This window comes from Bacillus sp. ISL-45, from assembly GCF_018613195.1.
In the GTDB taxonomy this organism is placed as follows: domain Bacteria; phylum Bacillota; class Bacilli; order Bacillales; family Cytobacillaceae; genus Mesobacillus.
On sequence record NZ_JAGGQQ010000009.1, the window covers coordinates 114,739 to 170,152 of the forward strand.

Consider the following 55,414-nt stretch of genomic DNA (forward strand, 5'->3'; position numbering starts at 1 on the left):
AAGCAGATTAATTGATGATTATTATTCAGAACATTTGAAGAAGGTCAATAAACTCACTTCCATGAGAAAAATATTCAACTATATCAAAAAGCAATATTATAGCAAGGACGCAGGAAAGCATTATCGGGTGGAATACCAGGTGCTTACTACCTGGGGTGATTATATTGCAGATTGTCTGAAACTTGGCCAAGATTTAAAGGATGACAGTATTCTATTTCCCACCAATCTCTATGACGCTCATCAGAAAACGATTGAGAAGGTGAAGGTACAGGAGGATAAATCCCTAAATGAACTTATTGCCAAGAGAGTGAAATCGTTAAATAAATACTGTTTCAATAAAGATGGGTTCTACATCCGGCCAGCTGCGAGTTCTATAGAGCTTCTCAAGGAAGGGAAGCACTTGAAGCATTGTGTAGGAACCTATGCCGAGAAGTATGCAAAGGGTAAGACTGATTTGTTCCTGGTACGTAAGCTGTCAGATCCTGAAACACCTTTTTATACAATTGAAATATCAAACCGAAGGATTGTTCAGGCACGTGGCTTAAAGAATTGCCTGCCTACAGAGGATGTTCAAAGTTTCATTGATACCTTTGAGGCAGAAAAGCTGAACAAGATATCACCTAGAAAAACTTTATTGGTTGAAAGACGGGAGGTAGCTGTATGAGTATGAATCAATTAGCAGAAAGAACGCCGGTCCTAATAGCAACTGAAATTAATAGCATCAAAGAGCAGACACGGAAGATGTTCTTATTCAACAGTATTGAGATTGGTCGCAGGCTGGTCGAGGCGAAGCACATGGTCCCTCATGGTGAATGGGGTACCTGGTTGCAGGAGTCAGTGGATTATTCGCAAAGTACGGCCAATAACCTGATGAAAATCTTTGAGCAATATGGTGCTGATCAACTTACCCTGTTCGGTGACAATGCAAAATCCCAAGCGCTTGGGAAATTGAGCTATACACAGGCAGTTGCACTCCTCGGAATTCCAGATTATGAGCGTGAAGATTTTATAAAAGAGAACAATGTTGAGAACATGTCAACCAGGGAACTGCAGCAGGCTATCAAAGAAAAACAGGAAATGGCCAAAAAGCTGAAGGAAGCTGAAAAGAGAGCACAGGAAGAACAGAAGGCTAAAGAGAAAATCGAAAAAGAGCTTAAGAAGCTGGAGTTACAGAGCAAGGATCACACCCTAATAGTCTTAAAGCTGAAAGCTGATCTTGAGGCAGCTGCTAATTCTGGTGACGATGAAGAAGTCATTCTATTAAGGAAAGCATTATCTGATAAAGAAAGCGAATTGGAGGAGTCAACAGGCAAAATTAAAAGCCTCGAGCGCCAGCTTAAGGAAAAGCCTATCGATATGCCCGAAATTATCGAGAAAGTACCGGAGGAAGTCGAGAAGGAACTTGCAGAACTTAGGAACAAATTGGCCAATCAGAGCAGTGACCAAGCCGTTACGAAATTCAAGTTTGTCTTTGAGGACCTGGTTTCTGAATTCAAGGAACTTCTTTCCTTGCTCGAACTGATAGAGGATCCAGATACAAAAGAAAAGTACAAGGGAGCAGTAAAGGGGCTAATCGGAAAGATGGCTGAGAGACTGTAAGGTGGTTAAATGATTACTTATATAATCTTTCCTACACTGCTGATCTTCATTGAATGGTATTCGTGGAATGATTGGGAACTTTTGAAATAAATAAGGCAATCCGTATTTGACCCAAAATGCGCAACAAACATGGCTAGGAAGTAAAAATCCTAGCGAATAGAAAGACGGCTGATTTTCTTTTTAATTGATACAACATAACTAATTATAAACACGCTAAAAATACTTGAAAGCACTGCACTGCCTACACCCATCCACATCAGAACAAGAAGTTTATCTTTATATTTAGGAAGCATGATTAGAACCCCTTTGTTTAAGTTACAACTAGGATGTTCAATTAACTTGATAAATATGTATTAATGCGCTTTTCGTAGAAAATCTTAAGGAGAAAAGTATGAAGAACTATAAAACCACCTTTGATTACCCAAATGCTAAGGGGCCAGCTGTTTGCCCGAATTGCGGATTCCAATTCGAACTGCCAGCAAATTTCTGTCCTGGCTGTGGTAAGGAACTGGATGATGCCACTAAGCAAGGATTAAAAAATTAAAAGCCGAGATCTCTCCCGGCGGTAACTTCCTTGACAAGAATATTTTACCACGCGGGAGGGGTCAAGGTGAATCTAGCTTTAGAAAAAATGACGGTTGAAATTAATTTGATGGAAAATGCCACATATATAGTAAAAGACGGACATCTTACAGTTGTTGATACCCCGCCAAATGGGTTCGGCAAACAAGTTATTTCTTGGCAAAATGGCAAACCCACACACTTTGATGTGAATTATACGAACAAATTATAGGTATAAAATTACTGGGGGAAATTAATTAAAATAATTAATTTTATTATTTTTAAACTTTACGGGACCAGACCACCTGAATGGTAGTCTGCAGCCCAGTTAGTGATTATTTTCTTTCAACCAGTCATTAATAGCGTTGACAACAATACCTACGATAACGCCAATGGCAATTTGAATTAGAATATCCAAATGGCATCACCCCCGTTTATGATGGGGGCCCTAAATTAATATATTGAGTGGATATTTGAAAGGTGCAGTATAAAAAAGATAAGTCTACTGGAACAACCAGGGACACTGAATTAACGCTTAGGCGTTTGTTTGGTGTCCTTTTTTGTTTTGCTGCTCTTGGCAATGTAATTACCCATTATATGTGATTTTGGCAACGGCACATGTCTTTGCAACTATATTACAAAAAAACTTTAAATCTGCAACCAAAGGAGTTGTGTAGATGAATCAGTCATTGAGGGACCAGCTAAAGGAATGGAAAAGACAACATGGGGAGAAGTCAATCGAGCGTAAGAAGAAACCTATAAAGAGAAAAGCACAGAAAAAGAAACAAGAGAAATTTACTGACAGCGACTTAAAGTTTTTGATGGGAACCAATCGACAAATCTTATCTCGTGGAAAAGGCAGAGCTTGGAGGAATGAGCGATGATCGAAATAATAGAAAGGCTAATTAGAGATTACCATTGGATGCGAAGAGAAGTGGACAGACTGCAAAATGTGTTATATGGCTATGCTACTCCGATGAGAAGCTGGGGAGTTGCTCAATATGGAATTGAAGCTGCAATGCCTAGAGGATCTTCAGGGAAAAGCCAGGCAGAGTTAAAAAATATGGATTTGAGAGAGGAACGATTATATAAACGCCTAATGAAATTTGAAGGCCGTGTCTATGCTATCGAGTGGGCAGGAGAACTATTGGATGATGAAAAGGAAAGAGTCGTTTATGACTGCATGCTTGATGGAATGAGCTACCGTTCTATTGCAGAATTGTTGGGAATGACGAGAAATCAGGTGAAGAAAACCAAAGATGCCATTTTGAGCCAATTGAGCCAAAAAAGCCAATTTGTGCAATTGTTGAATCTCGAAAAATTCGCATGCTAAACTTAAAGGCAGGACGGGGAGGAAAGGCACATATAGCCACAATTGCAACAAAACATATATAATCCGGCGTCACTTTACGGTGGCGTTTAATCTTTTTCCTGTTTGCCTTATAATAGAATTGGGAGGGATTATATGAAAGGTATTTTAGTAATATTATCGGGAATTTCTATATTTACTATTTTAATAATTAAATATCTTTGGGCAAATGAACCTGAATTTTGGATGTATGGAGAAGAAACAGGGGATGTGCTATTCGATCTTAGTGTTGGTTATATTTCTGCATATATTTTTTACATAATAGATATTTGGATACCTGGAAGAAAAGAGCAGGAAAGAATAAATCAACGAGTAGCTATTCCCTTAAGTAGGTTATTAAATCAAATAAAGTCACCTATAGTGGAAGTGAATAAACTATACAGTAATGATTCATTTCAGTTTGAGAACATTAGCGAGAATGAGTTTAAAAAAACCTTAAGAAAATTAGACCTCGTTAATGATAAGGGTTTTATAATGGCTTTTCCATCCAATAACTACTTGAATGTAGGTCAAAGTCTTTATGAGAATGTTTCCAAAGTTGATAGTTATATAAAACAAATAAACGAGATGCCTGTAAAACTAGAATTTGGTTTAGTAGAGATCTTGGATAAAATAAAACACTCTGATTATCATGAGGTAATGAATTCCATTAGCAATCTTACAAATTTTTCTGGTTATATGTCTGTAAATGGAGAAGCAATTGAAGGTAGCATGTATAAGTATTATCTATTATTCTTTGAATTAAAAGAATATATGAAGACGAATAAAATCCCAATAACTATTAGTGATTTATGAAGAAGCATCCATTAGGGTGCTTTTCTTATGTAAATAATCCGTTCGTTTCCGATAAATAGTTTGGGGGTGATGAGTTGGAACAAGTGGATTTTAGTCCAATGAAAGAAACTATGGATATGATGGCATCTCAGTTGGCCATCTGGATTCTTTTGACTGTGGCAATTGTACTGGTAGTAATAGTAGTTTTAAAAGTCTTAAGAGTGCCAGGTAGACTTATTGTTGCAATAGCATCGATTACAACTCTTTTGGCAGCTTATCAAGTATTCTTATTTCTATTTAGTTGAAATTAGGCACTCAATCAGAGTGCTTTTTTTATTGTCCCAAAACAAACACAAATACCTGGGGGTGGCAGGTGATGTAGCATGGCTGAGAAATATATGTTAGCCGAAAAAGATTATGACGAAGGCATGAAGTACAAAGACATTGCCGAAAAATACGAGGTCTCAATCAATACGGTTAAGTCATGGAAAAAACGATATGGCTGGAATCGAGATAGGGGTGCACCCTCTGAAAAAAGTGTGCACACAAAAAAACGTGGAGCTCCTAAAGGAAATATCAACGCTAAGGGTAATAGTGGGGGGGCAGCACCAAAAGGAAACCAGAATGCTATGACTCATGGATTCTATTCAAAGTTCCTGCCAGCCGAAACCCTGGAGATTATGGAAGCGATGCAGGAGCGAACAGCAGCTGATTTAATCTGGGACCAGATTCAAATTCAGTATGCTGCTATCATCCGTGCCCAACAGATCATGTTCGTCCAGGATAAGGGTGAAATGATTAAGGAGCTTAAGAAAGCGAAGTATGAATATTACCCACGGGCTAAAGAGGATGGCGGAGGATTTGAAAAGTCAGTTACCGAGGAAGAATACGAATTTCAGTTCGCATGGGACCGCCAAGCTTCTTTCCTGAATGCTCAGTCCAGGGCAATAGGTGAGCTCAGGAGTTTGATCAGGCAATTTGATGAAATGGCCCACGCTGAAGATGAACGAAGGCTTAAGCTTGAGCAACTGCAGTTGAATGTTGCCAAAACAAAAGCCGAGATTGATAACATGAACGATGATGGTGAGGATGATGTAGTAAACATCGTTATCACTCGAAAAGAGGCGCGTGGGTAATGGACATCAACAAAGAAGTTAATCCACGGTTCGAGGACTTCCTCTTTGACTGGAATCAAAAGTTCCAGTTTCTTATGGGAGGATACGGTTCCTCTAAGTCTTATCATGTTGCCCTAAAAATCATTTTAAAATTACTTTCTGAAAAACGTAAGGCTCTTGTGATCCGTGAAGTATATGACACGCACAAAGACAGTACGTTTTCTTTATTTACCGAGATAATCGAGGATTTGGGTTTGTTGGATGATAGTGGCCGAAAAAAGATTGCCAAGGGCAAGATAAGGCCAAAAGAAAGCCCATACGAACTACGGTTCTCCAACGGTTCCAGAATCATCTTCAAGGGAATGGACAAGCCGGCAAAGCTGAAATCTATTAACAACGTATCCCTTATATGGTTGGAGGAATGTTCAGAGGTAAAGTACGAGGGTTTTAAAGAGTTGATCGGTCGTTTGCGTCATCCGACACTCAAGTTGCATATGATCCTTTCAACTAATCCAATCGGTGAAGACAATTGGACATATTTGCATTTCTTTAAAGACGATGAAAACGATCGTTTCGTTCTGGATGATAATGAACTTTATCAAAAAGGAACAATCGTTGTTGGGGATACTTACTATCATCACTCAACGGCAGACGATAACCTATTCCTGCCTGATAGTTACATCGAGCAGCTGGATGAATTAGCTGAGTATGATCCTGACTTACATCGTGTTGCCAGGCTGGGGCGGTACGGGGTTAATGGTATAAGAGTTTTGCCTCAATTCCAAGTGCAGCCACACGAGGAGGTAATGAGGGCGATCGATGAAATAGGCAAACCGTTATTTAAAAATGGTTTGGACTTTGGATTTGTTGAATCATATAACGCTTTGGTCCGGATGGCGATTGATCATGAAAACAAATACCTCTACATTTTTGAACAGTATTACAAACGTGGTATGACAGACCCTGAGCTAGTTGAGGATTTGGAACCATACAAAAAGATAATGATCAAGGCCGATAGCGCTGAACCTAAGACGATTGCATATTTCAGACAAAGAAGATTTAGGATTATGGGAGCGAAGAAGGGACCTGGATCGAGACTTCAAAACACCAAGAAAGTGAAGAGGTTCAAAAAAATTATTTGTTCCGATGCTTGCCCGGATGTAATAAGAGAACTGAAGAATTTAACCTTTGCTAAAGATAAAAAAGGCAAAATAATCGAGGACGAATTCAATATCGATCCTCATACATTCAGTGCTATTTGGTACGGCTTGGATGATTACGAGGTTGCTAGTATTAAAGGTCATAACGCAAGACGCAAAACGGGGTAGGTGAAAACAATGCTGAAATTCAAGGAATACATCGATAAGAATGGCATCGATGAAAAAACAGTGCTAGAGATGATTGATGCCCATAGCAAAATCAGAGCACGAATGAGGAAGATGTATCAGCGGTATAAAGCTGATCTTGATGGACCAACCATTTTTACCCGTTCTGCTACAGCTTATGAAGAAAAGTTTGAATCGGGTGGCAATGTTCTTCGAATTGATGATAAAGTGAACAACCAGCTTAACAATGCTTTTGATGCGGATATCGTCGATACGAAGATCGGTTATATGTTCGGTCATCCTATCAGTTACGATGTTGATGATACCAATGAGGCCCTTAGATCGGAGCTGGAAGCATTCCTTCTTAGCAATAATGCAGAAGATAACGATTCAGAATATGGAAAGATGGCTGCAATATGCGGGTATGCAGCAAGACTGGCATACATCGATAAAGTAGGAGATGAAAGAATAAAAAACATAGATCCATGGGAAGTCGTCTTTCTGGGGGATGAGATCCACGAACCGGATTATTCTCTCCGGTATTTTTATCGAGATGAGGAAATTTTTGCCGAGTTCTATGATGATATCTACATTTATTTTTTCAAAGCAAATCAGGGCGGAGAGTTTAACCTCCAGGATATCCAGCCACACATGTTTGACTTCAATCCTCTTTTTGGAGTGGCAAACAACAAAGAATTAAAAGGGGATGCCGAGAAAGTTCTTGCTCTTATCGATGGTTACGATCGCACGCTCTCAGATGCTTCCAATGAAATTGAGCAATATCGGTTAGCCTATCTCATTCTGAGGGGAATGGGAGCAGATGAGGAGACACTGGCTAACCTCAAAAAGAACGGAATTTTCGAGTTGCTAGGCGAGAATGATGATGTCCGTTACCTTACAAAGGATATTAACGACACCATGATTGAAAATCACCTTAACCGACTTGAAGAGAATATCTTACGATTTGCTAAGTCGGTGAACTTCACAGACGAATCATTCGGTACCCAGCTTAGTGGAGTGGCGATGAGATTTAAATTAATGGCCCTGGAGAACAAATGTATCACTATGGAGCGTAAGTTTGCTGCTTCCCTCCGTTATCAGTTCAAGGTTCTGTTTAGTGCCTGGTCAAAAAGGAAAGGGTTTAGTCCTAAAGATTACCTTAAAATCTTTTTTGGTTTTAAGCGAAACCTTCCTGCAAATATCTTGGATGAAGCACAATCAACAGCTCAGCTGAAAGGGCATATCAGCGAGCGAACCAGATTAGGGCTTCTTTCTTTTGTTGATGACGTTGAGTTTGAAATTGAGGAAATGAAAAAAGATGCTGTTTTGCTAGGTTCCCAGCTTGAACCATTGACAGATGATCTGGACGAAGAAGATCTGCCGGATGATGATAAAGGGAATTCGGGCAAAACAAGCAAAGGAACTAAACCGTGTACTACCTGCAGCGGGACAGGTAAAGTGCCAAGTAACATTACAGGAAACCTCATTCAGTGCAAAACATGTAAAGGTACCGGGGTGGTTGGCTAATGGATCAATTTAAGATTCGTGAGCTGCTGGACAAACTACTAGGGAAAACAGAGTCCGATATTGAAAAGGTGTTTGCTAGACGGCTCGAGTCGATTTTTCTGCAGATCGGTGAGATGTTCAGGAAGTACGAGAAGAAGGGTGAGCTCTCTTACACAGAGCTGAACAAATATAATCGGTTCCAAAAAGAAATGGAAATCATTAGCAACATGTTCAACTCTGATTACAAGCAGTTGATCAAAATGATTAATGCCTCAATGGAAACTCAGTATGTAGAGAGCTTTCTCATGCATGCATACCTTTTCCAAATGAGTGCATCAACGGAAATGGGATTCACTCTCCCGTCTATGACGACCATTAAATTGGCTCTTGCTAATCCTGTAGACAAATTAACTTTGCCCTCTGTATTTACAGAGCATAGGAATGAGATCATCCGGAAAATCAATATTGAAATCAGTCAGTCACTAATTGCTGGTGAAGGTTATACAGCAATGGCAAAAAGAATTGAGAATGCGGTGAACTTCTCGAAAAAGAAGGCGATGCTCGTAGCCAGGACTGAGGCAGGTCGTGTTCGTTCTCTTTCCGATGAAGAAGTGGGAGAGCAGGCTGCCAAATACGCAACTATGGATAGTATATGGGCATCATCGTTGGACCTGAGGGTCAGGAGCTCACACAGGGAATTAGACGGCCAGAAGGCTGACAAGGATGGATATTTCCATTACAAAGGCATGAAATCAAAAGGGCCTCATCTGTGGGGTAAAGCTAACATGGACATTAACTGCCGTTGTGTAAAGCTTCGACTTGTAAATGGTATGCTGCCTGAATATCGCCGAGGCAGGGACTATAAGAATCCTGATTACCAGAAGAAGCTGGCGGCCCGCTTAGAAGCGTTGATGGCTGACGAAGACCTAACATATGCAAAAGCATTGAAAAAGGCACAGAAGGCAGTGAAACCTCCTTCTACCACAATGCCTTATGTGACATTCGAGGAATGGAAAAAGAAATATGCTTCCTAGGAGTGATCAACATGCCGAAAGTTGTGCGCCTGTTTAATGAGCAGGAGAAAAATCAAATGGGCTTGGTAAAACATATTGAGGAACTTCTTGAAAAGGCCAAGAGTGGAGAAATACAGAATGTTATGGTTGCTGCGGAAGCATCAGACCGGACGATCATGACGGGTTATTACAATCTGGACGCTCAAGAAAAACAGTACATGCTGGGCCATGTTCAAGCGGATATCACAATGGCTATTGTAGAAGCGAATGTCGATAGATTGATTGAATTTATCGATTAGAAAGGAGAGGCTTATTTGACTAAGGTAACTGTCACCGTTGGCGAAGATGGTTATATGAAAATTGAAACGGATGGACATGCTCAAAGCGTGGTTTGTGCCTCTGTATCCACTCTCTTGCAATCGTCCGTCAGGTTTCTGCAGGAGCTTTCCCAACAGTACCCGGATGATCTTCAAGTGACAATTAAACAAAGAACAGATTGACCTGGGCAAGTCATTAAAAGGCTTATTTTTTTATACCCATTTTGACATGCAGGCTCGAACTGCATGGCTAGGAGGAAGTAGAACGTGAAAAAATTCGATTTTCTAAAGGTTAATATTAAGCAATTCGATGCCAGCACAATTAACCTTGCAGCAGTGAAAAAGTTCTTGGAAGATAACAAGGATCAGGAAGAAGTGAAAACCTATCTTGGGGAACTTTCTGCCGTGTCAGCAGACAAGGTGAAAGGTTTCTTGGATACGGAGGATGGAAAGAGGCTACTTCAGCCACGGCTAGACAGCTATTTCACCAAGGGGTTAGATTCCTGGAAGGCCAACAACCTTGAGGCTCTAGTCTCTGAAGAGGTCGCTAAACGTAACCCTGCCCAGACAGAGGAGCAGAAACGAATCGCGGCACTTGAGAAGGCTCTTGAGGACCAGCAAAGGGAATCACAACGAGAAAAACTTATGAACCTTGCAATCAAGCAGGCTACGGAGAAGAAACTTCCTGTTGACCTGGTTAGTTATTTCCTTGCGGAAGATGAGGAGAAAACCACTGCTAACCTTGCGAAACTTGAAGAAACATACAACAAGGCCATCCAGGAAGCTGTAGACAGCAAATTCAAGGATAAAGGCCGGGATATACAACAAGGCGGCAGCACAGGTGGCGGTACAATCAAATCCATTCAGGAAATGGCTGCAGCACACAATATTCGTAATCAAAGTCAAAACAATTAAAAGGAGGCCATCATAAATGGCAGTAGCATTGGCAACATCATTAGTAACATCTTTACTCGCAGTTAACATTAAGCAATTTGAAGAGCAAACGTATACTCCAGATCATGTATTAATGCAAAACGCGAAAACAGGGTTAATTCCTCAGGAAGAGGGCGGTCTGATCATTGAGGATGTGATCAAAGGATCAACCATCATGAAGCTTGCAAAATATGAGCCTATGACTAAGCCAAAGAAGACATTCTCCTTCAAGGCTAAAGGAGCCGGCGCGTACTGGGTATCAGAAACAGAAGTTATCAAGACTTCAACAGTTGAATGGCTTACTGCTTCAATGCAGGCAGAAAAGCTAGGTGTCATTATCCCATTCTCTAAAGAATTCTTACGCTATACAGCTAAAGACTTCTTCAATGAAGTTAAACCGTTGGTTGCTGAGGCGTTTTATCAAACATTTGATATTGCTGCATTGTTCGGTACAAACTCGCCATTTGCTACTCATACTAGTGGTAAGGCAATCTTCACTGGCGCAACTGATGAAGGAAACCTGATTGCGTTGGGATCTGGTACTGACCTCCAGGATGAAGTCTTTGACTTAATGGCCCTTATCGAGGCAGGTGGATTTACTCCTGATGGGATGGTAGCAACAAATGCATTCAAACAGAACCTGCGCCGTGCAAGGAACGCTACAAATGGTGAAAGGTACTACACGAACCTAAATGACGTGGAAGGCCTGGCTGTAACTTACTCCAAGCCTGAAGCATTCGACGCTACTAAAGCTGCAGCTCTCATGGGCGACTGGGACTATGCACGTTACGGAATCCTTCAGAATATTGAATATGCAGTTTCTGAAGATGCGCAGCTGTCTTCAATCGTTGACGCTTCCGGTAAGCCTATCAATCTATTTGAACGCGATATGTTCGCTCTTCGTGCGACAATGCATATCGGTTACATGAATATCAAACCAGACGCTTTTGGTGCCTTAACACCACCAGCTGTAGTAACAGCATAATAGGGTAGAACGAAAAAAAGGAGGAATAATCAATGGCTAAATATGTGAAAGCTTCAGACAGTATGGTAGTTGTTAAAGACCACTACGGCAAGACACACAGGGTTACAGAAAGAGCATATAACATCGTGTATAAGGAAAAGGGTTATACCTTGGTAGACGCCCCGGAAACGCCTGAAAGCCAAAATGACGGGTCAGGTGTTGACTTTTTTACACTTACTCGTGAAGAACTGCAGGAAATCAAAAATGATGATCTGAAGGATTTTCTCGACAAGGAAGAGATTCAGTATAAATCAAACGCTACTAAAGAGGATTTAATCGATTTAATCCTCGGAGAGTAGGTGGAATATGTATAAACCTACCGATGATGAAGTAAAAGAAATCATGCTGATTAATGGGGAGAGTCGTACGGAACAAATGGAGCATTACCGTACGATGCTCCCTCTTCTTTTTGACCATGTGAAGGAAGAATGTAATAACACATTCGGGGACAGTGAAACAACTTCTCCTGTCATCCCTGGAGGAGTCAAAATTTTTATGGCTAAGGCCATTGAATTTTATCAAAACAAAACCGGTCTGAGGAATCGTTCGATGGGCACCGTCTCTTACTCTTTTGAAAGTGAATTACCGAGGTCCTTATATAATAATTTGAGGGCTTACAGGAAGGTGAGATTCCGTGCTCAACGATGAATTTCCCCATGAAGTAACCTTTTGGGAGCAAAGAAAGGTGCCAGATGGCGGAGGCGGCCATGAATTGGCTTTCGCTGTAGTTTTAACGATGAAAGGGTTTATGGACACACCTTCAAGCCGTGAAATTTACGAGTTTCAAAAATTGGACAATCAACTGGACAGGGTACTCTATTATCCATACAGAACGGATATCAAAACAGATATGCGCGTGACGTACCAGGGGGAGACTTATGAGGTTGTGGGTAGACCCCAGGATCAAGGGGGGCAGGGCGAAATCATGCGCCTGCCTTTAAAGTTGGTTCCTAATGGTTAATATCAGGTTTGGCAATAGAAGAATGTCTAGGTCTGCCCGGCAGTTCGGCGAAGGTGTGGTTGAAAAAGCAAAAAGAATTGTCATGGAAACGGCCTATCTGATACAAGCTAATGCTCGATCATTGGCACCATCTGACGATGGCAATCTTAGAAAATCGATTGAAGTTGAGATCAGAGACGGTGGCCTAACCTCAGTAGTAACTGTCGGAGCTCACTATGCGATTTATGTAGAATTTGGGACAGGCATATATGCAGTAAATGGGGATGGTCGTCAAACTCCATGGACTTACTATTCGGACAAGCTTGGGCGGTTTATTAATACAAGAGGAATGCGTGCTAAACCGTACTGGTACCCTGCTATAGAGGTAGGTAGAAGATACTACCGAACCGAGATGAACAGGTTGGTGAACTAACATGTCCTATGATACAGCTTTATGGCCGTTGCAGGAGGCTATTTTTCAAAGATTAGACTCCGATGTATCCCTGAAGGAGATGATTACCGGAGTTTTTGATGCTGTCCCAAAAGACCAGGTATATCCTTACGTGGTTATTGGAGAACCGACATTGCTTCCTTTTGACACGAAAACAGTGCCTGGTGAAGAAATATCTTTAGTTATCCATGCTTGGTCTGATTACGCTGGGAAGAAAGAGACTTACAACATATTAAACTCTTGCCAGAAGGCATTGTCTTACAAACTGGAATTGCCGGGCTTTCAAGTCCTTAAAGTGGAGCGGCTCGGTATCCAAGTGTTTGACGACATCGACCCACGCATAAGGCACGGGGTGTTGCGAATAAAATACACATTGAGGAGTGAATAGGATGCAACAAGGAAAAGATTCCATTCTATTAGTGCAATCTACAGATGCTGCTTTGGGAGCAGCGGGGTTACTTATTGGTAACCTAACAGAAAACTCATATTCTATTGAAAATGACATTATCGATGAGTCGACGAAGTTCGGACGAATTGTCGGGTACGGCCAGAACAGTGAGTCATTCGAATTCACAGCATACGGTGAGACTGGTGACCCAGGCCAAAAAGCTGTAATGGATGCCATCAAGAATAAAAGACAAATCAAGGTCTGGGAAGTGGATCTTAACCTTAACGCCAATGGTAAGCACCCAGCCGTCTTCGGCTATTGCATTGTTGAAAGTGCAGAAAAATCAAGCCCACAAGATGGGTTTGTTGAAGTTTCAGCTACAGTACAGGTGATTGGTTCAACGCAAGAGGGGGAAATAGCCCCACTGCCACCAGAAATGATTGAATTTGCTCGTTATGGTTTTGAAGCTCCTGGTGCGGCGACAGGAGAGTTCCCTGAACAAACAACATCAACAACAACTGTATAAAACATTGAGGCGGGATATAATCCTGCCTTTTATTATTTTATTTTGTGGAGGTAATGGAAAATGGCTTTTTTAGAGATTAACGGAAAAGAGTTTGAGGCTAAGTGTATATTTCGATTTGAAAGATTAGCAGACAAGAAATACTCCGAACAAGATAAGGATGGTAATGAAGTAGGCGGCTTCCATGGTTTATATACCAACTTGCTGCAGTATTCCAACAAGCATCTGTTAGCATTCTGGGATTGTGCTTTGGATTACTTGGTGAAAGATAAGCCGAAACTTGAAGAAATTGAAGCTGCTATCGAAAAACGCATTGAAGAAGACGGGGATACAGAAAAGCTATTTAAAGAGGCTTTCAACGCGGTGGACGAATCGGGTTTTTTCAAGAAACAAGCCAAGAGTTATTGGAAAAATATCGAGACTTACAAGAAGACCGGGAAAACGGAAGAAGAAAAGGCGGAAAGGGAGCAACAAGCGGAAATGCTATTCCAAATGCGCAAAGAAATGAAGGAATAGATTACGACCAATTGTTTGTCAACGCAGCTCATTACCTCGAAGTTTATGATGCTGATTTGATTTTATCCTGGACGCCAAGGCAGTTCAAAAACTTTATAAAAGGGTCCCAATTAAGAATAGTGGACCAGTATGAAGGCATGGCAAAACAGGCGATGTTTAATCGGTATGCCCAGAACGCCAAGCGAGCCAGGGAAAACAAAATGTTCGATGCGAAAACTGCGCGTAAAAGGATTATGAGCGGTTCTGACAATTGGAAAGAAAGCAGAGTACCAAGAATCAACCTGGAACGATATAGAAAAGCAAAGGAAGCTATGAAATCTTACAAAATGAAAGGAGGATAAAACATGCAAGAGAATTTTGCTGCCAAAATCACTGCGGATATCAATGAATTTATGAGACAGATGACTGAAGTTGATGAAGCGATCAGAAAAACGGCCTTTGGTGCCACAGCTTCTATTACAGCTGATATTACGAACTTCATCTCAAGCATTCAGCGCGCTAATTCTGAACTAAATGAAATTCCGAGTGTACGGGAAACAAATATTCAAGCTGATGTTACCCGGTTTAACCATCAAATGCAGCAGACCCAGGCAAAGGTTTTAGCCCTTACTCGCCAAGTGAATGATTTAACAGCTGAGTTAGCCTATACTCAGCGACAAATGCAAAGAACAGGCAATCAGGCTTTACAAACAGGTAACCGAATTTACAATGCGGGATACCAAACCCATAGAATGTATCGAGGCACTTCCGAAGAAGCCAGAAGAATGCGTCAGGAAATGCAATCAGCGTTTGCTCAACAATCCTTAACGATGAGTGAATTCCGAGATGACATGATTAAAGCGCAATACGGCTATTTCAAGCTGGCACAAAGTGCAAAAAAATATTCCGGATCTAATAATCAGTTCATGGATGAGGTTACAGCTCTTGGCGCTGCACATAAAAAAGCTACCGACAACATGATGAAGAACAATGAACTGATGAAAATCAGCATGATCCAGACTGCCGGCACAATGCTTAACATGTCCACCCAGGCTGAGAAGATAAGCGCTAACTATGGCCGTATGAAAAACCCTTTGTTACAAATCAACAAAGGCGGTCTCGCGGTTGCTCACTCCTTAAATAAAATGGCGAATTCCGGTAATGCATCTGTCCTGGCTTTAAAACTGCTAGGTCCTACTGCGAATATGAAAGAATTAAACGACATGACCAGGATGATTACGCAAGGTATGATGCGTTTTCAGATGGTTGCTCTCGGGGCAGCAGTGACCTCTGCTCTGGTGTATTCAGCATTGCATAAAGGTGCAATGGATACGGTAAAAGGGTATGAAGAGTCATTCGATCGAATGAAGGCTGCTGTTCGCCAGGCTTTCCAACCAATGGTGGACGTTTTCGGCGCGGTGATGATGAAGATTTATGATTTCATTACAGCAATCGCGAACATGGTCATACAGTTTAACGAAGCGCACCCTGTTCTAGCTAAAATCATTCAGGGAACCATGATGTTAGTTCCTGCCCTTACTCTCCTTTTATCCCCACTTGCTGTAGGGATAGGGCTATTTGCTGGATTTAAGGCTGCATTGGCATCTGTTTGGCCGTTAATCAGTCCGTTAGTAACAGGACTTGCAGCGATGAGTGCTACAGTATGGATTGTAGCTGCGGCAATTGTCGGTTTAACTGCAGGCATTGTTTACTTATGGAAAAATAACGAAGGTTTCAGGAAAGCGGTACTTTCCGCGTGGACCGCCATAAAGAATAAAGCTATTGAAGTGTTTGGCTGGTTAGCTTCTTTTGCAAGTCCAGTTATTGATAAAGTCAAGAGTGCCTTCACGAATATGAGCAAAGCCATAATATCTGCTTTAAACGGCGACTTCAGTAAGCTTGGTGAGATTTTCGTGAAAATCATTCCAACGATCATAGCGGCATTGGTTGGAGGAATTCCAGGATTAATTATTACTGCATCCCGCTTTATTCCGGCTATCTCTCAAGGTATCACTAGTAATGCAGGTAAGTTATCTACCACTATCACTCAAATTACAGACAGCATAGTCACGTTTTTGACAACAAAGTTACCTATATTCATCCAAGAAGGAAGTAAGATTATTAGCGGAATCGTCAGTGGTATTGCCCGAACGTTACCTACTATCGCGGCTGCGATTGTCAAAATTGTAACGATGATCGTTCCGATTATTGCTCAAATGTTACCTGTCTTAATGGATGCTGGCATTCAAATTGTACAAGCATTGCTCAACGGTATAATATCAATAATTCCTATTGTAATTACAACAGGAATTATGATAATTGATTCTTTAATCAATATAATTACACAAAATTTACCGTTATTGATTAATGCAGGAATTAATATTCTAAACTCCTTAATTAATGGTGTTATTAAAATTCTTCCTCAATTGATTAATACAGCGGTGAAGTTAATAACTACTATCCTAGAGGCATTGATTGTAAACTTACCTAAAATCATTGATGCCGGAATAAAAATATTAGTGGCGTTAATAGATGGGATTGTTAAAATCCTACCAAAACTTATTGATGCTTCGATTAATCTGATAATGCAGATTACTAATGCATTAATAAAAAATTTACCTAAAATAATTGACGCGGGCATTAAGATTCTTAATGCATTGATTAACGGGATAATTAAGATATTGCCAAAATTAATAGAAACAGCGGTAACCCTGATTATAGCCATATTTACAGGGATTGTTGAGAACCTCCCCAAAATCATTGATGCAGGTATTAAAATAATCACAGCACTTATTGTTGGAATCGTTAAGTTGCGGAGCCAATTAGTAACAACGATAAAGAACGATGTCATAGATCCGATTGTCAATAAGCTTAAATCTCTGGACTTAAAAGAGATTGGTAAGAACATCATACAAGGTCTTATTAATGGAATTAAGTCCATGGCAGGTTCTGTCGCTTCTGCAATTTCTGATATCGCAGGTAACATCAAATCCAAAATAACCGGAACTCTTAACATTCATTCCCCTTCTCGCTGGATGAGGGACGTCGTAGGAAAGAATATTGTTTCAGGGGTAATAGTCGGATTGCAGAAAATGAATGGTGCTGCAGTGAAAGCAACGGATTTCTTAGCATCATCTATTACCAGTGCCTTTACACCGGAATTAGCCGTTGCAGATGTTGGAATAGGTCGTGCTTCAATCGATACTGGATTCCAGATGGATGAAATTAAGCAACAAATTAAGGATGAACTAGATGTAGATTTATGGATTCATCAAAAGGATGGTACAGGAGGACTCGGAGACTTTAAACAAGAGGTGCATCTTCATTCTCCAACACCTTTATCACCTTCGGAAAATGCAAGACAATTAAAGCGAGTAGGTCAGCAACAGGCAATGGAATGGGGGTTCAGGTAAATGGAGCGTATCATTTATACAAGTTCGAATGGTGAAATCATTCGCTTCGATGGCCCCCCATTTTATTTGAGTCGAATTAGCGGATTAGGTGAGGTTGATGCGGAATTACAGCTTCAGAAATCACCTTATCAAGACGGTAGCTCGCTAATGGGCAGTGTTCTACAGGAAAGAGAAGTCACGGTTGAATTCCTGATTGAACAACAAGCTTATTCTGAAGTTTCCGATTCAAGAGCTAAAATAGCACGGGCATTTAATCCAAAGCTTAAACCTGGCATTATTCGTTATGAAAATGACTTTGTTGTGAGGGAAATTGAGGCCATTGCAGATTCAGTTCCCATTTATCCAGACGGTCATTCTAATCGCAGCATGACATTGCAAAAAGGGATGATCACCCTAACGTGTCCAAATCCATACTGGAAAAGTGAAGACCAGGTGGAGCAATTAGCTGTTTTCGAAAGTGGGTTGACGTTTCCTGTCACCTTTCCTACAGCCTTTGCACAACAATCTCCTAGTAAATCAAAACTCATCATGAATGAAGGTGATGTAGATACACCAATCGAGGTGACATTCACTGGACCAGCCACTGCCCCAATCATAATCCGTAATGAAACGACCGGAAAGATGATTGAGGTGAATCAGAGTTTACTAGATGGCGAGAAGCTGGTAATCAATACTGAGTTTGGGAAAAAGCGTGTGACAAAAGTGAGCACAACTGGAATAGAAACCAATGCGTTTAATCAAATCAACATCTCTACCTCTGAACTTTTCCAGCTGATTGCAGGGAATAATCTATTAAGCTATTCAACAGGTCAAGACTACGAGCGTGCGCCGGTTATTATTAAGTGGAAGAATCGATACCTGGCAGTATAAGAGAGGTGAGAACATGGAAGAGTACAGTTTTTTTAACAGTGTAAACGGAGACAGGCAGTACGATGCGGATGAATTCGCGAAGTACTTCCGTCAGTTTTTAACCACAGGACTCTATCATAAAAACAATGTGCCCTCCTTAAAAGTGACGGCCACCACAGGTCTTGGGACAAAGGTGGAGCCAGGAAGCGCATTTCTGGAAGGGTATATGTATCGAAACACTACGGACAAGGCATTGACTCATGATGCTGGTGATGCAACGAATCCTCGAATTGATCGTGTTGTCGTTCGACTTGACCGCAGTCTGGCCCAAAGGAGCATTCAGGCAGTCGTGAAAAAGGGAACACCAGCGACTAATCCTCTTCCTCCTGCATTGCAACGAGATGATATCATCTTTGAAATAAGTCTTGCGCAGGTCAGGGTTAATGCAGGAACTTCTACAATCAACAGTGTGACAGATGAGAGGCTAGATGTGAACGTGGCTGGACTGGTGTCCTCACTTATTACTGTACCCACAGATCAGTTCCAAGCGGAATGGAACAAATGGTTCGCAGGAATCCAATCAGGAGCACCCGCCATGGGTGGGATGAAGATCAGCGTTGGTACGGCTGCTCATGCTTCCCCAACTATAAACGACATTTGGATTGATACAAGATGAGCAGCCTGAAAATCATTACACCAGCATTTGAATTCCTGGGGGAGATTGACGACTATGAGAGTCTGATTTTTACCCGTAAATGGAGCAAGCCTCATGACCTTCAAATTGTCATCGACTCCAGGAAGCAGCACACGGAACATTTGGTGAAAGGAAACATCATATTCCTTACACCTGAAAAAGCAGCCTATATCCTTCATGTTGAGAAGGACGCTGCTGGTGCATTGCAAATTAGAGGGCTGTCCCTAAAAGGATGGTTATCGAAAAGGATCACCGTTCCTCCTGCAGGGATTGCATACGACCGTTTAAACGCTGATGCAGAAACCATTATGAAGACTTATGTCGATAGAAACGCAGTGAACCCAGCTGATCCTAACAGAATCATTCCGGATCTCGAGATTGCACCCAATCAAAATAGGGGTGCTTCTTTTGTTTTTCAAACACGGTTTAAAAACCTTGATGAGGAGCTAGAAAAAATCTCTCTCTCATCCGGATTAGGATGGGATATTCGGATTGATTTAGACAGAAGGAAGTTTGTCTTTGATGTTTATGAGGGCAGGGATTTAAGTGCGGAGCAATCACCCAATCCACCCGTATTCTTTTCCATTGATTTTGATAACGTGGAATCACAAACGTTCGTGGACAGCGAGCTTGGTCACAAAAATGCTGCTTTCGTGGGTGGCCAGGGTGAAGGTGTAGAGAGGGAAATCGTTCAGATAGGCAATGACCTTTCTGGTCTGGAACGGAATGAGGTCTTTATTGATGCGCGGGATATTGAAGATGGCAGTGACCTTCCATCACGTGGGGAGCAGAAACTAGCCGAATTCATGCCTGTACAATCCTTTGAAACCAAGGTCCTGCCTTATTCGACCTTCATCTATGAGGAGGACTGGGATTTAGGTGACATAGTTACCACTCAGAATAAGGAATGGGGCATAACTGCAAATTTGCGAGTAACGGAAGTGACCGAGACATACGAACCTGGCGGGTTCCGTCTCGACGTTGTATTTGGCAAGTCCCTTCCGACTCTTGTTGAAAAAATCAAACAAGAGATAGATCAGCCTGTAGCCGAGAACATTTCGGGTGATCCTGGCACTCCAGGTACTGACGGAACAGATGGAGTCGGATTGAACTACGCTTGGCAAGGAACATCCCTGGGTGTTAAGCGTGAGGATGAAACCATTTATGTTTTTACCGACCTGAAGGGTCCACTGGGGGCACAGGGACCACAAGGTATTCAAGGGCCAAAAGGTGATAAGGGCGATAAAGGAGATACAGGAGATACAGGTCCGATAGGCCCGCAGGGTATTCAAGGCGCCAAGGGGGAGACTGGGTCAACAGGTCCTGCTGGTCCAATTGGACCCCAGGGATTGCAAGGTCCAAAAGGGGATACCGGTCCACAAGGACCGATTGGATTGACTGGGCCACAAGGGACAAAAGGTGATACAGGGCTTACAGGCGCGACTGGACCTAAGGGGGATAAAGGTGATAAGCCACTCCATCAATGGAGCGGCACCTCCCTCAGATTTGAAAATCCTGACGGTACATTGGGAACCTACGTTAACCTGAAAGGTGATAAAGGTGACAAGGGCGATACCGGAGAAATGGGACCACCCGGATCTTCACAGTCATATGTCCTGTTCGAGAAGGAATTCATCTCTACTGAAGGGCAGACGTTCTTTACCTGGTCGGATACCAAGATGTTCCCGGTAGGCATCAGGGCCGTTAACCTGTTCATCAATGGCGACAGGCAACCACAGGCGTCTTTTACCGAGCATACAGACGGGAAGGGAATTACTATAGCTGCCGGTCTGCCGGCTGGACAATATGTATTGATTGCAGCTCAGATGGCTGTGGTGGATCTGCAGGGCCCTCAGGGCGAAAGCATCGAATATCAGTGGAACGGGACACAGCTGGGAATCAAGCTCGAGACGGAGCAAGCCTTTTCTTATGTGGATTTAAAAGGTGCTAAGGGTGACACTGGAGCCACAGGTCCTCAGGGTCCAAAAGGTGATACTGGGGCCACTGGTCCTCAGGGTATACAGGGACCGATTGGACCACAAGGACCTGCCGGAGCGGAGGGGAAGACTTGGTATACAGGAACAGTGGCGCCAGTTGCCTCGGTCGGAGTGATTGGCGATTTCTACCTAAATAGAACAACTTGGGATGTATATGAGAAGACTGCATCCACTACATGGACCTTGCGAGGGAACATCAAAGGTGCGATAGGCGCAACCGGACCACAAGGACCTCAAGGGATTCAGGGACCGAAAGGGGATACGGGGGCGACAGGACCACAGGGACTAAAGGGTGATACCGGTGCCACAGGAGCGACTGGTCCTCAGGGGCCTCAAGGAATCCAAGGAGCGACTGGCCCCGCTGGACCCCAAGGTCCTAAAGGAGACAAGGGAGACACAGGAGCAACGGGACCGGTAGGTCCTCAAGGATTAACGGGGCCTCAGGGTGTTGGACTCAATTACAATTGGTCTGGAACTTCGCTAGGTGTTAAGAGGGATGACGAAGCCTCATTTCAATACGTTAATCTCCAAGGCCCACAGGGTGCAGCAGTGGCCGATTCTGTGGAGTGGGAGAATGTCCTGAATAAGCCGTCAGAGTACAGAGCTGAGAATACTGGGAGAACCTCGAAATTGAATCTCTCCTCAGCAGGATGGTACCGAATCGCTACTAATATTGGAAATAGGGCGATGGCTAGATTTGTTATAAAGGAGGAAACATCGGGTTCTCATCAGACAGCACAATTTATCGCAGGTATTCATTATGGAATGAACCCTCTTATTAACATATTGGCGAACTCTCATTACAGCGGAAACGGAGCTTTCCAAAAAATCCGGTTAGTGTATAAAAGCACTTATGACCCTGTATATCTCGAGGTTTATGTCGATAGGGCTACTGCTGGGAATGAAGCGTTCATGTATGAGAACATTCAGGTTAATGGTTTTACAATAGACAACTGGACGGCTGGATCGATTCCAGTTGGGTATTCAGCATTTGAGGCAAACCTCGACCAATCTAAAGGGTCAGATACCTTTTATGCAGGTATAACATCTCCAACTAATAAGAATATTCTCTGGATCGATACGAATTAAAAGGAAGGTGAAGAAATGGCCAAGCAAAAATATTGGGATGGAGACTCCTGGGAGGTTATAGGAACGGACGCAGCCAAGGTGGACATTGTCGATGCGGGAAATCGTTTTGTAGCCACGACCGTTGAAGGGGCCCTACAGGAGATAAAGGAACCCTTAAGGGTCTATAAGAGTGGAAAGGACGCGAATGGAATCTTCACTGTTGTGGAGCTTAAAAGGAAATCAGATGGTACCCTGGCTGTAAAATCCACATTAAGTGGAGGTACAAGCCCGAAATACACCACTCGCACAGTTGTTTATTACGCTGCCAATGGGACAACAACCATGAAAACAGATACCTTCACGCTTTCTTATGATGCGGATGGTGTTTTAGTGAGTGAGGTGTAAGCATGATTGATATTCGGGAACACGGTGGAAGCTTTGGCGGTGGCGGTAAGTATGGAAAAGATTCAGAACTTCCTTTCTTCGGTAGTTTGGGGTTTAAATTCGACAAGGTTGCTGAGATTAGTATTTTCAGTGTTGGTAATAATATGATGGCAATGGATGACACTGGATATATATATTTAAAAGCCGGGTCGAGTGCGAGTACTGGTAATCAATTGATTAACAAGTACAGAGTTAGTGACGGCACATATATTAGTCAACTATCTGTATCAACAGGTGCACACGAGTATATATCCGGGGATGTTGACGGGTTCTTTCATTCTAAAAATGGATTGAAAGGGGTGGACCGCTTCAACTCTAGTGGGGCACTTATTGGAAGTTATACTACTACAAACGACGTTGTATTAACACCGTTTAGATATGATAACTACCTTGTAGTCCCGGTTTCAAATTCTACATTTGGTGTTGCCATTTTCAATCTAGATACTGGAACTAAGCTGTATGAATGGATAGGTGCAACGGCGTGGGGTGCTAGAGGGGTCAGTATTTCAAAAGACAAATCCAGAGTTGTTTTCTTTTACAGTGATGGAAACGTCAAGGTGTATTCAATCTCAGGTAGTCTTATACAAGCATATGATGATAGTTCGACGGCTATTCAAGCATACATGTCTGATGACAATTCGGAAGTATATTCATCTTGGGAGACCGTAGAGCTCACAAAAAGGACGATTGGTGCAACATCGCCAACTCTTGTATCGAAAACATCCGTCGTTCAACCTATCAACAATTCTGTACCTATAAAAGATGGGGCGTCTAGGTTAGTGTACGGAAATACTAATGGTTCGTACTATTCATATTTCTTGTACCCTAAAGGCGGGGCAACTCCGATTCATATTTTTGGCGATTCTGGAAGCTCTCCTAATACTTGGCGAGCAACTGCTAATAAAGAATATATCGCTATGCAGTGGTATGACAAAATTGTAATAGTAAAACTACGAGGAGTGATTTTATAATGTACAGGGTGTTTTTTGATGAAACGACCGGAGACATTCAAACGATTGTCAATGAAGAATATGTGGCGGAAAACATGAAATCACAAGGATTGTTAGTGGAATCCTTGCCGACATTGGAACCGGTAGCCGGAAAAGCTGAACACCGATATGTCGATGTGATTGAACGGACATTGAAAGTGAAGTACATTGATCGTGTTCTTTCTCCAGAAGAAGAATTGGCAAATGTGAAAAAGGAACAGAAGCTCATACAGAAGGCGCTCGATGACTTAATCTTCGGAGGTACATTCTAATGGCAGCTTACATGGGGCAACGAATAATCGATGGAGTCTATAGCTATGATTATGTAATCTTAAAGCGTCCAGACCTAAAAGAGGGTATCGACGCTTATTTAATTTCAGAGGATAGACAGGATTTAATTACACAATAAGATGCACTCGAGAGCTGGCAGCCAGCTCTCTTTCTTATGGGTAAATAGAGAGAGGGGGTATCAAATTGGAGGCGACAGAACAAATGGATATCTGGAAAACATCCGTGCAGAGGGACATAGAGGAGATGAGAGGTGATATTCGCCGTCTTCAGGACAAGCAATTGTTACAAGACCAAATTATCCAAAACATCCAAAGTGACCTTAAAGAAATTAAAGAGGATACCAAATGGCTGAAGAGGACAATAACGACAGCTCTAATCTCAGCAACAGTAATAGGCGTTATCGGTGGAGTCATTGCCATTGTATTCGAAGTATTTAAAGGATAGTCGAGTAATAGTGGAAAAGTATTAATTATCTGGTAAATAAGTAGTTTCTAAGTACTATATAATGGTATAATTCTTCCACAAAGGTTAATGGGGGAATAGATTTTGCCAGAGGCGATGAAGAGGAAAAGGTATATAGTGGTCGTGGAGGGCAGCAACGAAACCCAAAGTGCAGTCATAATAGCAAGAAATCTTAAAGGGATGTATAGAGAAGTTAACCGGTTATATGGCCATTTACTTAAAGATGTAAATGGACGGGATATAGGAAAACTTTCTTTTAAAGAAACTGAACTTCAATGATAACCAAGACACCCATTTGGGTGTATTTTTTTTGAAAGGGGAAATTAAAATGTACGAACAACCGAAAACGTGGAAAGACTGGGCCATCCTATTATCAGGGTGGCTTTCGTTATTGGCTTTAGGCCTGAAGGGAATCTTCAATGTGGATATCACACCCTTTGCCGGTGATATTGCAAACTTCGTTATCTTAAGCATCTTCATAGGCGTCAATGCCTGGTCTGTGTGGAAGAACACTTATGTTTCCAGGAATGCGCAGCTGCAGAAAAAAGCACTTATAGCACAAGGAAAGATGAAGAAATAAGTCACTCACTTGAGTGGCTTTTTGTTTTGCCTGAAAGGAGTTGATTGGGATGTAAAATTTGGGGCTAAATCATAATATGAACTCATTTAACTCGAATATAAAAATTAACTAGGAGTGGTTTTAAATGGTAAAAGTATTTATTGATCCAGGTCATGGCGGTACAGATCCAGGTGCAGTAGGAAACGGACTAAGGGAAAAGGATTTGACGCTCCAAATTGCAACGAGAGTCAAAAACATCCTAATTCAGGAATACGACAACGTTTCTGTGTTGATGAGTCGTACTGGTGATCAAACAGTTTCATTAACTGAAAGAACGAACGCAGCCAACGCTTGGGGTGCTAACTTCCTTCTTTCCATCCACATTAATGCTGGTGGAGGAACAGGTTACGAAGATTTCATTTATCCTGGTGTAGGAACACCGACAACTACTTACCAAAGTAATATTCATGCAGCAGTCCTGGCCCTTGTTGATTTCTATGATCGTGGAAAGAAAACAGCAAACTTCCACATGCTACGTGAATCAAACATGCCAGCTCTTTTAACCGAGAATGGTTTCATTGACAATTCGAACGATGCAGCTAAACTTAAATCCAGTTCGTTCATTGAAAATATTGCTCGTGGTCATGCGAATGGGATTGTTAAAAGTTTCAATCTTCCTAAGAAGGCGACGGCAGTTTATCACACAGTTGTTTCTGGTGATACAGTTTATTCTCTAAGCAGGACATACGGCAGTACTACCCAACAAATCAAGGATTGGAACAACCTAGATGATAATTACACTATTTATCCAGGCCAAGTTCTTCGAGTTAAGTAAAATGGCACAGCAGAAAGACTTAAAGCCCTTCTACATATAGAAGGGCTTGATTTTCTTCTTTTAATATCCGGTTATGCTCTCTTTCCCTTTAACTTTATCCAACAGCTTTAACAAACCCACGAATCCTCTAATCGTAAATAAAGTGAAATTAACACTCACAAAAGTATGGAAAGGTGACCATTTATTCCATTTAAATAACTTTGTGTTTTTCTCCATAAACCATTGGCCATAACTCATTGGTATACTAAAGATCAAGCTTTTTAATAAAATTCGCAAGAGATTATCATTGTATGAAATCCTCACCCAGATAACACTTAAAATTGGGAAAAACAATATGTCATAAAGAATATTCGTCCTAAAAACTTTAGGAAAAGGTCTAACTGGATATTCCACTCTCTTTGTTCCTACTACATAAGCATCAACAAGAGTAGCAAGGACTCCTTTTGAAAAAAATATTACCAAATTCTCTCTCATTTTCTTACCCTTAAATAAAAATGGCAAAGAAATAAAACACAAAGACACGAGTAATCTTAGCAGTTTTTTCTCCATAAAAACACCCTTCTAATGTGTTCTAAACTGACCTTATTAAAATTACCTAAATTTAGGGACATTATTCCTTTGAGAAACTTTGTAAAGTAAATAAATAAAAGTCCTTATCATTTGAGAAGGGCTTTTTAAAATTGTACTTAATGGATTAACACACATCCATTAAAAAGTTAACACTTACAAACCATCATATGATTACCGTAAGGGTCTTTAAAATTAAACCAGTGTTCGTGCTCAATTTCCGTAATTAATTCGACATTCTTACCCTTCATATATTCATAGGCTTCTTCAATATTGTTAGTATTAAAATGAAAAGCTGGTGTTTTGAAAGTGTTTTTTTCTGAAAAAATCTTGCTATCTAAAACAATACCAGTTCCATTTGTAGTTGGCAAAACGAATAAATGGCCAAACAGGATCTCACCTTGCACATTTAATCCTAAAATATCACAATACCAATCCCGAGCTTCTTCAATATTCCCCGCAGGTATAAAAACTGTTCCAATTTGAGTCAAAATAGGGTTCATTACATACCTCCAAAAATAAATTTTTACTAAGTATTATTCGAGTTAGTTTAAAATTCCCCTTTATTTTTCATGAGTAAAAGTCCTTCTCAATCTAGAGGGACTTTTATCAGTTTTATGAAATTCTTTAGATAGCTCCCATACCTTTAAGAATAGTTTTTGCATCAGCATTCAAGTACGCAAGGCTATCCTTTCTTATTAAAAGGTTTGGATTACCCTTAAGAAGCATCTTGATTCCTCTAACATCAAACTTATTAGCATATGTATTAACTGCATTAAGAATTGCTAAGTCCTTTCTGGTCAATGGCTCTCCGTTACCAGCTTGGAGTTCCAGAAGGAAATTTAAAAGTTCTCTTGCATTCTTATTCAACAGATTCTTATGTTCATTTAATATTTTAATGTTTTCTTCGATAAAAACCCTTGCTGTTGAATATTCCATCTCATCTACATTTTTGTTAATCTTTGCTGTTAGAACTTCTAAATTCAATGCATACATCCCCCTGTGAGTATTTACATTGTTATATCGGTTAAAATTATAAATTATAAATTATAAAGATGAAAATTTCTTCATTGGAGAGAATGGCTTTACTTAATTTCTTGAGGATCTAATTCATAGAAATCAATTAACTTATTTAGAGTTGATTGACGAGGGTTACCTTTGTCATTCTCTATGTTGCTTAGAGTCCTGGTTGTCATATTAAGTTTTTCGCAAACTGACTCTTGAGACATATTTCTTTTACATCGTTCTAATCTTAACTGAGTACCTATGCTTTCATTATTCATCTAATAACCTCCTAATTGGATTTATACAAACATATTCCTCCTAATAAAAAAAATAAAACCCTTCTCATTGGAGATGGGTTAGTTTATATCCTAATTCATAATAATCGATCAACCTTTTAATGGTCTTTCCATTTACACTCTTATCGTTTTCAATCTTACTTAACGTTTTTATATTCATTTGAATAGCTTCACAAACCTGTTCTTGTGAAAGGTTTCTTTTGAACCTTTCCATCCTTAAAATCGTTCCTAAGCTTTCTCGGTACACATAAATCACCTGACATTTATGAAGGATTTTCCTTTACTCTGTCAGTTATATCGACACCATCAGCTTCAACTTTTAGTACCTCCCCAACATCCATTTCCTTTTTTATCTCGTTGATCCAGTCAGCTGCAATCTTTTCAGGTGTCCTTCTTCTTTTTTGAAAAGACCCTTTACGTTGCACTCTTATTCCCCTGGAAAGAAAAGTTAATGTAATCGTAAAATTCATTATAATCACTCCAAACACCATTTTACCAAGCGCTTGGGAATTTACATATCCCAAAAATCATCACTTTTGATATTAGGATCTATTTCTCGAATTGCCTTTAATATTTTTTTCATTGTCGGTAGTGTAGGTTCATGTTCACCATTAGCACTGCATAGTTCACTAACCGTTGACCGACTCACTTCAGATTTATTTGCCAACCATTGCTGAGAAATCCCTCTGTTATCCAACCAGCGCCCCAACCTTGAACGCTTCTTTCCTAATCCAAACATTTGAATACACCTCCGTTAACCATTCATGTCCAATTATCCGAAGTTTTATACAAAAATGCATGATATATCGGAATATTGGACAAGCAGGGTCCAATATCCTTTATCAAGGACGTCACAAGACGTCTAAAAGGAGGCAATGAAATGTATAGACCTACGGTACGTTATGCAGATAGTTATCAACAATATGTGGATAAAATGTTTCAATCAACACATCTGGACCGAAATCAAATCATAAGGGCAGCATTATTCACAGCTGCATACTCGGAAGAATTTCTTAAGCTAATGAGCCAAAATAAAAAGGGCGACGTCCCTCTTCCCTCCCCTTTATGGGAGCTGGATAATACTCCGTTATGGAGGGAGCAATCACCTAAAATAACAGGAGAGGGGAGGGAAGTCAATGATCATAATGACAGAAAGGGAGAAGTTGAGGATTATAGCCGAGTTGTTAAATCAGGAGCTAACATCACCAGTATCGAGGGACGTCAGCACCAGGTCCAGAGATCAGAAAGGCCGGTTCCAGAAAAAATCCAGACGTCAGGAGAAATCAAAATACGGATCGGTTAGGGAGATTAAATTGAAAAAGGTGAGGGGAAGCTATGGGTCCTACATCGTGAAAACAAGGATTTTGTCTGAAGAGGACTTAGCTTATCTATATGGTATTCTTGGTGTCATTTTTCTGGCTATTGTTATTTGAATTCAACATTAGCTTTTTAATATTATTGGCTCCCCAGAAACTATCCCTAGATATTTCTCGATTTCCCTGTCCTGCAAAGTCGAAGTTGTAGTTACGATCATATTAATTCCTCCTCCAATTCTTGTTATTCTGTTAAAAAACTGTGAATAACTACTTATACGATTCCCTCTGGAAAAAGGTTTCAATAAAAAAAGAACCCGGCTATTATTTGCCAGGTCCAGCCATTATTTATGCTTCGTCTTCCTCTACACGGTTTTTGAACGCCTCCTGGACGACTAGGAATTCCTCATCTTCCTGCGCCTCTGTTTCAGGACGCTTTGGTTTTAAGGCGCCTGAGGGCAGGTCTCCTGGATGGCCTTTTTTCTTGTGGTTGAACCCTTTGCCTCTGCTCATTCATGAACCCTCCTTTCTTGTTCAATCTAGTTTTTCCTGTTGGAACCTGAAATATAAGAAATCAGCTGCATATGATTGTATAGATACAAATTTAAATAAAGGAGGGCGGCTGCAATGGATGAAAAATTGTACGCTGAGGATTTGGTTGAATGTCCGACTGTTTTTTGTGCGAACCGGGATGACCAGGCCCCGCTTTTTACAGCTGATGCATTGATCAATGGTGACATAAAGAAGATTAACCTTGAGGATTATCGGGGAAAGTGGGTCATCTTATTTTTCTACCCAAGTAATTTTACCTTTGTTTGACCGACAGAGCTGGCGGCGGTCGCCGCTGTATACCCTTATATAAAAGCGCTGGGTGCTGAATTGCTGGCAATCAGCACTGACAGTGTTTATTCACACAAGGTTTTTAAAGAGACTTCTCCTTCTTTGAAAAATGTTACGTATCCAATGGTAAGCGACAGGACGCAGGTAATCAGCCGCGCATATAGAATCCTGGATGAAACAACAGGGGCCTGCTTCAGGACTTCAGTTTTCATCGACCCCGGTGGCATTATCAGAGCGAAGCTTACTTATCCCGGAAATGTCGGCCGCAACCTTCCTGAGCACGTAAGGATGCTGCAGGCTTTCGAGTATGCAAAACAAACAGGAAAAGGTGTGCCGGCGAACTGGGTGCCGGGCCAGCAAGGAGTCAGTACAGACCCATCAAATATAGGAAATATTTAATGCGTGCAGGTCCTGATAATCAGGGCCTGTTTTTATGTCAAGCTCCAGCGCTTGTCGGGACTGACCAAGGCGATACGTTATTCTTGTTTGTCTGTGACCAGCATCACAATTGATGGATAAAAATGTCACAAATTCTCAACAAAAATCTTCGATATCACTCACAAAGTTTTTTTAAAATAGAATTGAGATTATGTTAAAAAATTCACAAACAATAAATAAGGAGGTATCAAAGATGGATGAGGTCCTGATATTAAGCCGGATCCAGTTTGCTGTGACTGTTTTTTATCATTTTTTATTTGTCCCATTAACGATTGGTTTAGTCATTCTCGTTGCCATCATGGAGACAAAGTATGCACGCACCCTGGACCAGACATATAAGCGAATGGCGGATTATTGGGGAAAACTGTTCGCGATCAACTTTGTGCTTGGTGTGATTACCGGCATTACGATGGAATTTCAGTTTGGCACGAACTGGTCAGAATACTCGAAGTATATGGGTGATATTTTCGGGTCGCCGCTCGCGATTGAAGCTCTAGTCGCCTTTTTCCTTGAATCTACCTTCATGGGCATCTGGCTGTTCGGAAAGGATAAGTTTACACCAAAACTGCGGGCATTTTCGATCTGGATGGTCGCTCTCGGTACGAATATTTCCGCTCTCTGGATCATTACTGCCAATGGCTTCATGCAAAACCCGGTCGGCTATGTCCTTAACAATGGCCGAGTCGAATTGAACAGCTTCCGGGAGCTCGTCACTAATCCTTATGCCTGGTATATGTTTGTACACACTGTTGTAAGTGCCTATATTGTGGGGGCGTTTTTCATGATGGCCATCAGTGCTTACCACCTGCTCAGGAAAAACGAAACGGCATTTTATAAAAAGTCATTCAAGTACGGTCTTGCCATGGCCTTGTTTTCTGCGACTCTCACACCAATCATCGGGCACCAGTCCGGTGTTTTTGCTGCTAAAATGCAGCCGGCAAAAGGAGCGGCTATGGAGGCAGTCTGGGAGACACAAAAGGACATGCCATTCCATCTTATCCAGATTCCCGATCAGGAAAACGAGCGCAATGCTTTTGAGGCAATCAGCATTCCGAAATTGGGCAGCTTCTTCTACACCAACTCCTTTGATGGGGAAGTCACAGGTTTGAAAGACATTCCCAAGGATGAACGGCCTAACGTGGAACTGGTCTTTTATGCGTTCAGGGTAATGGTCGCTCTAGGAGTCTTTTTCCTGGCTGTTTCCTGGTACGGCTTGTACCTTTATCGGAAAAACAAACTGGAGAACTCACCAAAATACTTGAAGCTGGTCCTATATTCTGTACTGCTGCCGTATCTGGCGATTAATGCCGGCTGGATGGTAGCAGAGGCGGGACGACAGCCATGGGTTGTGTACGGATTGATGAAGACATCTGAGGGTGTGTCGCCAATCGCGTTGTCCCAGGTGATCTTCTCCTTGGCAGCTCTCGTCATTTTTTACACAGTTTTATTGATAGCAGATGTCTATTTGATCATCAAATATGCGAAAAAAGGTCCGGAATCAGAGGTTAAATATGGCCTTGAAGGAGGCGTGAAACATGTCTCATGATACACTTGCAATCATTTGGTTCGGTTTGTGGGGATTGATTTGGACGGTTTATTTTATCCTCGATGGATACACCCTTGGGACCGGAATGCTGTTCCCGTTCATCGCTAAAAACCGCCAGGAGCGTAACCAGCTCCAGGAGGCGGTCGGACCTTTCTGGGGCGGGAATGAGGTCTGGCTGATCACAGCTGGAGGAGCGACATTTGCGGCCTTCCCGGCTGTCTACGCGGACATGTTCAGCTTTTTGTATACGCCGTTGTTCCTGGTGCTGATTGCTTTGTTCATTCGGGCAATCGGACTTGAATTCATGCATAAGGACGACAACCCACTATGGCAGGCAGGGTGTAAATGGGGCTTCTTCACCGGCAGCTTTTTGATCGCCTTCTTATTCGGCGTCACCTTCGCCAATCTGTACCGAGGATTATTGATCGGTGCCAATGGCTATGAAGGCAATTTGTTCAGCTTGTTGAATGGTTATGGCATTTTGGGAGGATTGCTGTTTGTCTCATTGTTCCTTCTGTCTGGTTCATTATGGATTCAGTTGAAGACAGCAGGGCAAACCGCAGTCCGAGCATACAAAATATCACGGATAATGGCTGGCGTGGCTCCGGCGATGCTGTCGCTTTTTTTTCTGGCGACAGTGAACAGGACGCCATTGCTGGATAATTACTCACAGCAACCGATCCTCTGGACTGTGCCGGTAATCGCACTGGCTGCGATGCTCGCGGCAGTCTACTTTATTTTTAAAAAGAAAATCGGCTATGCCTTTACCGCTGTCTGCTTGACGATTTTCACAAAAATGGCCTTCGGCTTCGTAGGGATGTTCCCGAACATGCTGCCATCAAGAATAGACAATGCCTACAGCGTGACACTTTTTGATGCTGCAGGCAGCAAGCTCAACCTGACCATCATGTTCGTCGTTGCAGTCATTTTCGTGCCAATTATCATTGCCTACCAGTCCTGGAGCTACACACTTTTCAAGGATAAAATATTAAAGGAAAGCGCAAAGGGATATCAATAAGGAAAGGCGTCTGGGTGACCAGACGCCTTTGATTATGTGGGGAATTGCTTTAATGCTTGTCCAGCAGGTAGAGTTTCAAGACGGCAAATAAGAAGTGGATAATAGACATTTCCGGAGCATCGAAATCTTAAAATGTCTATTGTAAAGGATTTAATAGACATTTCCAGCAAAGAGCAGCAGCAAAATGTCTAATAAAAGGGGTTTAATAGGCATTTCCAGCAAAGAGCAGCCTCAAAATGTCTAATAAAAGGGGTTTAATGGACATTTCAGGCAAGGAGCAGCAGTAAAATGTCTAATAAAAGAGGTTTAATGGACATTACCGGCAAGAAGCAGCAACATAATGTCTAATAAAAGAGGTTTACTAGACATTTCCAGCAAGGAGCAGCAGCAAAATGTCTAATAAAAGAGGTTTAATGGACATTTCAGGTAAGGAAAGGCTACGAAATGTCTATTAACTATTCTCCCTAGGAGTAATCCAAGCTGATCTGTTTAAAAAATAGAGACCTACCAGCACAATGATAGGTCTCAAAATACAAATCAATATTCTGTTGTGGTCGGTTTAAGCTTTGTTCTATCCAATGTTTTTTCCTTGTTTGCTTTAACCGGATTTTCTGTCAAGAGATAACCGGCATAGGCTTTGTTCCATTTTTTGATTGCCAGATAAGATAGTAAGACTGTAATCGCAAGTATCCCAGTGATGATTGGCCAAAATGCTGAAGAAACATAACCTCCATCGTACGCTAATCCAATTGGCGAGAAGACGACGTAGATGATGGCAACGAGAGCCAGCAGGACAACAGATACAGGCAACGAGTACTTCCATGGTACCATGTCGACTGCTGCCTCGGAGTGGAAAGTATATGGCTTTGCTGTTGGTTTCCACATTCCGATGGCGATCATAATTGCCACTTCGACTACAAACAAGATTGCGTAAATGTGGATAAAATGAATCGGTACAGCAAAATCGAATAGATGCTGCGTACCCCAAACGAGCATATAGTAAGTGATCACGTGGAAGATGATCACGACTTTAGCTGCAAGTGCAGGTACTCGTTTTGTGAAAATCCCGACAAGCAAGATGACGATGATTGGAATATTGAAAAAGCCTGTGAACCTTCTGATTAAATCCCATAATCCTTCGGGTGCGTTCATCAGCATCGGGGCGATACATAATGATACGACAGCCAGCAGTGTCCCAGCTATTTTACTTACCGATATTATTTTGCGGTCATCTGCTTCAGGGTTAAAGCGTGCTTTATAAATATCAAGCGCGAACATCGTTGCTGCGCTATTCAATAATGAGTTGAATGAGCTTAGTACTGCGCCAAGCAGGACAGCCAGAAAGAAGCCGGACATCCAGGTTGGCAATACATCGGAAATCAACGCTGGATAAGCCAAGTCAACTGACTTCAGCCCATCTCCGTACATATGGAAGGCAATGACGCCGGGAATCATCATCGTCAGCGGCACTAGCAGCTTATAGAATCCGGAAATCAAAACGCCTTTTTGGCCTTCAGCCAGGTTTTTCGCTCCAAGTGTACGCTGGATGACATATTGGTTTGAAGCCCAGTAGAATAAGTTAGCGAAAATCATCCCGGTAAAAATGGTGCCGAATGGAACGGAATCTTGCTTTGTCCCAATTGAATTCATTTTTTCAGGGTTCGTAGTAGCGATTTGTTTCATCCCGTCCCCAATATTGCCATCGCCTAGTGCGATCAGGCCCAGTATTGGGACAAGAAGGCCAATGATAATCAAGCCAATCCCATTCAATGTATCCGAAATCGCAACAGCTTTCAGTCCGCCGAAAATCGCATAGATGGCCCCGATGATTCCGATGAGCCAGATGACAATCCAGACAGATGCTTCATACGAGATGCCGAACAGCTCTGGAAAGTTGAAAAGCTGCAATACGGCAAGTGCACCTGAATAGAGCATCGAAGGCGCGGTAACAAGAATGTATCCAAGCATAAAAAGAAGAACCGTATACTGTCTGACACCTTCATCATATCGTTTGCTCAAAAATTCAGGCAGCGTTGTGAAATTGCCGCGAAGATACTTTGGCAGCAAATAGATGGCCATGATGATGATGGCAAAAGCAGCTGTCACTTCCCATGCCATGTTGGAAAGATTGGTACGGTAGGCTTGTCCATTCAGGCCTACCAACTGTTCTGCCGAAAGGTTGGTGAGCAGGAGAGAACCTGCAATAAAGCCGCCGGTCAACCCGCGGCCGGCTAGAAAATATCCAGCTGAATCGCTGACTTCTCCTTTTGTCTTTACATACGAATACCACGCGACGAGCCCCATGAAAAAGGCTGCTGAAATAAGAGTAAATCCTATACCCCCAAAAATCATCTTGTCGACACCCCTTGATGTGTAATTATTTTACATACTAAATAACCTGCTTGCTAACTCTTTAAACCTTTAGCGTGATAAAATCATCTCTTTTACCAAATATTTAAATTAGAAAATACTGGATTAAAATAATATAATAATAGGAGAAATACTAAAAATGGACGACTGGAGTGGTTCAGATGGATTTTTCAATGGTGGTGTCGGAGGATCGAATCAAGCGTGCATACAAAGATGGAGAGTTTGAAAATTTGCCTGGCTACGGAAAGCCTTTGAATCTGGAAGATATGTCAGCCGTGCCAGAGGACCTGAGAATGGCCTACAAGATGCTGAAAAATGCAGGTTTTTCTCCGGAAGAACAGAGGCTCAGGCAGGAAGTGATGTCCATCGAGGATTTGATACGCAACTGTGAAAATCCTGATGAGAAAAACAGACTGAACCAGGAACTTAGCCAAAAATTGCTAAGATACAATAAAATAATGTCCAGCAGGGGAGCTAAAACAAATTCCTATCTATTTAAAAATTACGAACGGAAAATTGAAAAGAAGCTGTTATAAAATAAAGGGCCAGGCGGAGAAAACTCCAGCCTGGCCCTTCTGTTATTAAGATGTTTCAATCAACTACGGATTTGCTTACGCTCCGAGTGTTTTGATTTTTTCAGCAGCTGCTGCTGTTTGGCTGACGTATGCTGCGATTGTCTCATTATCGTCATTCAATGTTTCAATCGTTGCGTTCATTTCTTCCAGGCCTGCTGTTGCCTGCTCAATGATGGCCGCCAGCTCACGTGTTGAGGCTTCAACACCGCCTGTCTGATTTTTAACATCACTGACAGTCAATTCGAATTGGCTGAATTGGTTCGTCAGTTCACGAAGGGTGCTGCTGACTTCCGTGAAGAAACCAGAAACCTCTCCGACTGCGGAACGGCTCTCTGCCAGCTTTTCACTGCTGTCGTTCATTTTCTCCAGAGCTGCTGAGTTTGTTTCATTAACAGAAGTAAGGTTCTCGGTAATTTGGATTGCTGTTTCTTTCGTCATTTCCGCAAGCTTGCGTATCTCATTGGCAACAACTGAGAAGCCTTTGCCTGCCTCACCGGCGCGTGCAGCTTCAATCGAGGCATTGAGGGCAAGAAGATTTGTTTGCTCTGTGATGTTGCGGATGTTGACGATGAACCCGTTCGTTTCTTCAATCTTCTTCGTGAGCATGGAGAATGTCTGGCTGAGTTCGGAAATTGAAGCAGCCAGCTCCTTCATGTCGCCCTGGAGCTCGGTGAGTTTAACGGAGCCGCTCTCGGATGCTTTTGCAGCCTGCAAAGTATTGTCAGAGAGCAGGACGGACATATCGGACATTTCATCCATTCTTTGCTTTGTCAGTTCTGCATTTTCGGAAATTTGGTTAATCTGTTCAGTCTGAACCTGGCTTCCGGCAGAAATTTCATTTACAGCGATTTTCATTTCTGTTTGCGAAGACAGATGGGTCTGGATTTGTCCATTTATTTTACCGAGACTCTCCGTCACGACGAGCAGCTCACCATGCAGCAGGGCACTATGCTGCTCTTTGCGGACTTTTTCATTTTCAGATTCCGCAAGAAAAGCTTCCAGTGATTTAAAGGCATTTCCATTTAGACGGATCAAGACGAACAGCACTGCGCCAAGCAAAATATAGCAAAGGAGAATCGCTGTGAATGTGCTGCCTAAAAAGTCCTGGTTTTCTGTGGCCAGCAACGTGTTCAATACGACTCCCACCAGCCCGAGGGTGTATCCGGTAACAAAGATCTTTATTTCAAAATGGATGGCCGAAAAGACCGCCAGGAATAGCAGGACGAGCAAAAATCCCCCATTGCCTCCGAACATTCCGATATAAAAGTAATGATGGATGAAGATTGCCGCAAAAGCAGCATAAGGGAACAAGGACTCCTTCTTAAGCCATAGCTGGAATATCAGGAAAAACAGTACAAAAAATGTTAATTCGCTTACATAAACCATCGTTTTCAAAATCGGTTCTTTTTCAATGAGGGTGTATGCAGATGTCGCAATCAAGGATACCGAATAAGTGCTGAGCATCAAGATGTTTTTCTTTCTCGTATCCTGCCTGCGGAGATTTTGAATAGCCTCCACGTAAAATCCTCCTTAGATGTTCTTAGTTCTTACTTATACTATATCGGCATAAGAAATCTGAATCTTTATTGTTCATGAAAAATTATTTTTACGGGCCATCACTTAAGATTTTTTAAAATATGTCGAAATAAAAAGAGATATTTATGACTGTTGGAAGACCTAAAGACAGAAATAGAAGTAAAGCAGACAGGGGAGTCGTACATGGATAAGTCGTCGATCATTGGTGTCATATTAGCGATCATTGCAGTAGGAGTCGGGATGGTGTTCAAAGGGGTTAGTCCGAGTGCCCTTGCCAATCCGGCAGCGATCTTAATTATATTGGTGGGTACTGTTGCAGCGGTGACAATTGCCTTTCCTGCAAAAGAACTGAAGAAAGTACCCAAGCTTTTCAAGATTTTATTCAAGGAACAGGAAAGTGCGGATTTACCTTCATTGATCCGTTTATTTTCTGAATGGGCCCAGCTAGCCCGAAAAGAAGGCTTGCTTGCACTTGAAGCGAAAACAAGTGAAATCGATGATGAGTTTCTAAAGAATGGGCTTTCGCTTGCGGTAGATGGCCAGAGCGCTGATTATATCAGGGACGTTTTAACAGAAGAAGTTGAAGCGATGGAAGAACGCCACCTCTCAGGAGCGGCCATTTTCACCCAGGCTGGAACATATGCTCCGACATTGGGAGTTCTTGGTGCAGTAGTGGGTTTGATTGCGGCGCTGAGCCATATGGACAATACCGATGAACTTGGCAGAGCGATCAGTGCTGCTTTCGTGGCGACACTATTGGGGATTTTCACTGGTTACGTTCTATGGCATCCATTCGCCAATAAACTGAAGCGCAAATCAAAACAGGAAGCACAAGTGAAATACATGATGATTGAGGGGATTCTTTCAATCCTTGAAGGTGAAGCACCAAGGGTAATTGAGCAGAAGCTTGCCTCCTATCTGCCAGCTGGCGAACGGAAAATGATCCTCGAAGAAAGCAGCGTGGCGAAGGATGAGTAGGAAAAGGAAGAAGAAGCATCATGAGGAGCATATGGATGAGTCCTGGCTGATCCCGTATGCCGATCTGCTCACTCTCCTGCTCGCATTGTTCATTGTTCTATTTGCGATGAGCTCAGTCGATGCCACTAAGTTCCAGCAACTGTCGAAGGCCTTCAATGATGTTTTTGCCGGGGGTACTGGAGTATTCGAATTCCAGAGTCCAATGCCGGAAGGCCAAATGGAATTGCCTGACGTACGCAAGGAAGATGTCGAAAAGAATGACCAGGATGATAACGCCAAGGATCAAATGGAGCTTCTGGCCATCCAGCAGAAGGTCAACTCTTATATAAAAGAGAAAAGGCTGACAGATAAATTGGATACGAAGCTGACGGACGAGGGACTGCTGCTGACAATCCGTGACAATGTCCTGTTTGAATCAGGACGGGCGGAGGTCCGTACGTCAGATATGAATATTGCAAATGAAATTGCGAACTTGCTGGTAATGGAGCCGCCGCGGAACATCATAATCAGCGGCCACACTGACAATGTGCCAATCAGGACCGCCAGATATGAATCAAACTGGGAACTCAGCGTCATGCGTGCCGTCGAATTCATGAAGATCATCTTGAAAAATGAACAACTTGACCCGCGCTGGTTCAGCGCCAAGGGTTTCGGTGAATTCCAGCCAGTGGCTGCGAATGATACCGTCGAAGGCAAAGCAAGGAACAGACGGGTAGAAATTTTAATCCTACCAAGGACAAGCAATAATCCGGGATAATAAGATCAAGAACCGCTGCCATGTTAGTTGGCGGCGGTTTTTATTTTACAAAAGGTATTTTCATAAATTTGGTTATTTGCTATGATTTAGGAATCTGAAATTACGAGGTAAACCAAAAATGAATAAACTTAAAAACTATTACCGGCAATTCCATCCGATTGTATGGGTTCTGCTGAGCGGGACTGTTCTTGCAAGGGGTTCAGCGTTTGCGACGCTTCCTTTCCTGGCCATTTACTTATCCAGGAATCTTGATTTGCATCCAGTATTAATCGGGATCACGATTGGGATTAGCCCATTATCAGGCGTGGTCGGCGGTTTCCTGGGCGGACATTTATCTGACCGATTTGGACGCAAGCCAGTCATGATCGGTTCATTGTTTTCGATGTCGCTCGTCTATTTCGGCTTTATGATCGCCGAGACCCCGGGATGGTTCATTATTCTTAATGCGCTGAATGGTTTAAGCGGGTCATTTTTCGAACCAACCGGCCAGGCGCTGATTGCCGATCTGACTGAAAAAAGCAAGCGAATGAGAGCGTTCTCTCTAAGGTATACGGCGATCAATATCGGAGCTTCGGTTGGCCCGTTGCTCGGTGCCTATCTCGCGGTGGTTTCAGCAAAATCGGCTTTCATGGTAACAGGGATCATGTATTTCATATATGTACTGATTCTGGCACTGATGATGAAGAAATACAATTTGGGGAATCCAGCAAGTCAAACAGTCTCTAAAGTAACGATCGCCAGCTCCCTGAAAATAATTAGCAAAGATAAGGCATTAAGGTACTTGATTTTAGGAACAATCATCATTAATTTTGGATATTCGCAAATGGAATCAAATGTCCCGCAGTATCTTGAATCAACAATTGCTAATGGAGTTTTCGTATATTCAGTGATGTTGTCCATCAATGCTGTCATGGTCGTCTTGCTGCAGATGCCGATCAGCCACTTTGCAGAAAGGTTCAAAACGATGCAGGTCATGATGGCCGGTGCAGTCTTCCTATCAGCGGGCATGCTGGCATTCGGGTTTGTAACAGGTTGGTATACAGGCATATTGGCGATTGTCTTCATCACAATAGGGGAAATCTTGATCTTCCCCTCAAGCAGTTATCTTGTCGATCAGCTCGCAACAGATGAACTTCGGGGAACCTATTTCGGGGCAGCGCAGTTCCGGAGAATCGGCCATTTCCTCGGTCCGATTGCGGGAGGTTATTTATTGAATGAAGCAGGAGGTACGGTTTTATTCTCGTTCATCGCCCTTGCAGTGCTCGGAAGTATCATCTTTTTCATTCAGGGGAACAAGATATTCGTAAAAACAGCAGCAACAGCCGTTAAGGGATGATAAAAAAGCAAGATTCCACAAGGAATCTTGCTTTTTTTTGTGCAGATTAGCCTGAATATAAGGCATTATTGCCTCGAAAATTACGTTGAAAGGGTGGCTTTTTTAGCGGAAAATTCTTTTTTATAGCGACTTTTTCATTTATATAGCGAGAAATTCTTTTTTATAGCGAAATGGTAACTACATGTCTTAAATACCATCTTTCTGTTAAAAAAAGCCCCATCATTACTCGGCTTCCTGTTCCGGTGTATCCGGCTGGCACATTTTATCGATACCGACACCGATCACGAGCATCATCGCAATCGGAATGGAGAAGTTTAAAATATGAACAATTGTCATGTCCAAGTCCTCCCTTAACCTTAATAAGGTTTACATATTAATAACATTATATTTTATTTGTCACAAAATAGACACAAATACTTTTAATTATTCTGAAAACTTCAAAATTTTAACGAATTAACCCCTATTTTCACAGTAATTCACATCATTAACTTCAACGATTCCCAACAAATATTTCAAGGTTTCATCACATTTATTTGCTAGTTTTAAAAAGAGAATAAAGCCGGGAGGAGGCAGCTGTATGCGGAAGCTGAAAAAGCCATTTGCAATCTTTATCTTTTTGCTTCTTTTGCTCGTCCCTGTTAATGCCTTTGCCGATGAGTTCACAGTGGAGAGCGGCCAATCGATCCAGAGTGCCGTCGAAGGTGCCAAAAATGGAGATACCATCCATGTCTCTCCTGGAGTTTTTAAAGAAAATGTGATGATCACTAAGGAAATCTCCATAAAAGGAGAAGAAGGAGCCGTAATCGATGGCGGTGGAAAAGGGAATGTCATTATGGTCACAGTTTCAAATGTGGTCCTTGAGGGACTCACGATCCAGAATAGCGGTACTGGTCAGGAAGACAGCGGGATCTACATTAAAAAAGCCCATTATAATGTGATCAAGAACAATACATTGAAAAATGTCCAGAATGGAATTTATATAGCGAACAGCAATGAAAACAAGCTGCATGGAAATAGGATTGCAAGCAATGAATCTCATTTCTCTAAGCGTGGGAACGGAATCCATATGTTTAAGGGTGGAGGCCATTTACTGAAAGAGAATGAGATTTCCAATGTTCAGGATGGAATTTATTTTGATTTTACGAAAGGCATCAAGGTGCAAAGGAATCACATCAGGGACTCACGCTATGGCATGCATTTCATGTTCAGTGAAGGCATACTGGCAGAAAGAAACCATGTAGAAAAAAATGTGACAGGCCTCATGGTAATGGATTCGGTCAGCATTGATTTTATTGAAAACAAGGTAACCGACCACTTTCACTTCCGCGGCTATGGAATCCTGATTTATGAAACAGAAGACGTCCTCCTTGAGGGGAATGAAATACTTCGGAACAGCACTGGGCTGTCCCTGGAATACGGGATTAATACCTTGATCAACAAGAATCAGATTGCCGCCAATCAAGTTGGCCTGGAATTCATGGGCAAGAACGAAAATAACACGTTTTCAGAAAACAATTTTATCGGAAATGTCGTTCAATCAAAGATTTCAGGGGAGGACATGAGGCTCGATGATGGAGTGAAGGGAAATTACTGGGATGATTACAGCAGTTTTGACCTTTCAGGTGATGGTGTGGGAGAAGAAGCATACAAGGCAGGTTCACTGTACGATCGCCTTTTGCGCAAACAGCCTTACTGGCAATTCTTTTTTGAAAGCCCATCGATCAAGCTGTGGACCAAGGCGGAAGCTTTGTTTCCTTCATTTGGGTCAGCAGATGTGTATGATGCCCGCCCGCTGGTCGAACCGGTTACCATGCTTCAGGAAACCGAACAGTACAGCAAAGACCGGATGATCCCCGGAATTATAGGCATACTGTTTATTTTGTTCTCGATATTTGTCATTGTGAAAGGAAGGAAACTGCGATGATCAAAAAGCTTGGAGTTTTTTTGATAATGTCGGCAGCGGTAGTATCGGGCTGCAATAACAGCAAGATGGAGCCGGAGGAAATCAACCCGGAAATCGATGTATGCGAGGTGTGCAACATGGGTCTAGCCCATGAGCACTTTGCTGCCGAGGTCGTCACTGCTGATGGTGAAGTGTATAAATTTGATGATATAGGATGTATGGATGAATTCATGGAGATGGAAGAACATCTCAAGGAAGAAAATGCGGCAAAACAATATGTGCGTGATGTGGACACAGGCGAATGGGTCGAGCTTGAAAAAGCCTTCCATGCGTACCACCCTGATTTCTGGACACCAATGGCAAATGGCGTTGTCAGTTTCAAGGATCAACAGAGCGCTGAAAAATATATTAAGGAACAGGGAATGGGCGAAGTGCTGGATTATGAGTCATTAAAGAAACATGAGTGGAGCTGGGAGCAATGAGGCACATCGCGAGGCAGCAAATGACCTTGATGATGAGAAGCCATTGGCTTGCCGGCTTTGGCTTATTGTTCTCATCCCTGGCGGTAATGGTCGCTTTCCTTGGGAACACCGGCGGAACTGGGTTTGATGGTTTTAACAGGATGACAGCAAGCTTGCTGAATATCAACTTACTGCTGATTCCCTTGCTGTCTTTGCTGATCGGCAGCCTGTTCCTATCAGGCGAAAAGGAAGACCGGGGGCTAATGCTGCTGCTGACATACCCGATTTCGCCGTGGGCAGTTATCCTGGGGAAGTATGCAGGATTATTCGTTTCCGTCTGGTCTGTTTTGACGTTTGGGTATGGTGCAGCCTTGCTCGTTATCTTCTTCGCCGGCGGGGGATTCTCTGTTTCCTTGCTGATATTATTTTATCTGTATTCGATCCTGTTGGCGTCTACCTTCCTGTCGCTGGCAATGATGATTGGCATAATCGCCAAAACACGATTCCAGGCACTGGGGATAAGCCTGATTGTCTGGGCTTTCCTTGTGCTTTTCTATGAATTTATCATCATGGGATTAAGCATGTTCTTGATGAAGCAATGGCTGCTGCCAATGCTTACTGTTTCCATCTTTCTGAATCCGGTGGAGTTGATCCGCGTCCAGTCAATTTTGTCGCTGGAGGGAGCATCAGTATTCGGCCCGCGCTTATATGATTTAACAATCTGGGCAGATGGATGGATCGGGAAAACGTTATTTGTACTTGCCGTTTTGCTCTGGACGGTACTGCCTGTCCTATACACAGTGTACAGGACGAAACGGGGGGTTAGTGATGAATAGCAGCGAATGGATGCGGATTGAAGGACTGGCAAAACATTACAGTGAGACGAAAAAGATTACCGACATTGACTTGACCATCAACAAGCCTGAAATCTTTGCATTATGCGGCGGAAACGGCGCAGGTAAGAGTACGTTGATCAAAATGCTTACAGGGATGATGAAACCGACTGCCGGAAAAATTCTGTTGGACGGTAAGGTAATCGACCCGCAAAAACAAGGATTCAAAAAACTGTTTTCTTATATGCCGGATGAAATGCTCTTTCCTCGACAGCTGACAGGTTCGGAGGTTTTGACCTTTTTTGCTAGGTTAAGAGGAATAAGTGATGAAAAAGTAATGGAAGCTCTTAAGCAGGTTGGGTTATTTGAAGTAAAGAATATGCAGATTAAACAATACTCTAAAGGAATGCAGCAACGTCTTTCACTGGCGCAGGCGCTATTGCCGGATGTCCCTCTTCGAATCCTCGACGAACCAACCAATGGGCTAGATCCATTGTGGGTGTTCCGCTTCAAGGAAATTATCCTGGAAGAGAAAAAACAGGGCAGGACGATTCTTTTTACTACCCACATCCTTAGTCTCGTTGAGGAATTGGCAGACCGGGCTGCGTTCATGCAGGAGGGGCAGCTTCAGTATTGTGATTCAGTAAAATCACTTATAGAAAATAACGGTGTCTATACACCGCTTGAAAAAGTCTTCTTTCATTAATTCTTGATTGTTTCCAGAGCTTGAATGAGAAAACAATCATACATGCAATGCAAAAAATCCCGGGGCTGATTTGTGCACCGGGATTTTATTTAAAATACTTTTCTTTTCGTGACCTAAACTTAATGGCCGCTTTCCTCTTCGCTGTCGCTATGAATATCATTTTCCTGATCCTGATCCTGATCCTTATCCATGCTATCGCCATTCATCTTCATTTTTTTCATATAGCGTTCGTTTGCGATTTGGTCGATTTGCTCCCATGTTGCCATTGCAGGATTTTTGTTGCCGTTTTCTGAAATGAATTTCTCCGCGCTTTCATTATCCGTGAAGAAAGCATAGCCGTATTTCATGGGTGTTTTCAGGTCTGCTTTTACAGGTATCGCGGAATCTGCTTCGATCCATTCTGACGTAATATAGTCACGTACCCAATTTTCTTCAAATTCCACATCATCACGCCGTGTGATATTCAACAGACATCCGGAGTCGTCAAAGAATACATACTCTCCGTCTTTCGTTTTAGCCTGCGCTGTGAATACACCCATAGGGTCAGCTTCCTTGTATACTTTCATATTGCAGAAAGCACAAACATCATCGGCACCAGGTTCATGAGGGCCATCTGCATGATCATCATGATTGTGTTTTACCTCTGTGGCCGCAGGCTCCTGACCGTCTTTCTGCTCGTTTTCAGCAGCTTCATCTCCGCAGGCAGAAACAATTATCAATAAAAAGAATGCTATCATGACAGCAAAAAATTTCTTCATTTAATTCTCCCCCTTTGATCGATTTTAATCCTATCAAGGAGTTGTGATTAAAATACGAAAAAACAATGGGGAAAACGTGAGAAGCTCACTGTTTTTATGACTATTTTGTGACAGATCTTCAATCCTTGTACATGGTATGCCTGATCGTAGTGGCTGAATGACTTCCTGGTGTGTTCGTTTAGCACAATGAACATAAAAATACATGGTCTAAAGAGAGAACTAGCATTGTAATTTATATAAAAGCTTTACTGTTTATCCTGTTTATTCATGCTTTTAAACTTCATGAAATCCAGATAGTAAGCAAAATCTTCCTTGCTGATTCCACTTTTTATTGCTTCATCGACGAGCCCAGCCCATTCCTCATCAACTGGCATCATTGGCTGCCCCATCAAATAGTCAACGGTTGTATCCAGATTGTCTGCCAATCTGGAAAGCACCTGCACCGAAGGGTTTTCCTGGATTCCCCTTTCGATGTAACTGAGATAGGATTTGGAAACATTCGCTTTTTCTGATAGTTCGCTAATAGAATACTTTTTTTCTAGTCTCAAGCTTTTAATCTTCTCGCCAACCGTCATATGGGAATCTCCTTTTTAATTCACGTTAATTCATTATAACGAACAAAATAGTTCTTTTAAAAATACAAGAAATTAAGATAAACGGAGCGTTTTCTTAAAAAAGAACGATTTTCGTTCTTTTTTAAGAAAAAAAGCCATATTTTAGACTTTTTCAAGAATGGTACAAATGAACTATACTTCAATGGAATAATGCAGCAAGGCACTTTAAAAAGGGGGCTGGATGGCCGTGTACAGAAAAAATTGTGATCGATGCAATCGTCCTTCGTTTAGCAGCAGCGAGGTTGGGGAGTGGCTCTGCCCGATTTGCGGAAATGATTTAACGAGATATCCGTTCTTTAATGCCATCAGTCTTGAAAAAGTGGCCAATTTAGCAGACTGGAAAAAGCAAAGATATAAAAAATCTACCCACCCATCAGTTTATGGGGGTAAATAAATAAAAAGAGTTCAACAATTAAGGGGATTATATGACAAAAAACACGATTAAATGGTTGTAATTTTCAGATAAGTAATTATAAAAGCTGTGATTTTGTAATTGTTTGGAAGAAAAAAGAAAAAAAACCTTCTATTGTTGGCGACAAATACTTACATGTTAAATATATAGAACACGGTACAATGACATTGGGAGTTCAGAAGTGAGTAAAAAGGTACAGAAAAAGGCAAACTTGTTGAAAAACTAGGACGCAAAGTCACGGATCTAAGGTGCAATTTACTATGATGGCCGGACTGCCTGGAATACTAACTGTATTTTGGGGGGAAGAACTTGATTAAAGAGCAGGTAGTTTTCGAAGAACTGGATACAGAATGGATGCAGCTAATATTGGAAGCATTAGAAATAGGCATTAACAAAGAAGAAATAAGGGAATTTTTAATGAAGACAAAAAATAGTTAAGTGATTTATACATAGACAGTTTAAGTGCGATCGAGCAGCTCTTATGGAGGTGCTTTTATTTTTTGCATAAAAAAGGACAGCCATGAAAGCTGTCCTTAAAATTATTTATTGTTGAGTCTCCATTTATTGAATTCCAGGAACTCACGGAATTGGTCCTTTGTGATTCCTGAATCCATTGCCTCTTTTACAAGATTGACCCAGTCTGAATCCATGTTCTCTTTATCGGGCTGCTCATGAATGAGATGGTCCACCGGTACATTCAGTACTCCAGCTATTTTTTCTAAAAATTGGATTGAGGGATTTGTTTGAAGATTTCGCTCCAGGGAACTCAAATATGATTTGGCCACGCCAGCTTGTTCTGCCATTTCGGATAGGGACATTCTTTTCTCTTGTCGAAGTTTTTTGACGCGTTCACCGATCAATGTTATCCACACCTTATCAATTTATAGTTATATCATAACAAATCTGATAAAATAGTTCCATATTGAGAACAACTTATAGAACAATTATAACCAAACACAAAGTGTTTTTGGTCTGCTTTTATTAAAAAACATGTTGGGAAAAACTTGTTGCTTTTATATCGGCCATTTCAGTGAACAGTTGTACTTCATTTTACGGATAATTTATGAAAATTCCATACACAGTTGTCCATTGTATTCAAACGGGCATAAAAAAGGTAAAATGGTAGCAATCAGACAAGATACGGGTGATGTGTTGTGCAGAAAAAGTATTTATTGATCTATGAAGAAATTTCGAAACAGATCCAGGAAGGAGCTTATCCTCCTAAAACGATTTTGCCTTCTGAAAACGAATTTGCGGATATGTATCAAACTTCCAGGGAGACCATTCGCAAAGCACTGAATCTACTTGCTCAGAATGGATTTATCCAAAAAATCCGCGGCAAAGGTTCACTTGTGCTCGATTTGAAAAGACATCAGTTTCCGATAACCGGTTTGATCAGCTTTAAAGAGCTGGCGGAGAACATGGGCGGAAAAGCGAAAACTTCTGTGGAAGAATTCACTCTCGAGCAGGCTGGCCGGGAAATTGCCAGGGAATTGAATGTAGCGGATGATGAAAAAGTTTGGAAGGTAAAAAGAGTCCGGCATATTGATGATGAACGAGTGATTCTCGATAAGGATTATCTCGTAGAAAAGCATGTGCCAGGACTGTCGTGCGAGAAATGCGAAAACTCGATATTTGAATACATTGAAGGTCAGCTTGAGAAGAAAATCAGCTTTGCGAAGAAAGAATTCACGGTGGAGGAACCCAGCGAGGAAGACCGGAAGCTTCTTGATATGGAAGGATTCCATGCAATCGTCATCGTGAAAAACTATATTTATTTTGATGATGCCACCCTGTTCCAATATACAGAATCCAGGCACCGTCCCGACAAGTTCCGCTTCGTTGATTTTGCCAGACGAATGGATACCCAGACTCTATGAATAAAAAGAAGCTGCCATTGATGATGCCGGATTAACCAGGCATCATCAATGGCAGCTTTTATTTTTCGGTAAGAAAAACTTAGAGACGTGCCCTGCTCCAGCAGACAAGCACCCTGCACTTTTCTGATTAATGCTTCGGATACTTCCCGACAAGATGGATGGCGCTGATGATTCTTTTATTGATCCAGGATCTGTTTTCCTGGGTGTTAAGCTGTTCATAGACCATCTTCCGGCCATCTTCTGTAGTGACATAGTGACTTGGAAGAGTGTTCAGGCTGATGGCGATGATATCGTTCCGGCACTTCTGGCAATTGCAAAAAGTCTGGTAATCTGGGCTCATCATCAGCACATTGACCAGAGTCGAAACGACCTCTTCCATTACATTGACATAACTAAATTTCATGGTGCCTCTCTCCCTATTGATGTCCTAAGTTAAATTATAGTTGAAAGACAGAAATATAAAATCATTTTTTTATCTTTGTTATAAGATGAGTCTAATTACACAGAATTATATAAAATAATGGAAATGCAACAGAATGTTTCATAGTTGGAGGACAGGGAATTTTAAATAGTGGAGACTTTTTTAAAAGGAGATGTTGAAGCTATGGGTAAAAAAATTGCCTGTGTAATAACAGACTTATTTGAAGATGTCGAATACCTTGAGCCTTCGCGTGCTTTTACCGAAGCGGGGCATGAGGTTGTAACAATCGAAAAAGAAAAAGGGAAGACTGTAACAGGCAAGCAGGGCAAAGCCGAGGTCAAGATTGACGAGAGCATCGACAACGTCAAGCCGGAAGATTTCGATGCCTTATTCATTCCAGGCGGCTTTTCTCCAGACCAGCTGCGTGAGGATGACCGATTCGTGCAATTCGCCAAATACTTCATGGATGAGAAGAAGCCAGTCTTCGCGATCTGCCATGGACCTCAGCTGCTGTTGACAGCTAAAACACTCGAAGGCAGAGGCGCAACAGGCTACAAGTCCATCCGGGTCGACATGGAATATGCCGGAGCGAAATACATGGACAAAGAGGTAGTCGTCTGCTGCAATCAGCTGGTGACCAGCAGAGAACCTAAAGACATCCCGGCATTCAATCGTGAAGCACTAAAAGTGTTGGAATAATATTGGTGAAGAACCCTTTTGCTGAGGCAGGAGGGTTTTTTATTTTGGATATTGAATGCGGAAACTGGAAAAATTCGTATAGAATTTCCAATGCGCTATAAAAGCTGGAAACTCGCTATAAAAATGAAAAAGTCGCTATAAAATAGAAATTTTCGCTATAAAAACGTGAAACTTGCAATAAAAATAAATTTCCCGCTATAAAAAAGGCTAACAGAGATTTTTTATATGATTTATACCAAGAAAAGGGTTTATATGATATGCGATCCAGTAAAGTAAGGCTATTTTCATTTTACCCTTCGGTGAACTGGTTCATTTTGCGAAATTTTACGTATAAGATAATATAGAGGATGAAATGAATCAGGGAGATGACGGAATGATTGTTTTAAAATCGGCACGAGAGATTGAAAATATGAAGGAAGCAGGCCGGCTGCTCGCTTCCGTGCATAAAGAATTGCGCAAACTTATCAAGCCGGGGGTAACCACTTGGGAAATCGACCAGTTTGTTGAGGATTACTTGAAAAAGCATGGAGCCACACCTCAGCAGAAAGGCTACCGTAACTATCAATATGCGACGTGCGCCAGCATCAATGATGAGGTTTGCCACGGCTTTCCTCGGAGAGAGGCGTTGAACGATGGCGATATCGTCACGATCGACATGGTCGTCAACTTGAATGGCGCCCTCGCTGATTCAGCCTGGAGCTATGCAGTCGGCAATATCAGCGAACAGTCACAAAGGCTGCTGGAGGTAACAAAAGAGGCATTATATCGCGGTATTTCTGCATCCGTACCAGGAAATCGGGTCGGCGATATCGGCCATGCGATCCAGTCATATGTGGAGGGTGAAGGCTTTTCTGTTGTGCGCGAGTTCATCGGCCATGGCATTGGCTCTGTTATTCATGAAAAGCCTGATATTCCCCACTATGGCCTGCCAGGCAAGGGGCCGAGGCTCAAGGAAGGCATGGTGTTCACGATCGAGCCGATGGTCAATGTCGGTGAGTGGAAAACAAAGATGGACGATAATGGCTGGACAGCAAGAACAGTGGACGGAAAGCTGTCTGCCCAGTATGAGCATACCATTGCGATCATGAAGGACGGTCCTGTCATTCTGACGGAACAGGATTAAAAAATGCTTCGGTCTAAACCTTAGTTTGGTCCGGTCATTCTAACAGAACAAGATTAACTTATTCATCGGGCTAAACCAAAGTTTGGCCCGAACATTTTATTAATTATGAAAAAAATTTTCATCATTCGTAAATAATGATGAAAATTATTTGGTAAAATAAAGTAGTCAGAAAAGGGGGGCGGAAAAATGGCCAGTGAACTGAATGGAAAAAATGTCATTGTTAAAATAAACGCGATCTACTCATCTCTTTCCTCAAAGGAGAAAACGGTCGCAGATTACATATTAAATAATACTCAAGAAATCATCCATCTATCGATCACCGAATTTTCGGAGCATGCCTCTGTTGCCGAAGCAACGATTTTCCGCTTTTGCAAAAGGCTTGGATTCAGGGGATATCAAGCTTTCAAAATCGCCCTTGCGAGTGAACTCGTGGAACCGATCAAGAATATCCATGAGGAAATAAAGGAAGAAGATGAGGTCGTCACCCTTGCGCAAAAAGTTTTCGCAGGGCATGTCGAAGCAATGAAAGAAACGCTGGATCTATTGGATGCCACCGTGCTTGAAAGCATCATCGAAGTTCTTGGCAAAGCTTCGAGAATCGATTTTTACGGATCAGGAGGGTCATCGGCTATCGCACTTGATGCCTACCATAAATTTCTCCGGACAGGCATTCATTGCAATGCCCACAGTGATGGCCACCAGCAAATCATTTCGGCAGCGCTGCTCGGCTCCGGGCAGGCGGCGATCGGCATTTCGCATAGCGGCAGTAATAAAGATGTCATAGAAGCATTGAAGATAGCAAAAGCTAACGGGGCAGCGACCATCGCGATCACAGGCCATTACAAGTCGCCTCTGTCGAAAGAAGCGGATTATGTACTATATACGACATCAAGGGAAACGTTGTTCAGGTCAGAAGCACTGGCGTCAAGACTGGTTCAGTTAAGCTTGATTGATGTGCTTCACGTCGCTGTATCCGTCCGCAGGCAGGAACAAACTCTTGGCAACCTGCAAAAAATTAGGGAAGCGATATCGATTAAAAGATATTAATCATGAAAAAAATTTTCATAAAATAGATATACATACGAAAAAATATTTGATACTATCAGATTATAACGAAGCTCTTTCGGAATAACGGAGACCAGTAGGGAAGTTCATTCGAAAAAGAGCCTGACGAAAAGGAGTGCATCGATGTGAAGATAGGAATGGTTGGCCTTGGGAAAATGGGCTATAACTTGGTATTGAATTTAATGGAAAATGGCCATGAGGTTGTTGCGAACGATATTAATGAGCAAGCAATGCAGGACATCAAAGCAGAGGGTGCAGAGATTGCTGCTGATTATAAGACAATGGCAGATATGCTGCCAAAGCCGCGTGTCATCTGGCTGATGATTCCTGCAGGTGAATTGATCGACCAGGTGATCGAGAAGTTCACACCATATTTAGAAGAAGGTGACATCCTTATCGATGGAGGGAACTCAAACTATAAGGATACATTAAGACGTGCTGATAAGCTTTCAGCGGCTGGCATTCACTTCATGGATGTCGGGACAAGCGGCGGAATGGAGGGTGCCCGTAATGGTGCCTGCACAATGATTGGCGGGGATGCGGAAGTTTTTGCGCATGTAGAGCCAATCTTCAAGGACATTTCGATTGAAAAGGGCTACCTTTACACAGGTAAGGCTGGCAGCGGCCACTTCCTGAAAATGGTGCATAACGGAATAGAGTACGGCATGATGCAGGCGATGGCGGAAGGGTTCGAGATCCTTGAGAAAAGTCCGTTTGATTACGACTATAAGGAAGTTTCACGCGTATGGAACCATGGTTCTGTCATCCGCAGCTGGCTGATGGAATTGATGGAAAACGCATTCGATAAAGAACCAAAGCTTGAAAGCATCAAAGGGGTCATGCATTCATCAGGCGAAGGAAAATGGACAGTCGAAACTGCGCTTGACCTCCAAACAGCTGCGCCGGTCATCGCACTGTCATTAATGATGAGATATCGCTCTCTGGAAGAAGATACTTTTACAGGAAAAGTGGTTGCTGCGCTAAGAAATGAGTTTGGCGGCCATGCGGTTGAAAGAAAAGAAAATTAAAAACTAGGTTCTCCTCTATATGAGGGGAACCTTTTTTATGTTCATAAAATTATCCTTTTTATCAAGATGGCTACGTTGCTTTTTCCGTTATAGTGGAAGTGACTACTGGAAATGGGGGCGGAGGCTGTGAAAACAAAGTGGTATTTCTTTTTTCTGACAACGATAGCCATTTCGGCTCTTTTATATGCTTTTCTCGGAATCAAGGGAGATAAGCCGACAGAAGTTGGCGTCCTGATGATCGGCGAAAACCGTTATGAGAAATTCACTGGTCTGGAAGCGGGATTAAAGGATCTGGGATATAGCGCGAAAGAAGTCCATTTTACGGTGAAAAATGCACATGATGATGAAGAGCTGATTGACAAGCAAATCGATCAGCTTCTAAAAGAAGGTCCAGACCTGATCGTTACGCTCGGCGGAATTGAAACACTTAGGCTAAAGGAAAAAATGGATGAGGCCAATATCGAGATTCCGGTTGTTTTTGCAGGTCTTGCTGCACCGAAGGAACTTGGTTTGATCAAAGATTACAAGTCACCAGGAGGCCTTTTTACAGGAATTAATAACTACCATGCGAGTATCTCTGGAAAGCGTCTCGAGATGCTGACTTCACTGGTGCCCGCTATTGGCAGGGTGCATGTAATTTATGACAGCAAGATTGATGTCAGCAAATTGAGTCTTGAGGAAACGAGGCATGCCGCCAGAGAGTTGGGAGTGGCCATCGCCCCATGTGATGCTTCAAAACGATGTCTGGATACTCTGTGGAAATCGGTGGGTGATGGAGAGGCGATCCTTGTTCTTCCCAGTTTCAGGATTGAATCTCTTACAGAGGAGATTGTGAAGCTGACAGAGGAGAAAAAAATCCCGGCGATGGGATTGTATGATTTTGAAGCGGAGAAAGGGCTGCTGGCAAGCTACGGATCCAGCTTTTATTCACAGGGCTACCAGGCTTCAAGGTTCGTCAGCCTGATTCTTCAGGGAAACAAGCCGGGGGAGTTGCCTGTTGAACTGCCAGATGGGATTCGTTTTGTTGTCAACCAGCAGACGAAGGACGCGCTTGGAGTCACCATTAATCAGGATTTGCTGCATATCGCCGAACTGATCCATCCTGAGGTCCAAGGAGGCAGGAAGCGATGAGAGTACTGATTGATTTCATGCACTCGCAGACAATCCGCAACAAGGTCCTTGTATTCGGAGTAGTGATGTCGACCATTCCCTTGCTGCTGATCAGTTTATATTACTATTCTTTTGTAAAAGCGGATTTGGAAACAAGAATCGTGGAAAAACAGCATCTGGTGCTCGAGAATCTGTCCCGGGAAATCGAATATGATTTCAGCCAGACATTCCAGCGGATCCATGTCCTTGCATCACTTAATCTTTTGAATGAAAAACAAAGCGCTTTATATGAGCTCCTGCAGCAAAGCGAATCAATCGAGGAGGTCATCATCGCGGATGATAATGGCTTTGTGGAAAAAAGGGTGTCCCGCTACGAGCTTAATATTACAGGGAATAACGAGCGCTGGTTCACGGATGATATGTGGTTCCAGCTGCAAACTCGTGACAAGGTGTACGGCCAGGTGGAGTTCAACCAATATGGCCAGCCTGTCATGAAATTGGCGATCCCTTTTTACGAAGGTGAGTCGAAAAAAGCAATTGGAGTCGTTGTCCAGCTGCAGAAGATCATCGGGAAAATCTCCTCGATGAGGCAGGATCATTCCGCATATATTTATCTAGTCGATGATAACGACCGGGTCATCGCCCATCAGGATTACAGCAAGCTCTGGCGAAAACAGACATCTGGCAGCCAGGACGAGATTGGTGTAACGGCAGAAATTGAAGACTTGAACTGGGCGCTGGTGATGGAGCAGCCGAAAACAACGGCTTTTGCCCCAATCAACAGGATGCTGCAAAGCGGCATAGGTGCAGTTGCCCTGCTGATTTTAACCGTCAGCTTGATCAGCGTTTGGGCAGGGCTTTATTTTACAAGGCCAATAGTTTCAATTGACAGGGAAATGAACAACTTGAAGAAAGGCCGCAAAATCGAACCGGTGAAGATGAAACGGACAGATGAGTTGGGAAAGCTTGCTGATTCGTTCAATGATATGAGCAAGGAGTTGCTTGAAAAATCAAGGCTGCTTGAGCAGGAGAAGGAAAGGCTCGATGTGGTTGTCAACGGAATTGGTGCCGGGCTGGCGCTTGTGACAAAAGAATACCGGATCACCTGGATGAACCCGATTTTAAAAGGGTGGCTGAAGGAGGACCGGTTGACGCTGCCTTGTTACGCTGTGATTGGCGGGGAAAGTATGCCTTGCCTGAATTGTCCGATTACCTGTCCGGACCTTGATAAAATCGCCGACGAAGTCATGAAATTCAAGGACGGTGCCAATGGTGAGCGGATTTTCAGGCACAGAGTATTTCCGCTCAACCACGCGATCGAAGAAGAGGGAGAATTCCTTGTCGTGCTAGAGGATATCACCGAGCAAAAACAAATGGAAGAAACAATGATCCAGACAGATAAACTAAGCGCGCTCGGGATCATGGCTTCGAGCTTTGCGCATGAGGTCAATAACCCGCTGGCGACAATCAATGTCTACGCAGAGGATTTGATCGACAGAATCCAGGGTGGTGACGATGACCTGGATGAACAGGAAATGGAGCATTATCTCCGTAAAATCAAGGAAAATACCGAGCGCTGCAAACGGATTACCGGAAACCTGCTGAATTTTTCCCGGAAGAATGACTGGACAGATGACCGGATTCGAGTGAAGGAAATCATTGAAAATAGTGTCAGCCTGGTTGAGCATCAATTGAAAAAGCAGCGAATCCAGCTTGAAATTCATGTTGATGAAGGCTTGCCAGCCGTGAATGGGGATGGCCTAAAGCTGATGCAGGTCATCGTCAACCTGATCAACAACGCCGTGGATGCGATGGAAAGCGAAGGAAAACTGATTGTTTCCGCGTCAGTAAGCAGCCGGGAAGCAGTTTCAATAAAAGTGACCGACAGCGGC

General features: G+C 42.3%; 73 protein-coding genes and 1 riboswitch (2 of these 74 running past the window's edge). Of the genes, 57 read left to right on the plus strand and 16 right to left on the minus strand.

The features are described 5' to 3' along the window. Together J7E35_RS12770 and J7E35_RS12775 are read left to right on the plus strand one after the other, a co-directional pair. On the plus strand, window positions 1-664 hold the 3' portion of the coding sequence (locus J7E35_RS12770) for a PcfJ domain-containing protein (protein ID WP_214780270.1). Its footprint begins 905 nt before the window's first position; the window shows 664 of its 1,569 coding nt (coding positions 906-1,569); its start codon lies off the left edge, out of view; its stop codon occupies window positions 662-664. After that, complete coding sequence (locus J7E35_RS12775) at window positions 661-1,599, plus strand: DUF3102 domain-containing protein (RefSeq protein ID WP_251040940.1); 939 nt, start codon at window positions 661-663, stop codon at window positions 1,597-1,599. The genes J7E35_RS12770 and J7E35_RS12775 overlap by 4 nt, the downstream gene beginning before the upstream one ends. 149 nt (window positions 1,600-1,748) lie before the next feature. Here the strand turns inward: J7E35_RS12775 and J7E35_RS12780 are convergent, their stop codons facing one another. Further along, complete coding sequence (locus J7E35_RS12780; protein WP_214780272.1) at window positions 1,749-1,892, minus strand: hypothetical protein; 144 nt, start codon at window positions 1,890-1,892, stop codon at window positions 1,749-1,751. 98 nt (window positions 1,893-1,990) lie between these two features. Between J7E35_RS12780 and J7E35_RS12785 the strand changes: the two genes are divergently transcribed. From J7E35_RS12785 to J7E35_RS12945, 34 genes are all read left to right on the plus strand, one after another. Then, complete coding sequence (locus J7E35_RS12785; RefSeq protein WP_214780274.1) at window positions 1,991-2,143, plus strand: hypothetical protein; 153 nt, start codon at window positions 1,991-1,993, stop codon at window positions 2,141-2,143. Window positions 2,144-2,209: 66 nt separating this feature from the next. Then, window positions 2,210-2,392 (plus strand): DUF3954 domain-containing protein, encoded by a 183-nt coding sequence (locus J7E35_RS12790; protein ID WP_483297660.1) that lies wholly within the window; start codon window positions 2,210-2,212, stop codon window positions 2,390-2,392. A 445-nt stretch (window positions 2,393-2,837) separates the two neighbouring features. Next, the gene (locus J7E35_RS12795; RefSeq protein ID WP_214780276.1) at window positions 2,838-3,044 is read left to right on the plus strand and encodes a hypothetical protein; all 207 of its coding nucleotides are present in this window, start codon (window positions 2,838-2,840) and stop codon (window positions 3,042-3,044) included. Then, window positions 3,041-3,493 (plus strand): sigma-70 RNA polymerase sigma factor region 4 domain-containing protein, encoded by a 453-nt coding sequence (locus J7E35_RS12800; RefSeq protein ID WP_214780278.1) that lies wholly within the window; start codon window positions 3,041-3,043, stop codon window positions 3,491-3,493. Before J7E35_RS12795 ends, J7E35_RS12800 begins: the two co-directional genes overlap by 4 nt. Window positions 3,494-3,625: 132 nt before the next feature. Beyond that, window positions 3,626-4,324: a hypothetical protein gene (locus J7E35_RS12805; protein WP_214780280.1), complete on the plus strand. Its 699-nt coding sequence runs from the start codon at window positions 3,626-3,628 to the stop codon at window positions 4,322-4,324. 74 nt (window positions 4,325-4,398) lie between these two features. Further along, on the plus strand, window positions 4,399-4,608 hold the full coding sequence (locus tag J7E35_RS12810; RefSeq protein WP_214780282.1) for a hypothetical protein: 210 nt from the start codon (window positions 4,399-4,401) through the stop codon (window positions 4,606-4,608). A gap of 78 nt (window positions 4,609-4,686) precedes the next feature. Beyond that, on the plus strand, window positions 4,687-5,439 hold the full coding sequence (gene terS, locus J7E35_RS12815; RefSeq protein WP_214780284.1) for a phage terminase small subunit: 753 nt from the start codon (window positions 4,687-4,689) through the stop codon (window positions 5,437-5,439). Then, window positions 5,439-6,746, plus strand: a complete 1,308-nt coding sequence (locus J7E35_RS12820) for a PBSX family phage terminase large subunit (protein WP_214780286.1) — start codon at window positions 5,439-5,441, stop codon at window positions 6,744-6,746. Before terS ends, J7E35_RS12820 begins: the two co-directional genes overlap by 1 nt. Window positions 6,747-6,755: 9 nt before the next feature. Further along, window positions 6,756-8,270, plus strand: a complete 1,515-nt coding sequence (locus J7E35_RS12825; RefSeq protein ID WP_214780288.1) for a phage portal protein — start codon at window positions 6,756-6,758, stop codon at window positions 8,268-8,270. Continuing rightward, on the plus strand, window positions 8,270-9,283 hold the full coding sequence (locus J7E35_RS12830; protein WP_214780290.1) for a phage minor head protein: 1,014 nt from the start codon (window positions 8,270-8,272) through the stop codon (window positions 9,281-9,283). Before J7E35_RS12825 ends, J7E35_RS12830 begins: the two co-directional genes overlap by 1 nt. An 11-nt stretch (window positions 9,284-9,294) precedes the next feature. Further along, window positions 9,295-9,561, plus strand: a complete 267-nt coding sequence (locus J7E35_RS12835; RefSeq protein WP_214780292.1) for a hypothetical protein — start codon at window positions 9,295-9,297, stop codon at window positions 9,559-9,561. 15 nt (window positions 9,562-9,576) lie between these two features. Beyond that, a complete protein-coding gene (locus tag J7E35_RS12840) occupies window positions 9,577-9,762 on the plus strand; it encodes a ribosomal-processing cysteine protease Prp (RefSeq protein WP_214780294.1) in 186 nt (61 codons plus the stop codon). A gap of 138 nt (window positions 9,763-9,900) precedes the next feature. Further along, entirely contained in the window at window positions 9,901-10,494 is a 594-nt protein-coding gene (locus tag J7E35_RS12845; protein WP_214780635.1) for a DUF4355 domain-containing protein, read from the plus strand. 16 nt (window positions 10,495-10,510) lie between these two features. Further along, the gene (locus J7E35_RS12850) at window positions 10,511-11,497 is read left to right on the plus strand and encodes a phage major capsid protein (protein WP_251040941.1); all 987 of its coding nucleotides are present in this window, start codon (window positions 10,511-10,513) and stop codon (window positions 11,495-11,497) included. Between the two features lie 32 nt (window positions 11,498-11,529). Next, the gene (locus J7E35_RS12855; protein ID WP_214780296.1) at window positions 11,530-11,835 is read left to right on the plus strand and encodes a hypothetical protein; all 306 of its coding nucleotides are present in this window, start codon (window positions 11,530-11,532) and stop codon (window positions 11,833-11,835) included. 7 nt (window positions 11,836-11,842) lie between these two features. Further along, window positions 11,843-12,184, plus strand: a complete 342-nt coding sequence (locus J7E35_RS12860) for a head-tail connector protein (protein WP_214780298.1) — start codon at window positions 11,843-11,845, stop codon at window positions 12,182-12,184. Next, on the plus strand, window positions 12,171-12,497 hold the full coding sequence (locus tag J7E35_RS12865) for a phage head closure protein (protein WP_214780300.1): 327 nt from the start codon (window positions 12,171-12,173) through the stop codon (window positions 12,495-12,497). Before J7E35_RS12860 ends, J7E35_RS12865 begins: the two co-directional genes overlap by 14 nt. Beyond that, a complete protein-coding gene (locus J7E35_RS12870; RefSeq protein WP_214780302.1) occupies window positions 12,490-12,909 on the plus strand; it encodes an HK97-gp10 family putative phage morphogenesis protein in 420 nt (139 codons plus the stop codon). The genes J7E35_RS12865 and J7E35_RS12870 overlap by 8 nt, the downstream gene beginning before the upstream one ends. Before the next feature lies 1 nt (window position 12,910). Then, window positions 12,911-13,315: a DUF3168 domain-containing protein gene (locus tag J7E35_RS12875; protein ID WP_214780304.1), complete on the plus strand. Its 405-nt coding sequence runs from the start codon at window positions 12,911-12,913 to the stop codon at window positions 13,313-13,315. A 1-nt stretch (window position 13,316) separates the two neighbouring features. Continuing rightward, window positions 13,317-13,841 carry a phage major tail protein, TP901-1 family gene (locus J7E35_RS12880; protein ID WP_214780305.1) on the plus strand — a complete coding sequence of 175 codons (525 nt, stop codon included), beginning with the start codon at window positions 13,317-13,319 and terminating at the stop codon, window positions 13,839-13,841. A 60-nt stretch (window positions 13,842-13,901) separates the two neighbouring features. Beyond that, a complete protein-coding gene (locus tag J7E35_RS12885; protein WP_214780306.1) occupies window positions 13,902-14,354 on the plus strand; it encodes a tail assembly chaperone in 453 nt (150 codons plus the stop codon). Window positions 14,355-14,365: 11 nt separating this feature from the next. Next, complete coding sequence (locus J7E35_RS12890) at window positions 14,366-14,695, plus strand: hypothetical protein (protein WP_214780307.1); 330 nt, start codon at window positions 14,366-14,368, stop codon at window positions 14,693-14,695. Between the two features lie 3 nt (window positions 14,696-14,698). Further along, the gene (locus J7E35_RS12895; protein WP_214780308.1) at window positions 14,699-17,746 is read left to right on the plus strand and encodes a carbamoyl-phosphate synthase; all 3,048 of its coding nucleotides are present in this window, start codon (window positions 14,699-14,701) and stop codon (window positions 17,744-17,746) included. Continuing rightward, window positions 17,747-18,616, plus strand: a complete 870-nt coding sequence (locus tag J7E35_RS12900) for a phage tail family protein (RefSeq protein WP_214780309.1) — start codon at window positions 17,747-17,749, stop codon at window positions 18,614-18,616. It abuts the gene before it with no gap. After that, on the plus strand, window positions 18,570-19,271 hold the full coding sequence (locus J7E35_RS12905; RefSeq protein ID WP_214780310.1) for a hypothetical protein: 702 nt from the start codon (window positions 18,570-18,572) through the stop codon (window positions 19,269-19,271). Before J7E35_RS12900 ends, J7E35_RS12905 begins: the two co-directional genes overlap by 47 nt. Then, a complete protein-coding gene (locus J7E35_RS12910) occupies window positions 19,268-22,375 on the plus strand; it encodes a Gp37-like protein (RefSeq protein WP_214780311.1) in 3,108 nt (1,035 codons plus the stop codon). The genes J7E35_RS12905 and J7E35_RS12910 overlap by 4 nt, the downstream gene beginning before the upstream one ends. Window positions 22,376-22,390: 15 nt before the next feature. Further along, the gene (locus tag J7E35_RS12915; protein WP_214780313.1) at window positions 22,391-22,759 is read left to right on the plus strand and encodes a hypothetical protein; all 369 of its coding nucleotides are present in this window, start codon (window positions 22,391-22,393) and stop codon (window positions 22,757-22,759) included. A gap of 2 nt (window positions 22,760-22,761) precedes the next feature. Beyond that, window positions 22,762-23,769 carry a hypothetical protein gene (locus J7E35_RS12920; RefSeq protein ID WP_214780315.1) on the plus strand — a complete coding sequence of 336 codons (1,008 nt, stop codon included), beginning with the start codon at window positions 22,762-22,764 and terminating at the stop codon, window positions 23,767-23,769. Then, the gene (locus J7E35_RS12925) at window positions 23,769-24,059 is read left to right on the plus strand and encodes a hypothetical protein (RefSeq protein ID WP_214780317.1); all 291 of its coding nucleotides are present in this window, start codon (window positions 23,769-23,771) and stop codon (window positions 24,057-24,059) included. Before J7E35_RS12920 ends, J7E35_RS12925 begins: the two co-directional genes overlap by 1 nt. Before the next feature lie 11 nt (window positions 24,060-24,070). After that, window positions 24,071-24,196 (plus strand): hypothetical protein, encoded by a 126-nt coding sequence (locus J7E35_RS23505; protein ID WP_285290793.1) that lies wholly within the window; start codon window positions 24,071-24,073, stop codon window positions 24,194-24,196. 65 nt (window positions 24,197-24,261) lie between these two features. Next, entirely contained in the window at window positions 24,262-24,522 is a 261-nt protein-coding gene (locus J7E35_RS12930) for a hemolysin XhlA family protein (protein WP_214780318.1), read from the plus strand. Between the two features lie 102 nt (window positions 24,523-24,624). Beyond that, on the plus strand, window positions 24,625-24,819 hold the full coding sequence (locus J7E35_RS12935; RefSeq protein ID WP_214780319.1) for a hypothetical protein: 195 nt from the start codon (window positions 24,625-24,627) through the stop codon (window positions 24,817-24,819). Between the two features lie 49 nt (window positions 24,820-24,868). Beyond that, window positions 24,869-25,120 (plus strand): phage holin, encoded by a 252-nt coding sequence (locus J7E35_RS12940; protein WP_214780320.1) that lies wholly within the window; start codon window positions 24,869-24,871, stop codon window positions 25,118-25,120. A gap of 124 nt (window positions 25,121-25,244) precedes the next feature. Continuing rightward, a complete protein-coding gene (locus tag J7E35_RS12945; protein ID WP_214780321.1) occupies window positions 25,245-25,934 on the plus strand; it encodes an N-acetylmuramoyl-L-alanine amidase family protein in 690 nt (229 codons plus the stop codon). 60 nt (window positions 25,935-25,994) lie between these two features. Here the strand turns inward: J7E35_RS12945 and J7E35_RS12950 are convergent, their stop codons facing one another. The 7 genes from J7E35_RS12950 to J7E35_RS12980 form a co-directional block, all read right to left on the minus strand. Next, window positions 25,995-26,483: a CBO0543 family protein gene (locus J7E35_RS12950; RefSeq protein WP_214780322.1), complete on the minus strand. Its 489-nt coding sequence runs from the start codon at window positions 26,481-26,483 to the stop codon at window positions 25,995-25,997. Between the two features lie 167 nt (window positions 26,484-26,650). Continuing rightward, window positions 26,651-27,004 carry a VOC family protein gene (locus J7E35_RS12955; RefSeq protein WP_214780323.1) on the minus strand — a complete coding sequence of 118 codons (354 nt, stop codon included), beginning with the start codon at window positions 27,002-27,004 and terminating at the stop codon, window positions 26,651-26,653. A 124-nt stretch (window positions 27,005-27,128) separates the two neighbouring features. Next, entirely contained in the window at window positions 27,129-27,488 is a 360-nt protein-coding gene (locus J7E35_RS12960; RefSeq protein ID WP_214780324.1) for a hypothetical protein, read from the minus strand. Window positions 27,489-27,586: 98 nt separating this feature from the next. Continuing rightward, entirely contained in the window at window positions 27,587-27,784 is a 198-nt protein-coding gene (locus J7E35_RS12965; RefSeq protein WP_214780326.1) for a helix-turn-helix domain-containing protein, read from the minus strand. Between the two features lie 64 nt (window positions 27,785-27,848). Then, on the minus strand, window positions 27,849-28,058 hold the full coding sequence (locus tag J7E35_RS23715) for a helix-turn-helix domain-containing protein (RefSeq protein ID WP_353050369.1): 210 nt from the start codon (window positions 28,056-28,058) through the stop codon (window positions 27,849-27,851). Window positions 28,059-28,065: 7 nt separating this feature from the next. Beyond that, window positions 28,066-28,227, minus strand: coding sequence for a hypothetical protein (locus J7E35_RS12975; RefSeq protein ID WP_214780328.1), 162 nt, complete (start codon window positions 28,225-28,227; stop codon window positions 28,066-28,068). A gap of 86 nt (window positions 28,228-28,313) precedes the next feature. Beyond that, window positions 28,314-28,541: a helix-turn-helix transcriptional regulator gene (locus tag J7E35_RS12980; RefSeq protein ID WP_214780329.1), complete on the minus strand. Its 228-nt coding sequence runs from the start codon at window positions 28,539-28,541 to the stop codon at window positions 28,314-28,316. A gap of 141 nt (window positions 28,542-28,682) precedes the next feature. Between J7E35_RS12980 and J7E35_RS12985 the strand changes: the two genes are divergently transcribed. Next, window positions 28,683-29,105, plus strand: coding sequence for a hypothetical protein (locus tag J7E35_RS12985; protein ID WP_214780330.1), 423 nt, complete (start codon window positions 28,683-28,685; stop codon window positions 29,103-29,105). 138 nt (window positions 29,106-29,243) lie between these two features. Here J7E35_RS12985 and J7E35_RS12990 read toward each other — a convergent pair whose 3' ends face one another. Together J7E35_RS12990 and J7E35_RS12995 are read right to left on the minus strand one after the other, a co-directional pair. Beyond that, complete coding sequence (locus J7E35_RS12990) at window positions 29,244-29,336, minus strand: heavy metal-binding domain-containing protein (protein ID WP_251040943.1); 93 nt, start codon at window positions 29,334-29,336, stop codon at window positions 29,244-29,246. A 127-nt stretch (window positions 29,337-29,463) separates the two neighbouring features. Next, window positions 29,464-29,628: a hypothetical protein gene (locus tag J7E35_RS12995; protein ID WP_214735699.1), complete on the minus strand. Its 165-nt coding sequence runs from the start codon at window positions 29,626-29,628 to the stop codon at window positions 29,464-29,466. Between the two features lie 114 nt (window positions 29,629-29,742). Here J7E35_RS12995 and J7E35_RS13005 point away from each other — a divergent pair, with 114 nt between their 5' ends. The 3 genes from J7E35_RS13005 to cydB all read left to right on the plus strand — a co-directional run bounded on the left by J7E35_RS13005 (window position 29,743) and on the right by cydB (window position 32,957). Beyond that, a complete protein-coding gene (locus J7E35_RS13005) occupies window positions 29,743-30,354 on the plus strand; it encodes a peroxiredoxin (RefSeq protein WP_251040944.1) in 612 nt (203 codons plus the stop codon). 232 nt (window positions 30,355-30,586) lie between these two features. Beyond that, window positions 30,587-31,939, plus strand: coding sequence for a cytochrome ubiquinol oxidase subunit I (locus J7E35_RS13010; protein ID WP_214780331.1), 1,353 nt, complete (start codon window positions 30,587-30,589; stop codon window positions 31,937-31,939). Next, window positions 31,929-32,957 (plus strand): cytochrome d ubiquinol oxidase subunit II, encoded by a 1,029-nt coding sequence (cydB, locus tag J7E35_RS13015; protein ID WP_214780332.1) that lies wholly within the window; start codon window positions 31,929-31,931, stop codon window positions 32,955-32,957. The genes J7E35_RS13010 and cydB overlap by 11 nt, the downstream gene beginning before the upstream one ends. Window positions 32,958-33,494: 537 nt before the next feature. On the opposite strand, the gene J7E35_RS13020 is transcribed toward cydB, so the two are convergent. Further along, complete coding sequence (locus tag J7E35_RS13020; protein WP_214780333.1) at window positions 33,495-35,309, minus strand: solute:sodium symporter family transporter; 1,815 nt, start codon at window positions 35,307-35,309, stop codon at window positions 33,495-33,497. Window positions 35,310-35,488: 179 nt separating this feature from the next. Between J7E35_RS13020 and J7E35_RS13025 the strand changes: the two genes are divergently transcribed. Beyond that, a complete protein-coding gene (locus tag J7E35_RS13025) occupies window positions 35,489-35,863 on the plus strand; it encodes a DnaJ family domain-containing protein (protein ID WP_214780335.1) in 375 nt (124 codons plus the stop codon). Between the two features lie 75 nt (window positions 35,864-35,938). Here the strand turns inward: J7E35_RS13025 and J7E35_RS23720 are convergent, their stop codons facing one another. Continuing rightward, on the minus strand, window positions 35,939-37,366 hold the full coding sequence (locus J7E35_RS23720) for a methyl-accepting chemotaxis protein (protein ID WP_483297664.1): 1,428 nt from the start codon (window positions 37,364-37,366) through the stop codon (window positions 35,939-35,941). 255 nt (window positions 37,367-37,621) lie between these two features. Between J7E35_RS23720 and motA the strand changes: the two genes are divergently transcribed. The 7 genes from motA (at window position 37,622) to J7E35_RS13065 (ending at window position 44,412) form a co-directional block, all read left to right on the plus strand. Beyond that, a complete protein-coding gene (motA, locus tag J7E35_RS13035) occupies window positions 37,622-38,416 on the plus strand; it encodes a flagellar motor stator protein MotA (protein ID WP_214780339.1) in 795 nt (264 codons plus the stop codon). Then, entirely contained in the window at window positions 38,409-39,173 is a 765-nt protein-coding gene (motB, locus tag J7E35_RS13040) for a flagellar motor protein MotB (protein ID WP_214780341.1), read from the plus strand. Before motA ends, motB begins: the two co-directional genes overlap by 8 nt. Window positions 39,174-39,291: 118 nt before the next feature. Beyond that, the gene (locus J7E35_RS13045; protein WP_214780343.1) at window positions 39,292-40,509 is read left to right on the plus strand and encodes an MDR family MFS transporter; all 1,218 of its coding nucleotides are present in this window, start codon (window positions 39,292-39,294) and stop codon (window positions 40,507-40,509) included. A 577-nt stretch (window positions 40,510-41,086) separates the two neighbouring features. Next, window positions 41,087-42,433, plus strand: coding sequence for a nitrous oxide reductase family maturation protein NosD (nosD, locus tag J7E35_RS13050; RefSeq protein WP_214780345.1), 1,347 nt, complete (start codon window positions 41,087-41,089; stop codon window positions 42,431-42,433). 26 nt (window positions 42,434-42,459) lie between these two features. Next, window positions 42,460-42,894, plus strand: a complete 435-nt coding sequence (locus tag J7E35_RS13055) for a nitrous oxide reductase accessory protein NosL (protein ID WP_251040945.1) — start codon at window positions 42,460-42,462, stop codon at window positions 42,892-42,894. After that, on the plus strand, window positions 42,891-43,709 hold the full coding sequence (locus tag J7E35_RS13060) for an ABC transporter permease (RefSeq protein WP_214780349.1): 819 nt from the start codon (window positions 42,891-42,893) through the stop codon (window positions 43,707-43,709). Before J7E35_RS13055 ends, J7E35_RS13060 begins: the two co-directional genes overlap by 4 nt. Next, window positions 43,702-44,412 (plus strand): ABC transporter ATP-binding protein, encoded by a 711-nt coding sequence (locus J7E35_RS13065; RefSeq protein ID WP_214780351.1) that lies wholly within the window; start codon window positions 43,702-43,704, stop codon window positions 44,410-44,412. The genes J7E35_RS13060 and J7E35_RS13065 overlap by 8 nt, the downstream gene beginning before the upstream one ends. A 119-nt stretch (window positions 44,413-44,531) precedes the next feature. Here the strand turns inward: J7E35_RS13065 and J7E35_RS13070 are convergent, their stop codons facing one another. Beyond that, window positions 44,532-45,170, minus strand: a complete 639-nt coding sequence (locus J7E35_RS13070) for a nitrous oxide reductase accessory protein NosL (RefSeq protein ID WP_214780352.1) — start codon at window positions 45,168-45,170, stop codon at window positions 44,532-44,534. Window positions 45,171-45,415: 245 nt separating this feature from the next. Then, window positions 45,416-45,745 (minus strand): helix-turn-helix domain-containing protein, encoded by a 330-nt coding sequence (locus J7E35_RS13075; RefSeq protein ID WP_214780353.1) that lies wholly within the window; start codon window positions 45,743-45,745, stop codon window positions 45,416-45,418. Window positions 45,746-45,971: 226 nt separating this feature from the next. Between J7E35_RS13075 and J7E35_RS13080 the strand changes: the two genes are divergently transcribed. Beyond that, window positions 45,972-46,178 (plus strand): hypothetical protein, encoded by a 207-nt coding sequence (locus J7E35_RS13080; protein ID WP_214780356.1) that lies wholly within the window; start codon window positions 45,972-45,974, stop codon window positions 46,176-46,178. 212 nt (window positions 46,179-46,390) lie between these two features. Further along, window positions 46,391-46,476: riboswitch (cyclic di-GMP riboswitch) on the plus strand. Window positions 46,477-46,505: 29 nt separating this feature from the next. Beyond that, on the plus strand, window positions 46,506-46,634 hold the full coding sequence (locus J7E35_RS13085; protein ID WP_214780358.1) for an anti-repressor SinI family protein: 129 nt from the start codon (window positions 46,506-46,508) through the stop codon (window positions 46,632-46,634). A 101-nt stretch (window positions 46,635-46,735) separates the two neighbouring features. Here the strand turns inward: J7E35_RS13085 and J7E35_RS13090 are convergent, their stop codons facing one another. After that, a complete protein-coding gene (locus tag J7E35_RS13090) occupies window positions 46,736-47,056 on the minus strand; it encodes a helix-turn-helix domain-containing protein (RefSeq protein WP_214780360.1) in 321 nt (106 codons plus the stop codon). A gap of 294 nt (window positions 47,057-47,350) precedes the next feature. Here J7E35_RS13090 and treR point away from each other — a divergent pair, with 294 nt between their 5' ends. Then, window positions 47,351-48,076, plus strand: a complete 726-nt coding sequence (gene treR / locus J7E35_RS13095; RefSeq protein ID WP_214780362.1) for a trehalose operon repressor — start codon at window positions 47,351-47,353, stop codon at window positions 48,074-48,076. A gap of 127 nt (window positions 48,077-48,203) precedes the next feature. On the opposite strand, the gene J7E35_RS13100 is transcribed toward treR, so the two are convergent. Beyond that, window positions 48,204-48,479 carry a late competence development ComFB family protein gene (locus J7E35_RS13100; protein WP_251040946.1) on the minus strand — a complete coding sequence of 92 codons (276 nt, stop codon included), beginning with the start codon at window positions 48,477-48,479 and terminating at the stop codon, window positions 48,204-48,206. Between the two features lie 201 nt (window positions 48,480-48,680). Here J7E35_RS13100 and J7E35_RS13105 point away from each other — a divergent pair, with 201 nt between their 5' ends. The 6 genes from J7E35_RS13105 to J7E35_RS13130 all read left to right on the plus strand — a co-directional run. Next, window positions 48,681-49,196, plus strand: coding sequence for a type 1 glutamine amidotransferase domain-containing protein (locus J7E35_RS13105; RefSeq protein WP_214780364.1), 516 nt, complete (start codon window positions 48,681-48,683; stop codon window positions 49,194-49,196). Window positions 49,197-49,569: 373 nt separating this feature from the next. Further along, window positions 49,570-50,319, plus strand: coding sequence for a type I methionyl aminopeptidase (gene map, locus J7E35_RS13110; protein ID WP_214780366.1), 750 nt, complete (start codon window positions 49,570-49,572; stop codon window positions 50,317-50,319). Between the two features lie 186 nt (window positions 50,320-50,505). Continuing rightward, window positions 50,506-51,366 (plus strand): MurR/RpiR family transcriptional regulator, encoded by an 861-nt coding sequence (locus tag J7E35_RS13115; RefSeq protein ID WP_483297661.1) that lies wholly within the window; start codon window positions 50,506-50,508, stop codon window positions 51,364-51,366. A 143-nt stretch (window positions 51,367-51,509) separates the two neighbouring features. Then, the gene (gnd, locus tag J7E35_RS13120; protein ID WP_214780368.1) at window positions 51,510-52,412 is read left to right on the plus strand and encodes a phosphogluconate dehydrogenase (NAD(+)-dependent, decarboxylating); all 903 of its coding nucleotides are present in this window, start codon (window positions 51,510-51,512) and stop codon (window positions 52,410-52,412) included. Between the two features lie 126 nt (window positions 52,413-52,538). After that, the gene (locus J7E35_RS13125; RefSeq protein ID WP_214780370.1) at window positions 52,539-53,543 is read left to right on the plus strand and encodes an ABC transporter substrate-binding protein; all 1,005 of its coding nucleotides are present in this window, start codon (window positions 52,539-52,541) and stop codon (window positions 53,541-53,543) included. Next, window positions 53,540-55,414 carry the 5' portion of an ATP-binding protein gene (locus J7E35_RS13130; protein ID WP_214780372.1) on the plus strand. The gene runs 486 nt beyond the window's last position, so only the first 1,875 of its 2,361 coding nucleotides appear in the window; the start codon lies at window positions 53,540-53,542; its stop codon lies beyond the right edge, outside the window. Before J7E35_RS13125 ends, J7E35_RS13130 begins: the two co-directional genes overlap by 4 nt.

What these genes read in the sequence shown, in the direction of transcription:
- J7E35_RS12945 (WP_214780321.1), top strand. Translation starts at nt 25,245, where the DNA reads ATGGTAAAAGTATTTATTGATCCAGGTCATGGCGGTACAGATCCAGGT.
- J7E35_RS12855 (WP_214780296.1), top strand. Translation starts at nt 11,530, where the DNA reads ATGGCTAAATATGTGAAAGCTTCAGACAGTATGGTAGTTGTTAAAGAC.
- J7E35_RS12795 (WP_214780276.1), top strand. Translation starts at nt 2,838, where the DNA reads ATGAATCAGTCATTGAGGGACCAGCTAAAGGAATGGAAAAGACAACAT.
- J7E35_RS12895 (WP_214780308.1), top strand. Translation starts at nt 14,699, where the DNA reads ATGCAAGAGAATTTTGCTGCCAAAATCACTGCGGATATCAATGAATTT.
- J7E35_RS12885 (WP_214780306.1), top strand. Translation starts at nt 13,902, where the DNA reads ATGGCTTTTTTAGAGATTAACGGAAAAGAGTTTGAGGCTAAGTGTATA.
- J7E35_RS12850 (WP_251040941.1), top strand. Translation starts at nt 10,511, where the DNA reads ATGGCAGTAGCATTGGCAACATCATTAGTAACATCTTTACTCGCAGTT.
- J7E35_RS23720 (WP_483297664.1), bottom strand. Translation starts at nt 37,366, where the DNA reads ATGCTCAGCACTTATTCGGTATCCTTGATTGCGACATCTGCATACACC.
- J7E35_RS23505 (WP_285290793.1), top strand. Translation starts at nt 24,071, where the DNA reads ATGGGGCAACGAATAATCGATGGAGTCTATAGCTATGATTATGTAATC.
- J7E35_RS12780 (WP_214780272.1), bottom strand. Translation starts at nt 1,892, where the DNA reads ATGCTTCCTAAATATAAAGATAAACTTCTTGTTCTGATGTGGATGGGT.
- J7E35_RS12940 (WP_214780320.1), top strand. Translation starts at nt 24,869, where the DNA reads ATGTACGAACAACCGAAAACGTGGAAAGACTGGGCCATCCTATTATCA.
- J7E35_RS12980 (WP_214780329.1), bottom strand. Translation starts at nt 28,541, where the DNA reads ATGTTTGGATTAGGAAAGAAGCGTTCAAGGTTGGGGCGCTGGTTGGAT.
- J7E35_RS12800 (WP_214780278.1), top strand. Translation starts at nt 3,041, where the DNA reads ATGATCGAAATAATAGAAAGGCTAATTAGAGATTACCATTGGATGCGA.
- J7E35_RS12830 (WP_214780290.1), top strand. Translation starts at nt 8,270, where the DNA reads ATGGATCAATTTAAGATTCGTGAGCTGCTGGACAAACTACTAGGGAAA.
- J7E35_RS12900 (WP_214780309.1), top strand. Translation starts at nt 17,747, where the DNA reads ATGGAGCGTATCATTTATACAAGTTCGAATGGTGAAATCATTCGCTTC.
- J7E35_RS12925 (WP_214780317.1), top strand. Translation starts at nt 23,769, where the DNA reads ATGTACAGGGTGTTTTTTGATGAAACGACCGGAGACATTCAAACGATT.
- J7E35_RS12870 (WP_214780302.1), top strand. Translation starts at nt 12,490, where the DNA reads ATGGTTAATATCAGGTTTGGCAATAGAAGAATGTCTAGGTCTGCCCGG.
- J7E35_RS12910 (WP_214780311.1), top strand. Translation starts at nt 19,268, where the DNA reads ATGAGCAGCCTGAAAATCATTACACCAGCATTTGAATTCCTGGGGGAG.
- motA (WP_214780339.1), top strand. Translation starts at nt 37,622, where the DNA reads ATGGATAAGTCGTCGATCATTGGTGTCATATTAGCGATCATTGCAGTA.
- cydB (WP_214780332.1), top strand. Translation starts at nt 31,929, where the DNA reads ATGTCTCATGATACACTTGCAATCATTTGGTTCGGTTTGTGGGGATTG.
- J7E35_RS12820 (WP_214780286.1), top strand. Translation starts at nt 5,439, where the DNA reads ATGGACATCAACAAAGAAGTTAATCCACGGTTCGAGGACTTCCTCTTT.
- J7E35_RS12915 (WP_214780313.1), top strand. Translation starts at nt 22,391, where the DNA reads ATGGCCAAGCAAAAATATTGGGATGGAGACTCCTGGGAGGTTATAGGA.
- J7E35_RS12995 (WP_214735699.1), bottom strand. Translation starts at nt 29,628, where the DNA reads ATGAGCAGAGGCAAAGGGTTCAACCACAAGAAAAAAGGCCATCCAGGA.
- J7E35_RS13115 (WP_483297661.1), top strand. Translation starts at nt 50,506, where the DNA reads ATGGCCAGTGAACTGAATGGAAAAAATGTCATTGTTAAAATAAACGCG.
- J7E35_RS13010 (WP_214780331.1), top strand. Translation starts at nt 30,587, where the DNA reads ATGGATGAGGTCCTGATATTAAGCCGGATCCAGTTTGCTGTGACTGTT.
- J7E35_RS12875 (WP_214780304.1), top strand. Translation starts at nt 12,911, where the DNA reads ATGTCCTATGATACAGCTTTATGGCCGTTGCAGGAGGCTATTTTTCAA.
- J7E35_RS12965 (WP_214780326.1), bottom strand. Translation starts at nt 27,784, where the DNA reads ATGAATAATGAAAGCATAGGTACTCAGTTAAGATTAGAACGATGTAAA.
- J7E35_RS12785 (WP_214780274.1), top strand. Translation starts at nt 1,991, where the DNA reads ATGAAGAACTATAAAACCACCTTTGATTACCCAAATGCTAAGGGGCCA.
- J7E35_RS13070 (WP_214780352.1), bottom strand. Translation starts at nt 45,170, where the DNA reads ATGAAGAAATTTTTTGCTGTCATGATAGCATTCTTTTTATTGATAATT.
- J7E35_RS13025 (WP_214780335.1), top strand. Translation starts at nt 35,489, where the DNA reads ATGGATTTTTCAATGGTGGTGTCGGAGGATCGAATCAAGCGTGCATAC.
- J7E35_RS12775 (WP_251040940.1), top strand. Translation starts at nt 661, where the DNA reads ATGAGTATGAATCAATTAGCAGAAAGAACGCCGGTCCTAATAGCAACT.
- J7E35_RS13060 (WP_214780349.1), top strand. Translation starts at nt 42,891, where the DNA reads ATGAGGCACATCGCGAGGCAGCAAATGACCTTGATGATGAGAAGCCAT.
- nosD (WP_214780345.1), top strand. Translation starts at nt 41,087, where the DNA reads ATGCGGAAGCTGAAAAAGCCATTTGCAATCTTTATCTTTTTGCTTCTT.
- J7E35_RS12985 (WP_214780330.1), top strand. Translation starts at nt 28,683, where the DNA reads ATGTATAGACCTACGGTACGTTATGCAGATAGTTATCAACAATATGTG.
- J7E35_RS12990 (WP_251040943.1), bottom strand. Translation starts at nt 29,336, where the DNA reads ATGATCGTAACTACAACTTCGACTTTGCAGGACAGGGAAATCGAGAAA.
- terS (WP_214780284.1), top strand. Translation starts at nt 4,687, where the DNA reads ATGGCTGAGAAATATATGTTAGCCGAAAAAGATTATGACGAAGGCATG.
- J7E35_RS13100 (WP_251040946.1), bottom strand. Translation starts at nt 48,479, where the DNA reads ATGAAATTTAGTTATGTCAATGTAATGGAAGAGGTCGTTTCGACTCTG.
- J7E35_RS13045 (WP_214780343.1), top strand. Translation starts at nt 39,292, where the DNA reads ATGAATAAACTTAAAAACTATTACCGGCAATTCCATCCGATTGTATGG.
- J7E35_RS13020 (WP_214780333.1), bottom strand. Translation starts at nt 35,309, where the DNA reads ATGATTTTTGGGGGTATAGGATTTACTCTTATTTCAGCAGCCTTTTTC.
- J7E35_RS12955 (WP_214780323.1), bottom strand. Translation starts at nt 27,004, where the DNA reads ATGAACCCTATTTTGACTCAAATTGGAACAGTTTTTATACCTGCGGGG.
- J7E35_RS13055 (WP_251040945.1), top strand. Translation starts at nt 42,460, where the DNA reads ATGTCGGCAGCGGTAGTATCGGGCTGCAATAACAGCAAGATGGAGCCG.
- J7E35_RS12860 (WP_214780298.1), top strand. Translation starts at nt 11,843, where the DNA reads ATGTATAAACCTACCGATGATGAAGTAAAAGAAATCATGCTGATTAAT.
- motB (WP_214780341.1), top strand. Translation starts at nt 38,409, where the DNA reads ATGAGTAGGAAAAGGAAGAAGAAGCATCATGAGGAGCATATGGATGAG.
- map (WP_214780366.1), top strand. Translation starts at nt 49,570, where the DNA reads ATGATTGTTTTAAAATCGGCACGAGAGATTGAAAATATGAAGGAAGCA.
- J7E35_RS13105 (WP_214780364.1), top strand. Translation starts at nt 48,681, where the DNA reads ATGGGTAAAAAAATTGCCTGTGTAATAACAGACTTATTTGAAGATGTC.
- J7E35_RS12825 (WP_214780288.1), top strand. Translation starts at nt 6,756, where the DNA reads ATGCTGAAATTCAAGGAATACATCGATAAGAATGGCATCGATGAAAAA.
- J7E35_RS12920 (WP_214780315.1), top strand. Translation starts at nt 22,762, where the DNA reads ATGATTGATATTCGGGAACACGGTGGAAGCTTTGGCGGTGGCGGTAAG.
- J7E35_RS12805 (WP_214780280.1), top strand. Translation starts at nt 3,626, where the DNA reads ATGAAAGGTATTTTAGTAATATTATCGGGAATTTCTATATTTACTATT.
- J7E35_RS12835 (WP_214780292.1), top strand. Translation starts at nt 9,295, where the DNA reads ATGCCGAAAGTTGTGCGCCTGTTTAATGAGCAGGAGAAAAATCAAATG.
- J7E35_RS13065 (WP_214780351.1), top strand. Translation starts at nt 43,702, where the DNA reads ATGAATAGCAGCGAATGGATGCGGATTGAAGGACTGGCAAAACATTAC.
- J7E35_RS12880 (WP_214780305.1), top strand. Translation starts at nt 13,317, where the DNA reads ATGCAACAAGGAAAAGATTCCATTCTATTAGTGCAATCTACAGATGCT.
- J7E35_RS12950 (WP_214780322.1), bottom strand. Translation starts at nt 26,483, where the DNA reads ATGGAGAAAAAACTGCTAAGATTACTCGTGTCTTTGTGTTTTATTTCT.
- J7E35_RS13075 (WP_214780353.1), bottom strand. Translation starts at nt 45,745, where the DNA reads ATGACGGTTGGCGAGAAGATTAAAAGCTTGAGACTAGAAAAAAAGTAT.